Annotated in this window: 52 protein-coding genes (2 of these 52 only partly in view); 31 read left to right on the forward strand and 21 right to left on the reverse strand. The window is 67.6% G+C overall.

All coding sequences use genetic code 11. The annotated features are described in order from the left end of the window. The 3 genes in view from JW805_13215 to JW805_13225 are tightly spaced (at most 53 nt apart) and all read left to right on the forward strand, a layout consistent with a single transcriptional unit that may run on beyond the window. A protein-coding gene (locus tag JW805_13215; protein MBN2972977.1) for an ABC transporter permease subunit crosses the window boundary here: on the forward strand, positions 1-917 show its 3' portion. It extends 592 nt beyond the left edge of the window; the window shows 917 of its 1,509 coding nt (coding positions 593-1,509); its start codon lies off the left edge, out of view; its stop codon occupies positions 915-917. A gap of 53 nt (positions 918-970) precedes the next feature. Continuing rightward, positions 971-2,077, forward strand: coding sequence for a fumarylacetoacetate hydrolase family protein (locus tag JW805_13220; GenBank protein ID MBN2972978.1), 1,107 nt, complete (start codon positions 971-973; stop codon positions 2,075-2,077). Next, entirely contained in the window at positions 2,074-2,799 is a 726-nt protein-coding gene (locus JW805_13225; GenBank protein ID MBN2972979.1) for an SDR family oxidoreductase, read from the forward strand. The genes JW805_13220 and JW805_13225 overlap by 4 nt, the downstream gene beginning before the upstream one ends. Positions 2,800-2,819: 20 nt before the next feature. Here the strand turns inward: JW805_13225 and JW805_13230 are convergent, their stop codons facing one another. From JW805_13230 to JW805_13255, 6 genes are all read right to left on the reverse strand, one after another. Further along, entirely contained in the window at positions 2,820-3,386 is a 567-nt protein-coding gene (locus JW805_13230; GenBank protein MBN2972980.1) for a hypothetical protein, read from the reverse strand. Beyond that, positions 3,383-4,282, reverse strand: a complete 900-nt coding sequence (locus tag JW805_13235) for a transglutaminase family protein (GenBank protein ID MBN2972981.1) — start codon at positions 4,280-4,282, stop codon at positions 3,383-3,385. Before JW805_13235 ends, JW805_13230 begins: the two co-directional genes overlap by 4 nt. Continuing rightward, complete coding sequence (locus tag JW805_13240) at positions 4,279-6,768, reverse strand: circularly permuted type 2 ATP-grasp protein (protein ID MBN2972982.1); 2,490 nt, start codon at positions 6,766-6,768, stop codon at positions 4,279-4,281. Before JW805_13240 ends, JW805_13235 begins: the two co-directional genes overlap by 4 nt. Before the next feature lie 218 nt (positions 6,769-6,986). Next, positions 6,987-8,372 carry a UdgX family uracil-DNA binding protein gene (locus JW805_13245; GenBank protein ID MBN2972983.1) on the reverse strand — a complete coding sequence of 462 codons (1,386 nt, stop codon included), beginning with the start codon at positions 8,370-8,372 and terminating at the stop codon, positions 6,987-6,989. Positions 8,373-8,542: 170 nt separating this feature from the next. Then, positions 8,543-9,028: a hemerythrin domain-containing protein gene (locus tag JW805_13250; GenBank protein MBN2972984.1), complete on the reverse strand. Its 486-nt coding sequence runs from the start codon at positions 9,026-9,028 to the stop codon at positions 8,543-8,545. A gap of 63 nt (positions 9,029-9,091) precedes the next feature. Then, the gene (locus tag JW805_13255) at positions 9,092-10,336 is read right to left on the reverse strand and encodes a putative DNA modification/repair radical SAM protein (GenBank protein MBN2972985.1); all 1,245 of its coding nucleotides are present in this window, start codon (positions 10,334-10,336) and stop codon (positions 9,092-9,094) included. A gap of 38 nt (positions 10,337-10,374) precedes the next feature. On the opposite strand from JW805_13255, the gene fghA reads away from it, so the two are divergent. Beyond that, positions 10,375-11,217, forward strand: coding sequence for an S-formylglutathione hydrolase (fghA, locus tag JW805_13260; GenBank protein ID MBN2972986.1), 843 nt, complete (start codon positions 10,375-10,377; stop codon positions 11,215-11,217). A 247-nt stretch (positions 11,218-11,464) separates the two neighbouring features. Here fghA and JW805_13265 read toward each other — a convergent pair whose 3' ends face one another. Both JW805_13265 and JW805_13270 read right to left on the reverse strand, forming a co-directional pair. Next, the gene (locus JW805_13265) at positions 11,465-12,331 is read right to left on the reverse strand and encodes an ROK family protein (protein MBN2972987.1); all 867 of its coding nucleotides are present in this window, start codon (positions 12,329-12,331) and stop codon (positions 11,465-11,467) included. Then, a complete protein-coding gene (locus JW805_13270; protein MBN2972988.1) occupies positions 12,328-13,617 on the reverse strand; it encodes a phosphatidylserine/phosphatidylglycerophosphate/cardiolipin synthase family protein in 1,290 nt (429 codons plus the stop codon). Before JW805_13270 ends, JW805_13265 begins: the two co-directional genes overlap by 4 nt. A gap of 143 nt (positions 13,618-13,760) precedes the next feature. On the opposite strand from JW805_13270, the gene JW805_13275 reads away from it, so the two are divergent. After that, positions 13,761-14,105 (forward strand): DNA-directed RNA polymerase subunit omega, encoded by a 345-nt coding sequence (locus tag JW805_13275; protein MBN2972989.1) that lies wholly within the window; start codon positions 13,761-13,763, stop codon positions 14,103-14,105. A 207-nt stretch (positions 14,106-14,312) separates the two neighbouring features. Here JW805_13275 and JW805_13280 read toward each other — a convergent pair whose 3' ends face one another. From JW805_13280 to JW805_13290, 3 genes are read right to left on the reverse strand one after another with little or no spacing between them, the layout of a single operon-like run. After that, positions 14,313-14,609, reverse strand: coding sequence for a hypothetical protein (locus tag JW805_13280; protein MBN2972990.1), 297 nt, complete (start codon positions 14,607-14,609; stop codon positions 14,313-14,315). A gap of 11 nt (positions 14,610-14,620) precedes the next feature. After that, positions 14,621-15,676, reverse strand: a complete 1,056-nt coding sequence (locus tag JW805_13285; GenBank protein ID MBN2972991.1) for an RNB domain-containing ribonuclease — start codon at positions 15,674-15,676, stop codon at positions 14,621-14,623. Continuing rightward, complete coding sequence (locus JW805_13290) at positions 15,673-16,950, reverse strand: RNB domain-containing ribonuclease (protein ID MBN2972992.1); 1,278 nt, start codon at positions 16,948-16,950, stop codon at positions 15,673-15,675. Before JW805_13290 ends, JW805_13285 begins: the two co-directional genes overlap by 4 nt. A 59-nt stretch (positions 16,951-17,009) precedes the next feature. On the opposite strand from JW805_13290, the gene glpD reads away from it, so the two are divergent. From glpD to JW805_13310, 4 genes are all read left to right on the forward strand, one after another. After that, complete coding sequence (gene glpD, locus JW805_13295; protein MBN2972993.1) at positions 17,010-18,464, forward strand: glycerol-3-phosphate dehydrogenase; 1,455 nt, start codon at positions 17,010-17,012, stop codon at positions 18,462-18,464. After that, a complete protein-coding gene (locus JW805_13300) occupies positions 18,464-18,844 on the forward strand; it encodes a histidine triad nucleotide-binding protein (protein ID MBN2972994.1) in 381 nt (126 codons plus the stop codon). The genes glpD and JW805_13300 overlap by 1 nt, the downstream gene beginning before the upstream one ends. Continuing rightward, positions 18,841-19,341 (forward strand): hypothetical protein, encoded by a 501-nt coding sequence (locus tag JW805_13305; GenBank protein ID MBN2972995.1) that lies wholly within the window; start codon positions 18,841-18,843, stop codon positions 19,339-19,341. The genes JW805_13300 and JW805_13305 overlap by 4 nt, the downstream gene beginning before the upstream one ends. A 93-nt stretch (positions 19,342-19,434) precedes the next feature. Beyond that, complete coding sequence (locus JW805_13310; GenBank protein MBN2972996.1) at positions 19,435-20,994, forward strand: amino acid permease; 1,560 nt, start codon at positions 19,435-19,437, stop codon at positions 20,992-20,994. Positions 20,995-21,320: 326 nt separating this feature from the next. On the opposite strand, the gene JW805_13315 is transcribed toward JW805_13310, so the two are convergent. Then, a complete protein-coding gene (locus JW805_13315; GenBank protein MBN2972997.1) occupies positions 21,321-22,322 on the reverse strand; it encodes an adenosine kinase in 1,002 nt (333 codons plus the stop codon). 97 nt (positions 22,323-22,419) lie between these two features. On the opposite strand from JW805_13315, the gene JW805_13320 reads away from it, so the two are divergent. Both JW805_13320 and JW805_13325 read left to right on the forward strand, forming a co-directional pair. Further along, a complete protein-coding gene (locus tag JW805_13320; GenBank protein ID MBN2972998.1) occupies positions 22,420-23,100 on the forward strand; it encodes an EI24 domain-containing protein in 681 nt (226 codons plus the stop codon). 8 nt (positions 23,101-23,108) lie between these two features. Continuing rightward, on the forward strand, positions 23,109-23,474 hold the full coding sequence (locus JW805_13325; GenBank protein MBN2972999.1) for a hypothetical protein: 366 nt from the start codon (positions 23,109-23,111) through the stop codon (positions 23,472-23,474). A gap of 126 nt (positions 23,475-23,600) precedes the next feature. Here JW805_13325 and queG read toward each other — a convergent pair whose 3' ends face one another. Next, complete coding sequence (queG, locus tag JW805_13330; protein MBN2973000.1) at positions 23,601-24,650, reverse strand: tRNA epoxyqueuosine(34) reductase QueG; 1,050 nt, start codon at positions 24,648-24,650, stop codon at positions 23,601-23,603. A 138-nt stretch (positions 24,651-24,788) separates the two neighbouring features. On the opposite strand from queG, the gene JW805_13335 reads away from it, so the two are divergent. The 3 genes from JW805_13335 to msrB all read left to right on the forward strand — a co-directional run bounded on the left by JW805_13335 (position 24,789) and on the right by msrB (position 27,690). Then, positions 24,789-25,706 carry an ATP-binding cassette domain-containing protein gene (locus JW805_13335; GenBank protein MBN2973001.1) on the forward strand — a complete coding sequence of 306 codons (918 nt, stop codon included), beginning with the start codon at positions 24,789-24,791 and terminating at the stop codon, positions 25,704-25,706. After that, positions 25,703-26,956 carry an ABC transporter permease gene (locus JW805_13340; GenBank protein MBN2973002.1) on the forward strand — a complete coding sequence of 418 codons (1,254 nt, stop codon included), beginning with the start codon at positions 25,703-25,705 and terminating at the stop codon, positions 26,954-26,956. Before JW805_13335 ends, JW805_13340 begins: the two co-directional genes overlap by 4 nt. Positions 26,957-27,219: 263 nt before the next feature. Next, positions 27,220-27,690 carry a peptide-methionine (R)-S-oxide reductase MsrB gene (msrB, locus tag JW805_13345; GenBank protein MBN2973003.1) on the forward strand — a complete coding sequence of 157 codons (471 nt, stop codon included), beginning with the start codon at positions 27,220-27,222 and terminating at the stop codon, positions 27,688-27,690. Positions 27,691-27,733: 43 nt separating this feature from the next. Here msrB and JW805_13350 read toward each other — a convergent pair whose 3' ends face one another. After that, complete coding sequence (locus tag JW805_13350; protein MBN2973004.1) at positions 27,734-28,291, reverse strand: CHAP domain-containing protein; 558 nt, start codon at positions 28,289-28,291, stop codon at positions 27,734-27,736. Positions 28,292-28,526: 235 nt separating this feature from the next. Here JW805_13350 and JW805_13355 point away from each other — a divergent pair, with 235 nt between their 5' ends. The 3 genes from JW805_13355 (at position 28,527) to JW805_13365 (ending at position 31,975) form a co-directional block, all read left to right on the forward strand. Beyond that, entirely contained in the window at positions 28,527-29,441 is a 915-nt protein-coding gene (locus JW805_13355) for a sulfite exporter TauE/SafE family protein (GenBank protein ID MBN2973005.1), read from the forward strand. Next, positions 29,438-30,196, forward strand: coding sequence for a TIGR02186 family protein (locus JW805_13360; GenBank protein MBN2973006.1), 759 nt, complete (start codon positions 29,438-29,440; stop codon positions 30,194-30,196). Before JW805_13355 ends, JW805_13360 begins: the two co-directional genes overlap by 4 nt. A 96-nt stretch (positions 30,197-30,292) precedes the next feature. Next, on the forward strand, positions 30,293-31,975 hold the full coding sequence (locus tag JW805_13365; GenBank protein ID MBN2973007.1) for an ATP-binding protein: 1,683 nt from the start codon (positions 30,293-30,295) through the stop codon (positions 31,973-31,975). 132 nt (positions 31,976-32,107) lie between these two features. On the opposite strand, the gene JW805_13370 is transcribed toward JW805_13365, so the two are convergent. Continuing rightward, positions 32,108-34,207, reverse strand: coding sequence for an AsmA family protein (locus JW805_13370; protein MBN2973008.1), 2,100 nt, complete (start codon positions 34,205-34,207; stop codon positions 32,108-32,110). 159 nt (positions 34,208-34,366) lie between these two features. Between JW805_13370 and rpmI the strand changes: the two genes are divergently transcribed. The 8 genes from rpmI (at position 34,367) to JW805_13410 (ending at position 42,502) form a co-directional block, all read left to right on the forward strand. Further along, on the forward strand, positions 34,367-34,570 hold the full coding sequence (gene rpmI, locus JW805_13375) for a 50S ribosomal protein L35 (GenBank protein ID MBN2973009.1): 204 nt from the start codon (positions 34,367-34,369) through the stop codon (positions 34,568-34,570). Between the two features lie 13 nt (positions 34,571-34,583). Next, on the forward strand, positions 34,584-34,949 hold the full coding sequence (rplT, locus tag JW805_13380) for a 50S ribosomal protein L20 (protein ID MBN2973010.1): 366 nt from the start codon (positions 34,584-34,586) through the stop codon (positions 34,947-34,949). Positions 34,950-35,170: 221 nt separating this feature from the next. Further along, the gene (locus JW805_13385) at positions 35,171-35,410 is read left to right on the forward strand and encodes a GIY-YIG nuclease family protein (protein ID MBN2973011.1); all 240 of its coding nucleotides are present in this window, start codon (positions 35,171-35,173) and stop codon (positions 35,408-35,410) included. 134 nt (positions 35,411-35,544) lie between these two features. Continuing rightward, on the forward strand, positions 35,545-36,693 hold the full coding sequence (gene pheS / locus JW805_13390) for a phenylalanine--tRNA ligase subunit alpha (GenBank protein ID MBN2973012.1): 1,149 nt from the start codon (positions 35,545-35,547) through the stop codon (positions 36,691-36,693). Continuing rightward, a complete protein-coding gene (locus JW805_13395) occupies positions 36,690-39,179 on the forward strand; it encodes a phenylalanine--tRNA ligase subunit beta (GenBank protein ID MBN2973013.1) in 2,490 nt (829 codons plus the stop codon). Before pheS ends, JW805_13395 begins: the two co-directional genes overlap by 4 nt. Positions 39,180-39,302: 123 nt before the next feature. Further along, positions 39,303-40,037: an SDR family NAD(P)-dependent oxidoreductase gene (locus tag JW805_13400; protein MBN2973014.1), complete on the forward strand. Its 735-nt coding sequence runs from the start codon at positions 39,303-39,305 to the stop codon at positions 40,035-40,037. Further along, a complete protein-coding gene (locus JW805_13405) occupies positions 40,037-40,906 on the forward strand; it encodes an aldose 1-epimerase family protein (protein ID MBN2973015.1) in 870 nt (289 codons plus the stop codon). Before JW805_13400 ends, JW805_13405 begins: the two co-directional genes overlap by 1 nt. A gap of 105 nt (positions 40,907-41,011) precedes the next feature. Further along, complete coding sequence (locus JW805_13410; protein ID MBN2973016.1) at positions 41,012-42,502, forward strand: GTP-binding protein; 1,491 nt, start codon at positions 41,012-41,014, stop codon at positions 42,500-42,502. Positions 42,503-42,528: 26 nt separating this feature from the next. On the opposite strand, the gene JW805_13415 is transcribed toward JW805_13410, so the two are convergent. Together JW805_13415 and JW805_13420 are read right to left on the reverse strand one after the other, a co-directional pair. Continuing rightward, the gene (locus tag JW805_13415; GenBank protein ID MBN2973017.1) at positions 42,529-43,800 is read right to left on the reverse strand and encodes an MFS transporter; all 1,272 of its coding nucleotides are present in this window, start codon (positions 43,798-43,800) and stop codon (positions 42,529-42,531) included. A 177-nt stretch (positions 43,801-43,977) separates the two neighbouring features. Next, on the reverse strand, positions 43,978-46,311 hold the full coding sequence (locus JW805_13420; GenBank protein ID MBN2973018.1) for a TonB-dependent receptor: 2,334 nt from the start codon (positions 46,309-46,311) through the stop codon (positions 43,978-43,980). 122 nt (positions 46,312-46,433) lie between these two features. On the opposite strand from JW805_13420, the gene JW805_13425 reads away from it, so the two are divergent. Further along, a complete protein-coding gene (locus tag JW805_13425; GenBank protein MBN2973019.1) occupies positions 46,434-47,081 on the forward strand; it encodes a TetR/AcrR family transcriptional regulator in 648 nt (215 codons plus the stop codon). A 116-nt stretch (positions 47,082-47,197) separates the two neighbouring features. Here JW805_13425 and JW805_13430 read toward each other — a convergent pair whose 3' ends face one another. Then, positions 47,198-48,313, reverse strand: coding sequence for a metallophosphoesterase (locus tag JW805_13430; protein ID MBN2973020.1), 1,116 nt, complete (start codon positions 48,311-48,313; stop codon positions 47,198-47,200). Between the two features lie 255 nt (positions 48,314-48,568). Here JW805_13430 and JW805_13435 point away from each other — a divergent pair, with 255 nt between their 5' ends. The 3 genes from JW805_13435 to JW805_13445 are packed head-to-tail and all read left to right on the forward strand — an operon-like array spanning position 48,569 to position 51,067. After that, complete coding sequence (locus tag JW805_13435) at positions 48,569-49,618, forward strand: NAD(P)-dependent alcohol dehydrogenase (GenBank protein MBN2973021.1); 1,050 nt, start codon at positions 48,569-48,571, stop codon at positions 49,616-49,618. Between the two features lie 43 nt (positions 49,619-49,661). After that, a complete protein-coding gene (locus JW805_13440) occupies positions 49,662-50,498 on the forward strand; it encodes a 3'-5' exonuclease (GenBank protein MBN2973022.1) in 837 nt (278 codons plus the stop codon). Continuing rightward, positions 50,495-51,067: a hemerythrin domain-containing protein gene (locus JW805_13445; protein MBN2973023.1), complete on the forward strand. Its 573-nt coding sequence runs from the start codon at positions 50,495-50,497 to the stop codon at positions 51,065-51,067. The genes JW805_13440 and JW805_13445 overlap by 4 nt, the downstream gene beginning before the upstream one ends. A 50-nt stretch (positions 51,068-51,117) precedes the next feature. Here the strand turns inward: JW805_13445 and JW805_13450 are convergent, their stop codons facing one another. Both JW805_13450 and JW805_13455 read right to left on the reverse strand, forming a co-directional pair. Next, complete coding sequence (locus JW805_13450; protein MBN2973024.1) at positions 51,118-53,646, reverse strand: ABC transporter permease; 2,529 nt, start codon at positions 53,644-53,646, stop codon at positions 51,118-51,120. Further along, positions 53,646-54,386, reverse strand: a complete 741-nt coding sequence (locus JW805_13455; protein ID MBN2973025.1) for an ABC transporter ATP-binding protein — start codon at positions 54,384-54,386, stop codon at positions 53,646-53,648. The genes JW805_13450 and JW805_13455 overlap by 1 nt, the downstream gene beginning before the upstream one ends. Before the next feature lie 11 nt (positions 54,387-54,397). On the opposite strand from JW805_13455, the gene JW805_13460 reads away from it, so the two are divergent. Further along, entirely contained in the window at positions 54,398-55,069 is a 672-nt protein-coding gene (locus JW805_13460) for an arylesterase (protein ID MBN2973026.1), read from the forward strand. Between the two features lie 105 nt (positions 55,070-55,174). Here JW805_13460 and JW805_13465 read toward each other — a convergent pair whose 3' ends face one another. Beyond that, entirely contained in the window at positions 55,175-56,443 is a 1,269-nt protein-coding gene (locus JW805_13465) for an amidohydrolase family protein (GenBank protein ID MBN2973027.1), read from the reverse strand. Positions 56,444-56,471: 28 nt separating this feature from the next. On the opposite strand from JW805_13465, the gene JW805_13470 reads away from it, so the two are divergent. After that, a protein-coding gene (locus tag JW805_13470) for a penicillin acylase family protein (GenBank protein ID MBN2973028.1) crosses the window boundary here: on the forward strand, positions 56,472-57,198 show its 5' end (the start). The gene runs 1,463 nt beyond the window's last position; 727 of the gene's 2,190 nt are visible here — the first part of the coding sequence; it begins with the start codon at positions 56,472-56,474; the stop codon falls past the right edge of the window.

Below are 57,198 nucleotides of genomic sequence, written 5' to 3' on the forward strand. Positions count from 1 at the left end.
GGCTGGCCGAGCGCGGCGTCGCGACGCGCCGGCGATGGCTGTGGATGAGCGCGCTCGCGCTGCTGGTCGTGGGCGCAGGCGTCGCCGCCCTGCCCCGCCTGGCGCCGGCGCGGCCGACCGTGGTGGTCGGTGCCAAGAACTTCTCGGAACAATTCATCCTCGCCCGGCTGATCGGCGCGCGGTTGCAGGCGGCGGGGTATGACGTCGCGTATCGCGAAGGGTTGGGCTCGGCGGTCGCCTATGGCGCGCTGAAGACGGGGGCGATCGATGTGTACGTCGATTACGCCGGCACGATCTGGGCGAGCGAGATGAAGCGCGACACCGCCCCGCCCGCGACCGAAATGCTGCCCGAGATCGCACGCTGGGCGCAGGCAACCGGCGGTGTGCGGATGCTCGGAACGCTGGGGTTCGAGAATGCCTATGCCTTTGCGATGCGTGGCGATGCGGCACGGGCGGCGGGAATCACGACGCTGGACGACCTTGCCCGCGCGTCGCCGCGGTTGCGACTGGCGAGCGACCTGGAATTCCTCGACCGGCCGGAATGGGCGGCGGTGCGGCGCGCCTATCCGATGCGCTTCGCCAGCGCCCGCGCCTATGCCCCGAGCTTCATGTACCAGGCGCTGGCGACCGGGCAGGCCGACGTCATTTCCGCTTTCTCCTCGGACGGCCGGATTGCTGCCGACGCACTGACGGTGCTCCGCGACACCCGCGGGGCCATCCCGCGCTATGATGCGATCCTGCTGCTCGCGCCGAAGCGGGCCGGGGACGCGAGATTCGCCAATGCCCTGCGCCCGCTGCTGAACGCCATCCCCGTCGCCGCGATGCGCGAGGCGAATTATCTGGTCGACCGCGATACGGACAAGCAGTCGCCCGACGGAGCGGCGCGGTGGCTCGCGGCGCGCATCGCGCGACCTTGACGCCCGCCTTCTGTCACCGCACACGTTAGCGCTACCACGACGCGGAGAGGACGATGCCGATCGACGCCACCCTGCTGCCCGACGACTGGCGCGACGCGTTGCTGATCGGGCGGGTCGATCGGGGCGACGGACCGACCCCGGTCGCCGTCCGCGGCGGCATCGCTTACGACATGAGCCGCGCCGCGCCGACCGTGGCACAGCTGATCGCGGGCGGCCGGTATGACGGCGGCGACGCGATCGGCGCGCTCGATACGATCGACGGTACGTTGCTCAGCCCGATCGACCTGCAGTGCATCAAGGCAGCGGGGGTCACCTTCGCCAATTCGGCACTCGAGCGCGTGATCGAGGAAGCCGCGCGGGGCGATGCGACGGCAGCCGGGGAAGTGCGCGCGCGGCTGGAGGATCGGATCGGTGGATCGCTGCGATCGGTCGTACCGGGATCGAACGAGGCGGCGGCGCTCAAGGCTGCGCTGATCGACGACGGGCTGTGGTCGCAATATCTGGAGGTCGCGATCGGTCCGGATGCGGAGATCTTCACGAAGGGCCCGCCGCTGTCGTCGGTCGGTGCCGGCGCGGCGATCGGCGTGCGCGATGATTCGGCCTGGAACAATCCGGAGCCCGAGGTCGTGCTGATCGTTGCGCCGGGCGGCGAGATCGTCGGCGCGACGCTGGGCAACGACGTCAATCTGCGCGATTTCGAGGGACGGTCGGCGCTGCTGCTCGGCAAGGCGAAGGACAATCGCGCGGCGACGGCGGTCGGGCCGTTCATCCGCCTGTTCGATGCCGGCTACACGCTCGACGACGTGCGCGCGGCACAGATCACGCTGCGGATCGACGGGCCGGAGGGCTATACGCTGAACGGCATCAATTCGATGGACCAGATCAGTCGCGATCCCGCCGAGCTCGCGCGGCAGGCACTGAGCCAGCATGATTACCCGGACGGCTTCGCGCTGTTCTGCGGAACCCTGTTCGCACCGACCGAGGACCGCGATGCGCCGGGTCGCGGCTTCACGCACAGGCCGGGCGATGTGGTGACGATCGCCAACCCGCGGCTCGGGACGTTGATCAACCATGTGGTGCACTGTCCCGACGCGCCGCGGTGGGACGTGGGGATCGGGGCGTTGATGACGAACCTGGCGAAGCGGGGGCTGCTGGCATGACCGGGGCGACCTATCCGAGCCTGAACGGGCGCCGCGTGATCGTGACCGGCGGCGCATCGGGGATCGGCGAGGGCTTCGTCGAGGCGTTTGCAGGGCAAGGGGCCCAGGTCGATTTCCTCGACGTCGCGGATGGCAGCGCGGTCGCGGCGCGCACGGGGGCGACCTATCACCGCTGCGACCTGACCGACACCGCCGCCCTTCAGGCCGCCTTCGCCGCGATCGGGCCGGTCGACGTGCTGGTCAACAATGCCGCGAACGACGACCGGCACACGGTCGAGACGGTGACGCCTGCCTATTGGGAAGAGCGGCTCGCGGTGAACCTGCGGCACAAATTCTTTGCGGCGCAGGCGGTCGTGCCGGGGATGAAGGCGGCCGGGCGGGGCGTGATCCTGAACCTGGGGTCGATCAGCTGGCACCTCGGGCTGCCGGACCTGGTGCTCTACCAGACCGCCAAGGCGGCGATCGAGGGCATGACGCGGGCATTGGCCCGCGATCTCGGGCGGCACGGCATCCGGGTGAATACGATCGTGCCGGGCAACGTACAGACCCCGCGACAGGAGAAATGGTACACGCCCGAAGGGGAAGCGGAGATCGTGGCGGCGCAGTGCCTGGATGGGCGTATCCAGCCGGCGGATGTGGCGGCGCTGGCGCTGTTCCTGGCATCGGACGATGCGCGGATGATGACGGGCCACGATTATTTTGTGGATGCGGGGTGGCGCTGATCGGCCCGCGTCGCGCGTTGCTAGAAAACCAGATACGCCCCGACATAGCGCGCCACCAGCGCCGCCATCACGATCCGGGACCAGCGGTCGGAGCGCGTCCCCATTGCCGCGATCATCAGCACCGCAAGCAACAGCGTCATTCCCAACGACCAGGGTCTGAAAAGCTGCGGCGAGATTGCCGGCACCATCGCATACCATGCCATCTGACAGCCAAGCAGCACGAGCAGGATGCCGATCACCACACGGCGGATACGGTGGAAATGGGCATCGAGATCGGTGTCCGCCTGGATATCCCGCGGGAACACCAGATGGGCCGCCAGATAATAGGCGCTGGCAAAGGCGGTCACGGCGAGCAGCGCGTGCCCCGATACCAGTATCGTCTCGCGGACCAGCCACGCCGCGCGCCAGAAGGAGAGCAAATCCAGCAGGACGAACGCACCGAGCAGGGGCGTGAGCCAGCCGACGCGCATGGTCGACCCGGTTCGCAGCCGCACCTCGATCGTGCGCGCAAGGCCGCCCAGCACTTCGGCGAGCGACAGGCCGAGCAGCAATCCGTACAGCGCGAAGACGAATTCGAAATCGCTCACGGATGCGTGTCCGCGCCCGCCAGCGGCTCCACATCGACCGATACGTGCATCTTCTGCGCGCCGGAGCCCAGCACCACCCCGTCGATCGGCGCGATGTCGGCATAGTCGCGGCCGATCGCCATGACGACGTGATCCTCGGCCATCCAGATGCCGTTGGTCGGATCGACGCCGACCCATCCGTGATCCGGCCCGCACCACAGCAGCACCCAGGCATGCGTGGCATCGGCGCCGACCAGCCGCTCCTGCCCCGGCGGCGGCAGGGTGCGCAGATAGCCCGAGCAATAGGCTGCGGGCAGCCCGGCGGCGCGCAGGCCCGTGATCATGATCTGCGCAAAGTCCTGGCACACCCCGCCCCGCGCATTGAACGCCTCGCGCGGGGGCGTGTCGACCAGAGTCGCGGCAGGGTCGAAGGCGAATTCGGACTGGATGCGCCGGGCGAGCGCTATGCCCGCCTCCAGCGCACCGCGGTCGGGGTCGAGGTCGGCCAGGCACCAGTCGCGGATGACGGGGTCGAGCGGGATGCGCGGGCTGGGGAAGAGGTAGGCGGCCGGACTCGCCGCGCCCATGTCGCGGCTGGCGCGGGCAAGCGCGGCGACCTGTCCCAGCGTCGGGTCGGACGACGACGGCACCGGGATCGGCCGGTCGACGATCACGCGTGCGCTGCTGGTGATGGTCAGCGACCGCGCGGGGCTTTCGACCACCAGCCGCGTGACATTGGCAAGGCCCGCCTCGGCGCGCGCGGGATGCGTCCGGCCGCCGGGCTCGATCGTCAGGTCGTAATCGACCAGTTCCTGTCCCGACCACAGGATCGGCTTCAGCCGCAGGTTGCAGCGCGCGAAGCCGACCGGCGCGGCATAGTCGAACCGCGTGACGTGGCGGATGGCATAGCGCATCATGCGAGCGTCAATCCCGCGGCACGCAGCGGCTCGGCACCCTGCAGGAAATAGCGGCGCGCGATCGCGCTCGACAGCGCGAACAGACGGTTGCCGATGTCGGTCATCGCATCGTCATCGATATCGACGGCGCGCAGTGTGGAGACGCGCGCGACAAGTTCGGTCGCCAGCGCCTGCTGCGGCTCGGCGAGGCCGTCATCGTCGAGCACCGGCAGGCGGCGCAGATGATCGGCAATCGCGTCGACCTGATAGGCGATGCCGCGCGGATTGCCGGGATCGAGCGCAACGAGATCGAGCACCGGCACGCGGGCGATGCCGGTCAGATAGCGCTGGCGATAGCTGATCTGGCTGTTGGCAAGGTCGAGCAGGGTCGACAGGTCGTCGGCACTCGCCCGGGCGCCGCCCAGCGCGCGCACCGCCGAGGCGACGGTCGCCGCGCGCTCGATCCGGCGGCCGAGGTCGTGAAACCGCCAGCCGTCGCTGCGTCCCATATGCTCGGCCGACAGTCCGGCCAGCGCGGCATAGCGTCGCTGGAGCGAGCCGGCGCGGTCGAGCAGATGGCCACGGGTCGGATGCGGCGCGTCGAGCAGGCGGATCATGTCCGCCGACAGCCGGTCGCGCGAGCCTTCGCCGATGATGCGCGCCTGGCGGTTGACCATGCGGACGCTGTACCCCTCTTCCGCCTCCAGCGCGGTGCGGGCGAAGCGGACGAGGTCGGGGCGGGCAATATCCTCGGGTGGCGGCGCGGCGCCGGCCGCGGTGATCAGGCCGACCAGGCGCCACACCGTTTCGGGCGACAGCGCCGCGCCGGTGTCGGCGCCGATCGAATGGCCGAGCAGCACGCGGATCGCGCCGAGCAGTGCCTCGCCACGCTCCAGATAGCGCCCCAGCCAGAACAGGTTGTCGGCGACCCGGCTGGGCAGCGTGCCGGGATTGCGGCGCAGGTGCACGGTGTCGGCGGGTGGCAGCAGCGAGACGTTGGCGACCGGTTCGGGACCGTGGATGCAGACGTCGGCGGACCAATTCCCCTCGCCCATGATCGCCGCGCGCTCGTCGGGATGCTCACCGATACGGGCGAAGCCGCCGGGCAGCACGGTCCACCGCCCCGCGGCGTCGCGCGCCGCGAAGACACGCAAGGTAAAGGGGCGCGGGGCAAGGGCACCGTCGGCGACGACCGGCATGGTCGACAGGCGGACGACCTCCTGCCCCACATAGTCCTGTGGGCGCCGCTCGAGATCGGCCAGCAGCAGTGCACGCGCATCGGCGTCGAGATCGCTGCCCAACGTCGGGCGACCCCCAGGCAGGCCCAAGGGCACGGTGTCGAACGCCGGCGCGATGACCATGCGGTCGAGATTGTCGCGCACCTCCGCGGCTTGGGCGGCGCCCCCGCACCACCAGGTCGCGACATTGGGCAGGATCAGGCTGGCACCGGTCAACCGCGTCGCCAGTTGCGGCAGGAACGCGTTCATCGCGGCGCTTTCGACGACGCCCGATCCCGGTGCCGACGACAGCACGACATTGCCGGTCGCCATCGCGTCGATGAGCCCCGCGACGCCGATCTGCGACGTCGAATCGAACGCCAGCGGATCGAGCAAGCGCGGGTCGACGCGGCGCCACAGGGCGTCGATCCGCTTGAGGCCGGCAATGGTGCGGACGTAGAGCTGATCTTCGCGCACTGCCAGGTCGGCGCCCTCGACCAACAGGAAGCCGAGATAGCGGGCGAGGTGCGCCTGTTCGGCATAGCTCGGGCTGAAGCGGCCCGGGGTCAGCAGGCCGATACGTGGCTCGGCGCGGCGGCAGACCGCGGCGAGCCCTTCGCGGAAGGCGGCGAAGAAGGGCGCGTGCCGCTCGACGTTCAGGCGCGACTGCAATCCGCCCAGCGTCCGCGCCACCGCCAGCCGGTTCTCCAGCGCATAGCCCGCCCCGACAGGCGCGCGGACATGATCGGCCAGCACCCGCCAATCGCCCGCCGGGCCACGACACAGATCGACCGCATAGAAATGCAGGTGCCGCCCACCCGGCGGGGTCAGGCCCACCATCGGACGCAGGAAGTGCGGGCTGCCGGTAACGATGGCGGCAGGCAGGTGGCCCTGCGCTATCAGGCGTCCTGTGCCGTAGATGTCGGCCACGATCGTCTCGAGCAGGTCGGCGCGCTGGGCGACGCCGTGGGCGATCCGGCTCCACGCGTCGCGACCGATCAGCAGCGGAACCGGCGACAACGGCCAGGGGCGTTCGGCGACCTCGCCGGCGACGCGGAAGCCCGTACCGATGTCGCTGGCGTGGCGCTGCACCCGTTCGCGCGTCTCGTCCAGCGCGCCGCCGCCGATGCCGGCCAGCTCCTCCAGCGCGATCAGCCACGCCGCCTGGTCGGCCCCGCGCGCGGTGCACAGCACGTCGCCCTTCGGCCGGTCGCCGCAATAGTCGGTGAGCCACTGCGCCGCGACCGCGCCGGCGTCGTACCTGCTCGCCATGACCGGATCGCTCGCCACTTCAATCCCTTCGCATCCCGCGCGCGGTGTCCGACCACAATCCGCCGGTCGGTGCAATGAAGAAGAGGAGACGGCGATTTTTTGGGCGCCGAACAGCCATCGTCTCGTGTTGTCGTCATCCCCGCGAAGGCAGGGATTGATAGTCGCTGATGGTGATGAGACTCACGACGTTCGGCGGCTATGTCTTCCCGCCTTCGCGGGAATGACGAAGGTGGTGGTTAGGATGATCCCACATGCGCCGCCGCAGCCTTCAGATCCTCGACGAAGCGGGCATATTCGTCCTCCGCCTGCGCCTTGTCGGGCAGGCGCAGCAGATAGCTGGGATGGACCGTCACCCAGCCCGTCCCGCCGCTCGGCAGCGCGATCGGTGCCCCACGGGTCTTGGCGATGGTCACGACCTTGCCCATCAGCGACCGCGCCGCGGTGGCGCCCAGCGCAACCGTCATCTCCGGCTTCACCAGCGCCAGTTCCTGGTCGATCCACCAGCGGCACGCATCGATCTCGCCCGCGTCGGGCTTGGCGTGGATGCGGCGCTTGCCGCGCGGTTCGAACTTGAAATGCTTGACCGCATTGGTGACGTACACGCCCGCACGGTCGATGCCGGCATCCCCCATCGCGCGGTCGAACACCTGCCCCGCCGGGCCGACGAAGGGGTGGCCGGCCAGATCCTCCTGGTCGCCCGGCTGTTCGCCGACGAACATCATCCGCGCATCGACCGGGCCTTCGCCGAACACGGTCTGGGTCGCGGGCCTGTAGAGGTGGCAGCGGGTGCAGCCCATCGCTTCCTCGCGCAGCGCCGCCCAGGCGGCCTGGATGTTCCCGCCGACCGCGGTCCGTGCCTTGTCGATCATCGCCACCTCTCGCGCCTGCGCGCCGGCGACCAGCTGGCCGACCAGCGCCGTCTCCGGCATGTTCTTCCAATATTTGCGCGGCATCTCCTTCAGCATCGCGCCGACCTTCAACCGCGCCGGATTGAAGATCGAGGCGTAATAGGTCTTCCACACCTCCTCGATCGGGTCGCCGTCGGGCGCGTCCGCCTTGGTCGCGGGCGGACCTTCGCTGAGCGTTTCGCCGTCCCAATGGACCGACAGTTCGGGCGTCAGGATCGACCAGCGCATGCCGGTGAAGCGGTTGACGAAGAAGCGCGCGTTTTCGCGGACGATGTGATGTTCGGGTTCGAACCACGCGACGTAGTGGGTGGCGCCGTCATCCTCCACTTCCCGAAAGCGGACGAAGGCGCGCATCTTGTGAATGTCGCGACGGACCGCCTTGGCCATTTCGTCGAGCTTGCGGATCAGCGGGTCAGCGCGGTCGTCGACCAGCCTGGGCTGGGCGAGCACGCGGGTGAGCGCGGTGTAGAGCAGTGCCCAACGCTCGGGGTCGGCGTGGAGCGCGACCGTGCGGGCGAGGTCGACGAAGGGGCGCGGCACCTTGAAGGCCGGTGCGTGCGATTCGAGCACGGCTTCGTCGCCGAACAGGTCGGCAGGGGTTTCGCCGACCTGCCAGACGACATCCGACGGCGCCACGCGCGCGGCGGCAAGGTTGCGCGCGGCGTCGCGCCAGCCGTCGAAGTCGTCTTCCGAGGCTAGGGTGGCAAGGCGCATTTTCTAAGCTCCTCCCCCAGCTTGCTGGGGGAGGGGGACCGCTCGGCGGAGCCGAGTGGTGGAGGGGCGGCGCGGCACGCGCCGGACGACCCAAGCCCCTCCACCACCGCCTTCGGCGGCGGTCCCCCTCCCCGAGACAAGCTCGGGGAGGAATTTCAGACCGACCACCCTCACTCCCGTTCGTCGGCTCCGGCCGGCTGTTCCTTCGCCAGCTCCAGTTCCTTCGGCTTGCGCTCCTCGTACGTCTCGGCGAGCTGCTCCTCGGTCGCGTCGTCGAGTTCCTTCGACGCCGCCGGGAACATCTCTTCCTCTTCCTCCTCGATATGGTGGAGGTAGCGGTGGCGCATGTGGTGGAACTTCGCCTCCCATTCGTCGCCACCGAAGTCGAGGTCGATCATCTCGCCGATCAGGTCGTAGACTTCCTTGTGCTCGCTGACCGAATGGCGCGCATCGTCGCGGAGGTCCGGGTTGGCGAGCATCGTCGCGTAGAGCGACTCTTCTTCGGCCGCGGCATGGGCGGCGATTTCGATGCGGAAGTTCTTGAACAGCTTCTTGCGCTTGGCGGTGTCGCCGCGCAGCTCGCCGAGTTCCTTCAGCATCGCACGGTGCTTGTCATGATCGGCCTTCAGGTCGAGATAGATCTGGGCGTCTGCCATCAACATTCTCCTTCGCTGGCGCCAACAGGCGAAGGGCGCAGCTGTTTCACCCGCGAATCATTCTCAGGCGAACAGCTCCATCTGCTCCCGCTTCGGCGCGACGATCGGCCGCAGGTCAGCACGACCGTCGATCAGCGTCGGGCGCCAATCCTCGGTCACGATGAACGGGCGGATCTTGGCGACCGACACGGTCAGCCGCGCAACGTCGTCCAACCGCAGCCGCCGCCAGCGTCGCGCCGACAGGATCGATCCCACCGCCTTGGTGCCGAGGCCGGGGACGCGCAGCAGCATCTCCTTGGGCGCGCGATTGATATCGACCGGGAACCGCTCGCGGAATTTCAGCGCCCAGGCGAGCTTCGGATCGATGTCGAGCGGCAGCATGCCCGTCGCCGGATCGACCGCGGCCTGCACTTCGCCCGGCGTGTAGTCGTAAAAGCGCATCAGCCAGTCGGACTGGTACAGCCGGTGTTCGCGCATCAGCGGCGGGCGCTTGAGCGGCAGGACGCTCGACGCCTCGGGGATCGGGCTGAACGCCGAATAATAGACGCGACGCAGGGAAAATCGGTCGTAGAGGCTCGCCGCCTTGCCGACGATATCGCGATCGGTCGCGGCATCGGCGCCGACGATCATCTGGGTCGACTGGCCGGCGGGGGCGAATTTGGGCGCGGACTTGTATTTCTTGCGCGCATCCTTGGTGTCGATGATCGCGCTCTTGGTATCGGCCATCGCGCCTTCGATCCGGTCGATGTCCTTTTCAGGCGCCAGCCGCTGGAGCCCGCCGACAGTCGGCAGCTCGACGTTGATCGATACGCGGTCGGCGTAGAGCCCCGCCATATGAACCAGCTCCGGATCCGCGTCGGGAATTGTCTTCAAATGGATATAGCCGCGAAAGTCGTGGTCCTCGCGCAAGGACCGCGCGACCTCGACGATCTGCTCCATCGTATAGTTGGACGATTTGATGATGCCCGACGAGAGGAACAGCCCCTCGATATAATTGCGACGGTAGAAGCTGAGCGTGAGATTGACGACCTCCTGCGCGGTGAAGCGCGCGCGGCGGACGTTCGAGCTCTTGCGGTTGATGCAATAATGGCAGTCGAACACGCAGCTGTTGGTCAGCAGGATCTTGAGCAAACTGATGCAGCGGCCGTCGGGGGCATAGGCGTGACAAATGCCGCTGCCTTCGGTCGAGCCGATCCCCTTGCCACCCACCGAGTTGCGCTTAGATGTGCCCGACGACGCGCAGGACGCATCGTACTTCGCCGCATCGGCGAGGATTTCGAGCTTTTCCCGGACATCGAGCTGGGCCATCGCGTTCGATATACGTTCTCATTGCCGGAGTGTCCAGAATGGCGGTCGAAAAGATCAGCGAAACCAAGGCGTTCGGGGGCATCCAGGGGGTGTATCGCCATGCGTCCGAGGCGACCGGCACCGACATGACCTTCGCGGTGTACGTGCCGCCGCATGAGAGCGGCACCAAGCTGCCCGTGCTGTGGTATCTCTCGGGCCTGACCTGCACCCACGCCAATGTCATGGACAAAGGCGAATATCGTCGGGCGTGTGCCGAGCAGGGCGTGATCCTGATCGCGCCGGACACCAGCCCGCGCGGTGACGGCGTACCGGACGATTCAGGCTGGGATTTCGGCCAGGGCGCAGGCTTCTACGTCGATGCGACGGAAGAACCGTGGCGCGCGAATTTCCGGATGAAGTCCTATGTCGAGGACGAATTGCCTGCGTTGATCGCCGCGGAATTCAGCCAAGCCGACCTGGCGCGCCAGTCGATCTTCGGTCATTCGATGGGCGGCCACGGCGCACTGACGATCGCGCTGCGCAACCAAGGGCGTTTCAAGAGTGTCTCCGCCTTCGCGCCCATCGCCTCGCCGCTGAACTGCCCATGGGGCGAGAAGGCGCTCGGCGGGTATCTCGGCCCCGACAAGGCGGCGTGGCGCGCCTATGACACATGCGCGCTGATCGACGACGGGGCGCGGGTGGACGAGCTGCTGGTCGACCAGGGGGATGCAGACTCATTCCTGGCAGAGCAGTTAAAGCCCGATCTGTTACAGGCGGCGTGCGAGCGCGCGGGCATTCCGCTGACGCTCCGGATGCAACCAGGCTATGACCATAGTTACCTGTTCATCTCGACCTTTATGGCTGACCATATCGCTTGGCATGCGGAGCGGCTGAAGAAGTGAGAAGATTTGAGTCAGAGAAGGCGCGAAGGCGCTGAGAGGTTTCGTTTGGCGCGATAGCAGCCCGTTCTTGGCCCCTCCCCTTCAGGGGAGGGGTTGGGGTGGGGCGGTTCCGCAGGCAAAGCGCTCGCGGATAGGCCCCACCCCCGGCCCCTCCCCTGAAGGGGAGGGGTGACGAAAATCGCCGGCGCGAGACGGGCGCCGCACCCTTCTTCACGCCTTTGCGCCTTCTCTGAATCACATCTTCTTCTTACGCCGCCAGCCCCACAGCGATCGCGCCCAGCGGCCCCGCCATGTCGCCCAGCCCCGGGGGCCCCAGCCGCGTGTCGAGTTCGGACGCATAGCGGCCGAACATGCCGTAGCCGGCCAAACTCTCGGCCAGCTTCACGCGGATCATCGGGAACAGCTCCGGCCGCGCGGTCGGGATGCCGCCGCCGAGCGCAATGCGTTCGGGCGCCAGCGTGATGACGAGGTTGTGGAGCAGCATCGCGATATCATGTGCGGCCTGATCCCAGACCGGATGGTCGTGGGGGATGTCGGCGCCCTCGATCCCCGTGCGCAGCGCGAGTGCCGGGCCGCTCACCAGCCCCTCGACGCAATCGCCGTGGAAGTGGCACCAGCCGGCGAAGTCGTCGCCGGTCGCACGCTTGATGCGCATATGCCCGGCCTCGCCATGCGCGACCCCGCCCGCAGGCCTGCCGCCGGCCACCGCGCCGATCCCGACGCCGGTGCCGATCGTGATATAGATATGGTCGGACAAGCCCTGCGCCGCGCCCCACTGCCCCTCGGCCAGTGCCGCACCGACAACGTCGGTCTCGATCCGGGTCGGCTTGCCGTAGCGGGCAGCGAAGCGCGCATGCAGCGCCGTCCCGCTCCAGCCGGCCTTGGTCGTGCCCGCGATAGAGCCATAGGCGGCGGTGTTCGGCGTCAGGTCGATCGGCCCGAACGAGGCGATGCCGATCGCGTCAAAGGCCCAGCCATCGAGGGCCGCCTCGAGCGCGCCAATCGTCTCCTCGGGTGTCGTCGTCGGCACGCCCACGCGCGCGACGATCCGGTTCGGCCCCTCGCCCAGCAGGGCTACGCATTTCGTCCCACCCAGCTCCAGTCCTGCGATCACTCGATTCGCCCTTCGTTGCCGAAATTCAGCCCGCGCGACACGCTGGGATCGAGCACCGCCATCACGAAATAGGCCGCGAACTGCTTGACCCGCATCCAGGGCGTCGTGCGGGCGCGATAGAGCGCCTCGCTGATCTGTGTCGAGTTGGCGATTTCGCCATCGACATAGGCGCGGACGTGGGCGGCGAAGGCGGGGTCGTGGACGCGCAGCATCAGCTCCAGGTTCAGGAACAGGCTGCGCATGTCGAAATTGGCGGAGCCGATGTGGACGGTATCGTCGATGACGTACAGCTTCGTATGGAGCTTGGTCGGCTGATATTCGAAGATCTGGACGCCCTTGCGCAACAGCCCGGCGTAGGTGAAGTGCGACGCCCAGAGCGCGGCGCCGTGATCGGTCTTCGACGGCAGGACAAGCCGGACATGGCCGCGCAACCCCACCTTGTCCAGGCGCCGGAGCATCGCCGGGCTCGGCGCGAAATAGCCCGCGATGATGTCGGTGCGCGCAGCACGGCGCATGTCGCTGCGCACGACCTTCGCCCAGGGGGAGAGCCGCCGCGTCGGCCCGCCGAGCAGCCAGCGCGCAGTGCCGCGCGGCTCGCTCCAGCGACGCAGCAGCTTGCGTAAGCTCCGCATCTTCGCCTTGGGCGTGTGCATCCATTTGGCGAGTGCATCATAATAGCCCGCCAGCCGCGCCACTGCCGGCCCGTCGACCAGCAACCCCAGGTCGCGCCACGCCTGTTCGGCCGGCGTCCCGAAATAGCTGTCCTGCACGTTGAAGCCGCCGACGATGGCCTGGGCTTCGTCCGCGATCGCCAGCTTCTGATGATTGCGCAGCAGGTATCGGCGTCCCCAGCGCGGAATGAACTGGCACACGTCGGCGCCCTCGGCCGCCAGCGGCCCGAAGAAGTCGCGCGCCGCGGCCGGCTCGCTGCCCATGCCGTCGATCGTCAGCGACACCGCAACCCCGCGCCGCCGCGCGTCGATCAGCGCATCGCGAATGGCTTGGCCGGCGTGATCGGCGACATAGATGTAGAACAGCAGCCGGAGCGAGCGCTGCGCGCCCCGGATCAGCGCCAGCAGCGCCTCGAGCCGCCGGGGCCCGGTGTCGAGCAATGTCAGCGCATTGCCGTCGACGACGAAGGTCGGCTGCTCGGGCGGTTCGGCCATGGGATGGACCGTGACGTCGCCGTGGCGGGCAAGCAAGTCGGCATGAACGGCGATCGCCGGCATCGGCATGTCCGCCGCCGGGTCGGCCGTCGCCTGCGCCCTGTCCTCGCCTGGTGTCACGCCCCAACAAGAAACGATCGTGCGAAAGGTTGCGTGGGTGGTCGTGCCGCACCGCGCAGTCTCGATTTCCTTGACTCGCCTGCCCTGCCCGCCTATCTGGCGCGCTTCTCCCGGACCCCGGTATTAGCCTCAAGGAACCGCCGATGGCGCGCGTTACCGTCGAAGATTGCGTCGACAAGATCCCGAACCGTTTCGACCTGGTCCTGCTGGCCGCGCAGCGCGCACGCCAGATCTCGGGCGGGGCCGAACTGACGCTCGACCGCGATCGCGACAAGAATCCGGTCGTCGCACTGCGCGAAATCGCCGAGCAGACCATCCGCCCGGCGCATCTCGAAGAAGCGGTCGTCTCGGGCCTGCAGAAGGTCCAGATCGACGACGAGGAAGCACCGGACGAAATCGGCTCGATCGCCGCATCGGCCGAAGCGCTCCGCCTGACCGCCGCCGCCCCGCCGCGCAACACGAACGTCGGTGGCGACTACGACGGCTGATCCGTCGGCTGGACGTCGAATTTCGAAAGGGCCGCTGGCGATGAGCCGGCGGCCCTTTTTTGTTTTGTGCTTGCTGTGTTTTGCGCCCGGTCCAACAACCGTCATCCCCGCGAAGGCGGGGATCAATAGTCGCTGAGCGACGTGAGACTCACGACGGTCAGCCAGAATTTATCCCCGCCTTCGCGGGGATGACGGTTGAGAAAAAGCTCAGGCAAACATCAACGCCAGTGCGGCGCCGATGGCGATCGACCCGCCGATCAGCGCGCCGGCCCGGCGACGGCGGCGGCGGGAATAGGCGTCCCAGACGGGGACGTCGACGTACCAGCCGGTGGTGCCCAGCTTCAGCACACCAGCACGTTGCAACTGTTCGAACATCCGGCGGCGCACCCGACGGTCGGGGTGATAGGGGACCGCCTTGTCGGGCGAAACCGCATCGCGGGACAGGAAGTGCGACATGACGTCGCGCCGCGCCTTTGCCACCACCGCTGCCGCCGTCGTCGCCATCGTGTCGCCCCCTACCGCCGCTTGCCCTGGTGCCGGATGTTGGCAGGTCGTCCGCGCCGCTTCAAGACGCGCGGCGGTTTGCCGCGACGGTCCTCGCGCTGGCTGCTCGCCGAGCCCTTGCCATCCGGCAGTTCGAAGCGCAGCGCGCCGTTGGCGGGGTTGGCCTCCGCCAGCCGCAGCTCCAGCCGCTGGCCGATCGCGAATTCGGTCCCCGAATGCTCGCCGACCAGCCGCTGCCCGGCCTCGTCATAACGGAAATATTCGGTGCCGAGATCACGCGCCGGGACGAGGCCGTCGCCGCCGATCCCCTCGACGGTCGCGAAGAAGCCGAAGCTCTGCACGCCGGTGATGCGCACCGGCATGATCTCGCCGACATGCTCGCTGAGATAGGCCGCGACATAACGGTCGATCGTCTCGCGCTCGGCCTCCATCGCGCGGCGTTCGAGCTGGCTGATACCTTCGCCGATCCGCTCGAAATTGGCCGACTCTTCGGGTGTCAGACCACCCTCGCCCAGCGCGTAGCCGGTGACCAGCGCGCGATGGACCATCACGTCCGAATAACGCCGGATCGGCGAGGTGAAGTGCGCATAGCTACCGAGTGCCAGACCGAAGTGCCCGGCGTTCTGCGGGCCGTAATAGGCCTGGGTCTGGGTCCGCAGCACCTGCTCCATCGCCTGCGGGCGGAAATCGCTGTCGCCGATCTTTTCGAGCAGGCGGTTGAAGGTCGCCGGGCGGATGACCTGGCCGAGCGCGAAGTCTACGCCCAAGGTCTTCAGATACTCCTTCAGCGCGACCAGCTTCTCGCGCGCGGGCGGTTCGTGGACGCGGTACATGACGGGAAGCTTCTTCGCCTCCAGCGCCTTTGCCGCGGCGACGTTGGCGGCGATCATATAATCCTCGATCAGCTTGTGCGCATCCAACCGTTCGCGCGGGGCGACCGAGAGGATGCGACCCTGTTCGTCGATCACCACGCGACGTTCGGGCAGGTCGAGATCGAGCGGTTCGCGCTCGGCGCGCGCGGCGTTGAGGGCGTGCCAGCAGGCCCAGAGGGGTTGGAGGATGCTCAAAAGATCCTCCCCAGCATGGGGAGGGGGACCAGCCGCAGGCTGGTGGAGGGGGGCTCCCGCGGTCGAGTCAGCTTGCGGCGCCCCCCCTCCACCACCGGCTTCGCCGGCGGTCCCCCCCCCATGCTGGGGAGGATACCGTCGATGATGGCTTGCGCATCCTCATAGGCGATGTTCGCGCGCAGCCGCACGACCGCGCGGCTGAACCGCCAGCCCTCGATCTTCCCCTTCGCCGAAATCTTCAGGTGGCACGCCATCGCCGCGCGGTCGACGCCCTGTTTGAGCGAGCAGACGTCCGCCGACAGCACTTCGGGCAGCATCGGCACGACGCGGTCGGGGAAATAGACCGAATTGCCCCGTTTCCGCGCTTCCTTGTCGAGCAGCGAACCCGGCCGCACGTAGAAGCTGACGTCTGCGATCGCGACGATCGCATCCCAACCGCCGTCGTCGCGCGGGCTGGCCCAGACCGCATCGTCGTGATCGCGCGCGTCGACCGGATCGATCGCGACGATCGGCAGATGGCGCAGGTCTTCACGATCGTCGCCCAAGGGGAGCGCCGCCACGCGCTTCGCTTCGTCGAGCAATTCGTCCGAGAAGACATGCGGAATGCCGTGTTTTGCAATCGCGATCATCGAGAAGCTGCGCGGCGCGAACGCCTCGCCCAGCCGCTCCACGACGCGCGCCGATATGCGCGGGGGGCGGCCGGCGCGTTCGGCGACGACCAGCTCGCCCGCCTCCGCTCCGCCGGCCTCGGATACCAGCCAGTCGCGGCGGTCCTTCTTGTCGAGGCCCATCAGGAACAGCTTGCCGCCCTCTTCGCGCAACACGCCCATGATCGTCTCGGCGGTGCTGGCGGGTAGCAGCTTCATCGGATGCGCGATCCAGCCGCTCCCCGCTTCCTCGGTCCGCGCCAGGATGCGTGCGCCGATGCCGAGTGCGCCGCGCTTGCGTTCGCGGACCCTGAGCCGCGGTTCGGGCACGCCTTCGGCTTCCCAGCGCTCCGGCTGCGCCCAGACGTTGCCGCCGTCATCGACGTCGACCACGCGCAGCACGGTCACCTTGGGCAGGCCGCCCATCTTGTGAAAGGCGCGACCGGGGGCGGAGTCGATCAGTCCTTCGTCGGCCATGTCCTTGAGCAACGCCTTCAAGGCGATCTTGTCCTGTCCATGCAGACCGAAGGCGCGCGCGATCTCGCGCTTGCCCGCCGGCGCATCGCTGTCGGCGATGAAATCGAGGATCTGCTGGCGGCTGGGGAGGCCGGGAATACGTTTCACCATGAGCGGGAGATAGGGACTCTGGCGCCCCGCGTCACTTCCCCCTACGAACGTGCGGGCACATGGCTCATGACCTCCTCATCGTCGGCGGCGGGATCAACGGTAGCGCGATCGCCCGCGAGGCTGCGCTGCTGGGACTGTCGGTGCTGCTGGTCGAGCGCGACGATCTTGCGCAACATACCTCGTCGGCATCGTCGAAGCTGATCCACGGCGGCCTGCGCTACCTTGAATATCGCGAATTCGGCTTAGTGCGCGAGGCGTTGCAGGAGCGCGAGCGGCTGATCCGCGCCGCGCCGCACCTGATCCATCCGATGGCGTTCGTCCTGCCGCACGAAAATGCGGTGCGGCCGTGGTGGCTCGTCCGCGCCGGGCTGTACCTGTACGACGCGCTCGCGCTGGGCACGACATTGCCCCGCTCGCGGCGACTGCGCGCGCGCGACGGGGCGTACCGCGCACCGCTGGCCTGGGCGGCGAAGGGATTCGTCTATCATGACGCCTTCGTCGACGACGCCCGCCTGACGCTCGCCAATGCGATCGACGCGCACGACGCCGGCGCGGAGATCGCCACGCGCACCGCCTTGCTCGCGGCCCGTCGTAAGGACGATCATTGGCGCGCGACCTTGTCCGACGGGCGGATCATCACGGCGCGCGCGATCGTGAACGCCGGGGGCCCCTGGGTCGGCGACCTGTTCGCGAAGGTCGGCGTGACCACCACCGCGCATGTCCGGCTGGTCAAGGGCAGCCATATCGTCGTGCCGAAGCTCTATGACGGCGACCACGCCTACATCCTGCAACAGGCGGACGGTCGCATCGTCTTCGCGATCCCCTGGCTGCGCGACTATATCGCGATCGGCACGACCGACATTCCGGTCGACCGGCCCGAGGACGCTCGGATCGACGCGGCCGAAATCCGCTACCTGTGCGAAGCGGCGAACCATTATTTCGGGCGGCAGACGGCGCCTTCGGACGTCGTCGACAGCTGGTCCGGCGTCCGCCCGCTGTTCGACGACGGCGCACGCGATGCGAAGGCCGTGACGCGCGACTATGTCCTCGAACTCGACGACAGCGGCCCCGCGCTGCTCAGCGTGTTCGGCGGAAAGATCACGACCGCACGTCATCTGGCTGAGGACGCGCTGGCGAAAATCGCGCCCGTGATTGGCATCGAGGCGCGCCATGTGACCCGCGATCGGCCCTTCCCCGGTGGCGACACGGGTGATTTCGACACCTTCCTCGCCGCGGTCCGCGCGCGCTTTCCCTTCCTCGGTGACCAGCGCTCCGCGCGGATGGCGCACGCCTATGGCACGCGGTTGTGGGAAATGCTCGACGGGGTGCGCGCCATTGCCGACATGGGGCCCGAATTCGGCGCCGGGCTGACCGCGGTCGAGCTCGGCTGGATGCGGACGCGCGAATGGGCGCGCACCGCCGCCGACGTGCTCGATCGCCGCAGCAAACTTCGCCTGACCGCCGACCCCGAAACGGTCGCCGCGATCGAGGCCTATTTCCGGGAGACGATATGATGCCGATCGACGCCACCTCGCCCTACGACGAGCAGAATATCTTTGCGAAGATCCTGCGCGGCGAAATCCCCTCGACGCGTGTCTACGAGGACGAATGGGCGATCGCCTTTCATGACATCGCGCCGGTCGCGCCGCACCACATCCTGGTCGTTCCGCGCGGGGCCTATGTTTCGTGGGACGATTTCAGTGCGCGCGGATCGGATGCGGAAATCGCCGGCTTCGTCCGCGCAGTGGGGGTCGTCGCGCGCGAGGCCGGGATGGTCGCGGACGGCTACCGCCTGCTCGCCAACATCGGACGCGATGCCGGGCAGGAAGTGCCACACCTCCACGTCCATATCCTCGCCGGCCGCCCGCTGGGGCCGATGCTCGCGCGGGGATGACCGACGCCCTCGTCACCTGCCCAGGCTGCGGATCGCGCCTGCCGGCGGTGGATGGCCCGGTGCACGATTACATGACGTCGTCGCCGGCCTGTTGGGCTGCCTTCAACGCAGTTCTGGCGCGGGAGTATGAGACGCCGGCGCTGATGCCCGTCCACTGGCTGTCGGTCGACACCTGGGCGGTCCAGCATCCGGGCGACGGATCGCGCCGGGCGATCCAGTCGGTCGGGCTGCATCTCGCACGGCTGATGCGGATCCTGGAGGACGGCCTCGACGGCGCTGGCGCAAACGCGGCGATGCAGGACTTCGCCGGGCGCCGGACGACCCTGCCCGAACTGCCGCCGCGGGCCGGCTATGCGATGACCGTTGCCGACGTGCCCGATACCACCGACCGGCACGTCCACCGCGCGGCGATCACGCGCTGGGCGCAGTCGACCTGGGAGGCCTGGCGTGACCAGCATGCCACCATCCGCGCCTGGGCAGATAACATGGTGCGATAGGGGATTGCGCAGGGGCGATTTGGGGCTAGGCTCCCCGGTCATCAGAGCGATAGCCGCTGATATTTCGGCTTAGAGGGGATTTCGATGGCAACCATGCCACCTAAACGGGGCGTGATCGAACGGATGTTCGCACGCAAGTCGATCGCGCAGGTCCAGCGCGAGACGGAAACCAGTGAACTGAAGCGCACGCTCGGCAAGTGGAACCTGCTGCTGCTGGGCGTCGGGTGCATCATCGGCGCGGGCATCTTCGTGCGTACCGGTTCGGCCGCGGCGCTGCATGCCGGCCCCGCCGTGCTGCTGAGCTTCGTCGTCGCGGGCATCGTCTGCGCGTTCGCCGGTCTCTGCTATGCGGAACTGTCGTCGACCCTGCCGGTGTCGGGATCGGCCTACACCTATGGCTACACCACGCTGGGTGAATTCGTCGCGTGGACGATGGGCGTGCTGCTGCTGCTCGAATATGGCCTCGCGGCATCGGTCGTCGCGGTCGGCTGGGGCGGCTATGTCGTCAGCCTGCTGGCCGACTTCGGCATCCGCATCCCGGCGCAGTTAACCGGCCCCGCGGGCTATACGCTGATGCGCGACGGCGCGCCGGTCCTGGTGAACGGGCAGACCGTCACGACCATCTTCAACCTGCCGGCATTCCTGATCTGCATCGCGCTCGCCACGCTGCTGGTGCGCGGCGTGTCGGAATCGGCGAAGGTCAACAACATCATCGTCGGCGTGAAGGTCAGCGTGCTGGTCGCGTTCATCGTCGTCGGCGGGCTGATCGTGCTGTCGAACTTCAGCGAACTCGTCGCGACCAACTGGACGCCGTTCGTGCCCGAGAATCAGGGTGACGGCAAATTCGGCGTCGACGGCATCATGCGGGCGGCGTCGATCGTGTTCTTCGCCTACATCGGCTTCGAAGCGGTCTCGACCGCTGGCCAGGAAGCCAAGGACCCCAAGCGTGACATGCCGTTCGGCATCATCGGGTCGCTGGTCGTCTGCACCGTCATCTACATGCTGGTCGCGGCCATCATGACGCTGCTGGTGCCCTACGCCTCGCTGAACGTGCCGGATCCGGTCGCGGTCGTCGTCGATGCGTTCGGCCCGACGTGGAGCTGGCTGGCCAAGATCATCAAGATCGGTGCGATCATCGGCCTGACCTCGGTCGTGCTGGTGCTGATGTACGGCCAGACCCGCATCTTCTACACGATGGCGCGCGACGGCCTGTTGCCGGGCGTGTTCGCGAAGGTGCACCCGAAGTTCAAGACGCCGTACGTCAACACGATGCTGGTCGGTGTGATCACCGCGATCGCGGCGGGCTTCTTCGATATCAACGTGCTGGGCGACATGACCTCGGTCGGTACGCTGGCCGCGTTCGCGATCGTCTGCCTGTCGGTGATCTATCTGCGCCGCACCGCGCCGGACCTGCCGCGCGGCTTCTCGGTCCCGCTGTATCCGGTGGTGCCGATCCTGGGCATCGCGAGCTGCGTCTATCTGATCAACTCGGTGCCATGGGACGTGCTGAAGTTCTTCCTGTGGTATCTGCTGGGCGGCGTGGTGCTGTATTTCGTCTATGGCATGCACAATTCGAACCTGCAGAAGGGCCAGCCGCAGGACGACAAGCCCGACATGGGCGAATATGTCGCTCCGGTCGGCGAGCAGCCGTAACGTCGGGCTGCCCGAACGGGCATGAAAACGGGGCCGGGGAGAGCGATCTCCCCGGCCCCCTTTGTTTTGGGCGTGCTGGCCAGGGCTCGATCATCGGCCTCGTAACGGCGGACGATGCCCCCAACCAGCGCATCGGCGTCGAAATCGCATCGGCGTCGGGACAAAGAAAAGGGCCGGGAGGATCGCCCCCGGCCCCGTTGCTCTCGGCCGTCTCCCCGCGCGGGCGGGGATCGATAGTCGCTGGCGTCGGTAACACTCACGAACGCCAGCTAGAATGGCTTCCCGTCTGCGCGAACGACGAGCGAACAGGCTAAGCGCGGATGCACTCAATACTGCATCTTCTCGGCAAGCAGCGCCTTCAGGTCGACTTCGGGGCGCGCGCCATAGTGGCTGATGATCTCGGCCGCGCAGATCGCGCCCTGGACCAGCGCACCGTCGAGCGCGACGCCCTTCGCCAGACCGTGGAGCACGCCCGCGGCGAACAGATCGCCCGCCCCCGTCGTGTCGACGACGCCAGCGGTCGGCTGAGCGGCGACTTCGTAGCGGCGGCCCTTGTACATCGCCAGCGCGCCGCGTTCCCCGCGGGTCACCACGACCACGCCCACTTCCGGCGTCGTCTTTTCCAGCGCGACCTCCAGATCGTCGGTCTTCCACAGCGCCTTCAGTTCGTTTTCGTTGGCGAACAGGATGTCGATCGTTCCATCCTCGACCATCCGGCGGAAATCATCACCGTGCCGGTCGATGCAGAACACGTCGCTGAGCGTGAAGGCGACCCAGCGGTCGGCTTCGCGCGCGATGCGGATGGCCTCGACCATCGCGGCGCGCGGCTCTTCGGGATCCCACAGATAGCCTTCGAGATACAGGATCTTGCCGCTGCGGATCATGTCGGCGTCGAGCGCGGTCGACGGCAGATATTGCGACGCCCCCAGGAAGGTGTTCATCGTGCGCTGGCCGTCCGGCGTCACGAAGATCATGCAGCGCGCGGTCGACGGGTCGCCGTCGCGCGCGGCGGTGGTGAAGTCGACGCCCGCCGCCTTGATGTCGTGCGCGAAGACCTGGCCCAGCTGGTCGTCGGCGACCTGGCCGATGAAGCCCGCGGTGCCGCCCAGGGCCGCGACGCCCGCGACGGTGTTCGCCGCCGATCCGCCGCTGATTTCCCGGCCCGGGCCCATCTTGGCATAGAGCGCATCGGCGTCCTCGGCCGAGAAGATGAGCTGCATCGAGCCCTTGGTCATGCCGGCGTCGGTGATGAACTGATCCTCGGCCTGGGCGAGGATGTCGACGATCGCATTGCCGATGGCGACGACGTCATAGGTTGGGGCAGTCACGCAACTTCTCCTGAAACAGATGCCGCGCCGTAAAGGTCGCGCGCGCGCAAGGCAATCGCGGCTTCGTTTCGGTGCAGTGGCGCGTTAGGAGGGCCGGGTGATCGCAGCGTTGTTCCTTTCCGTCGGCCAATTGGGCGACCGGCGCATCCTGGCCGTGCTCGCCAAGTCGCTGGCGCTGACCCTCATGCTACTGGCGACCGCCGGGGTCGGCCTGTGGTTCGGCGTCCGGGCGCTCGCGCGGTGGGCAGGGATCAGCGCGGTCGGTGGCGACCTGGCCGGGGCGGCGGCGGTGCTGGGCGGCGTGGCGCTCGGCTGGCTGATCTTTCGCGCGCTCGCCGTCGCGATCGTCGGGCTGTTCGCCGACGATGTCGTCGCAGCGGTCGAGGCGAAACATTACCCAGCGGCACTCGCGACGGCGCGACCCGTGCCCGTCGCGCGCGGGCTGGCGATGGGTGCGGGATCGGCGGGCCGTGCGGTGCTGTGGAACACCGTCGCGATTCCGCTGTACGTCGTCCTGCTGACGACCGGGGTCGGCCCCGCGATCGGGTTCTTCGCCGTCAACGCGCTGCTGCTCGGGCGTGACCTGGGCGATATGGTCGCCGCGCGGCACCGCCCGGCATCCGCCCTGCCTGCGTTTCGCCACGCCACCCGTGGTCCCCGGCTGGTGCTCGGGGCCATCGGCACGGCCTTGCTGCTCGTGCCCATCGTCAACCTGGTCGCCCCCGTGCTCGGCGCGGCGATGGCGACGCATGTCTTTCATCGGAGATTGTCGAAGTGAAGCGCTTGATGACCGCCGCCCCTGCCCTTCTGCTTGCCGCGTGCAGCGCCGGCACCACGGCCCCGCGCCCCGCCGCACGCATCCCCCTGCCCCAGCCGCGTCCGATCAGTACGCTTGGCCTGGAGCGTGTGATGGGCCAGACCGCACGCGCGCTGACCCAGAGCTTCGGCGCGGCGGACGCCGACGTCACCGAGGGGATGGGCCGCAAACTGCAATTCGGCAGCCGCATCTGCGTGCTGGATGCGTATCTCTATCCCAAGGACGGCAAGGGCGAGCCGGTGGTGACCTATGTCGATGCGCGCCAGCCCGATGGGAGTACGATCGACCGGGCGAGCTGTGTGGCGGCATTGGCGAGGCGCGACGGGGGCAAGTAACCCGCCGAACGCGCCCCAAATTCCGTTCGTGCTGCTTCTGTCGAAGCACCGTTCGGCGACACGCTCGTAAAGCGCTCGCGGCACGAAGTACGGTGCTCCGACAAGCTCAGCACGAACGGTTATGGGTCAGTCCGCTTCATCAAGGCGGGCCAACGCCCATTCCGCCGCCTCCGCGACCACCGCATCCTCATCTACCAGCAATCGCCGGAGCGGCGCGATCAGCGCGGCGTCCCCCGAATTTCCTGCCGCGATCGCAGCGTTGCGCACCATTCGCCCGCGCCCGATCCGCTTGATCGGCGAGCCTGCAAACACCTGCCGAAACCCTGCGTCATCCAGGGCGAGCAGGTCGGCCAGCCGCGGCGCCATCAACTCCGCGCGTGGCTGGAATGCCATGTTCGCCCGTGCCGCGGCGGCGAATTTGTTCCACGGACAGACCGCCAGGCAATCGTCGCAGCCGTAGATGCGATTGCCGATACCGACCCGAAACTCTTCCGGAATCGGCCCCTTATGCTCGATCGTCAGGTAGGAGATGCAGCGCCGCGCATCGAGGCGATAGGGCGCGGGAAAGGCGTCGGTCGGGCAGGCCCGCTGGCACGCGTCGCACGACCCACAAGCGTCGCGCCCGGGCGAATCTGGCGTCAGGTCGAGCGTGGTGTAGATCGCGCCCAGGAACAGCCAGCTGCCGTCGGTCCGACTGACGAGGTTGGTGTGCTTGCCCTGCCAGCCGAGCCCCGCCGCCTCGGCCAGCGGCTTTTCCATTACCGGCGCGGTATCGACGAAGACCTTCAGCTCGCCCGGCGCCTGGTCGACCAGCCAGCGCCCCAGCGCCTTCAGCGCGCGCTTCACGACGTCGTGATAGTCGCCACCTTGCGCGTGCACCGAAATCCGCCCGCGATCCCCCACGCCGTCGAGCGCCAGCGGGTCGCGGCCGGGCGCGTAGCTCATGCCGAGCGCAATGACGCTCTTCACCTCCGGCCACAGGCCAGCGGGGCTTTCACGGTGATGGGCGCGTTCCTCCATCCAGATCATCGACCCGTGCGCGCCATCCGCCAGCCATTCGCGCAGGCGAGCGGCCGAGCGCGGCGCGGCATCGGCGCGCGCGATCCCTGTGGCGGCAAAGCCCAGCTCCGCCGCCTTTTCCTTTAATCTCTGTTCGATCGGCTTGTCTTGGCGCACATCGGCCCGCTACCACGTCGGGCAAGCATCATCACCCCCGCCGTTCGTGTCGAGCATCGTCGAGACATGGGTCAAGGGGGCGGATACTGCCAACGTCCCTCGACTTCGCTCGGGACGAACGGGTTGGGGGGAAGCAGGTTGGGTACCGAATTAGCCGTACAGGCAAGCGGCCTTGTCAAACGCTTCGGCGACCGTCGGGTCGTCGACGGGGTCGACATCGCGGTGCCGAAGGGCGCGATCTATGGCGTGCTCGGCCCCAACGGCGCGGGCAAGACGACGACGCTGCGCATGCTGCTCGGCATCATCGAACCCGATGAGGGTGCGCGCAGCCTGCTCGGCCGCGCGCATCCGCGCGATGCCAGCGACAATGTCGGCTACCTGCCCGAGGAGCGCGGGCTGTATCCCAGCATGAAGTCGGTCGAGGCGATCGCGTTCATGGGGGCGCTGCGCGGGCTCGACTGGGGCACCGGTCGCAAGCGGGCGCGCGCGATGCTCGAGCAAGCCAATCTGGGCCACGCCGCCGACAGCAAGATCAAGAAGCTGTCGAAAGGCATGGCGCAGTTCGTCCAGCTGCTGGGCTCGGTCGTTCACGAACCCGAACTGCTGGTGCTCGACGAACCTTTTTCCGGTCTCGATCCCGTAAACCAGGAACGGCTGGAGGCGCTGATCGTCGCGCAGCGCGACCGCGGGGCGACCATCCTGTTTTCCACCCACGTCATGGCGCATGCCGAGCGGCTGTGTGACCGGCTGACGATCATCGCCGGGGGGAAGGCGCGGTTCGAAGGGACCGTCGACGACGCCCGCGCAACGCTGCCGGTCAAGGCGCATTATGTGCCGCATCATCGCGATCCGAACATTGCCGCGCTGCTGCCGGCGGATGCGCAGGCCGAAGGCAATGGGTGGGTGTTCACCCTGCCGAAGGAAGGAATTGAGGGCGTGCTGGTGAAGCTTATCGACGCCGGCTACGGCATTTCGGGCCTGTCGATCGAGCCCGCGCGGCTCCACGACGCCTTCGTCAAGATCGTCGGACGCGAAGCGCTGGAGCAGGCAGCATGAACAAGTCCGTTCGTCAGACGATGACCGTCGCCCGGCGCGATTTCATCGCGACCGTGTTTACGCCGACCTTCCTCATCTTTCTTCTCGCACCGCTCATCATGATGAGCTTCGGCGCGATCGGGGGCATGGGCGCCGCGACGATGGCGGGCAGTTCGGTCGGCAAGATGCGCGTTGCGGTCGTCGCCGACCCCGCGACCTGGAAGACGATGCAGGACACCGATGCTCGGCTGCGCCCGATGTTCCGCAAAAGCGAGGCGCCGCCGCAGCTGATCCTGGCATCGCCAAATGGCGATCCGGCAGCGCGCGCGAACGAGACGATGCGCCGCCGCGACGTCGAAGTGACGGCGACATTGTACGGCCCGCTCGACAAGCCGACGATCCTCTACGCCGTCAATGCCGGCCGCAGTGCATCCTATCTCGCCGCGCTGGCGGATGCGACGCTGCGCACCGAACGGACCGGCACCGCCCCGCTGAGCACCGCGACCAAGGTCGCGTTCAAGCCTGACGCCCAGCGTACCACGATCAGCGGATCGAATCAGGCGGCGTTCTTCGCGGTGTTCGGGCTGTTCATCCTGACGCTGATGCTGGCGGGGCAAGCGGTCGGCACGATGGCGGAGGAGCGGTCGAACAAGGTCATCGAGATCCTCGCCGCCGCGGTGCCGCTGGAAAGCGTGTTTCTGGGCAAGTTGATCGGCATGTTCGGCGTCGCCATCCTGTTCGTCGCCTTCTGGGGGACGATCGTCGTCAACGTCGGGCAGATGCTGCCCGCGGGCCTGGCGCGCGCGTTTGCCGACGTCGGGCCGGCGGTGGGGCCGGTGTTCCCGCTGCTGTTCTTCGCCTATTTCACCATGGCCTATCTGCTGCTCGGCGCGGTGTTCCTCGGCATCGGCGCGCAGGCGAGCACCCCGCGCGAAATCCAGATGCTGTCGTTGCCGATCACCATCTTCCAGGTGGCGATGTTCGGGTTGAGCCAGGCGGCCGCTTCGCAGCCCGATTCGATGCTGGCGCGGATCGCCGAGATCCTGCCGTTCAGCTCGCCCTTCGCAATGGCGGCGCGCGCGGCCAATCGGCCGGAGCTGTGGCCGCATCTGCTGGCGCTTGGCTGGCAGGCGCTGTGGGTCGCCCTGACGGTATGGCTCGGCGCGCGACTGTTCCGGCGTGGCGTGCTGCAATCGGGCAGCCCGGCGTTCTGGAAGCGGAAGAAGACGGCAAAGGTGCTCGATCGCGGCGGCGCCATCCCGGGCCTGTGATGCCAACGTGCTCCCGCGCCGGCGGGCGCCTAGGCTGACCACGTATATCGCCTGGCGGCTCCGGGCTCCCGCCTCCGCGGGAGCATGGCTGCCCCTATTCACGTCATCCCGCGGAGGCGGGGATACATTCTCGCTGGCGCTCGTGAGACTAAAGACGTTCAGCGACTATTGATCCCCGCCTTCGTGGGGATGACGACGGAGAGCTGAGGACGGTATCGCACCGCCCTCTACCCGCGTCCGTCGTGCCTCCCTACATCCGCTGCATGCTTACCACTCGCCGCTCCCTGCTCGCCGCCGCCGGCATCGCGCCGGCCGTTGCCGCCTGGCCTGCTATCGCCAAATATGAAGTCACGCTCAACGATGCCGAGTGGCGCAAGAAGCTGTCGCCTGCCGCCTACCGCGTGCTGCGCCAGCAGGATACCGAGCGGCCGTTCACCAGCCCGCTCAACAAGGAGCATCGCTCGGGCATCTTCAGTTGCGCGGGGTGCGCGCTGCCGTTGTTCACGTCGAAGACGAAGTTCGAGAGCGGCACCGGCTGGCCGAGCTTCTGGGCGCCCTTGCGGGCCGCGGTTGCGACGACGACCGACCGGACCTTGGGAATGGAGCGGGTGGAGGTGCATTGCCGGCGCTGTGGCGGGCATCTGGGTCATGTCTTCGACGACGGGCCGAAACCGACCGGAAAGCGATACTGCATGAACGGCGTGGCGATGACCTTCACGCCGCGCGCGCTGTAGGCGATCCTCTCCGGGCGCCGCCTCACCGGGCGGTCGCCGACGATTATTCCAGGTTCAGCGAGAAGGCCGCAGCGCGGCTGGTCGGGGCGACCGGCACCGGCGTCACCGCGGCGATCGTGACCTTCGGCAGGGCGATCTCTTCGGACTGCGGGGCGCCATTCGCATAGATGAAGCCGTTGACCGGGTAGCTCGACGTGCCGAGGCCGCCGTTCGAAGCGAACCACACCTTCACGCGGCTCCAATCGCCCTTGTCCGACACATCGACCGCGCGGACATCGGTTTCGACGCCGCCGCGGCGCGACCAATTGGCATGGGTCAGCAAGACTTCGCGATCGCTCACCACCTTGGACACCATCGCGACATGGCCGAAGCGCATCTTGGCCGTCGCCGCGAAGGACATGACCGCGCCCTTCTTCGGCGCGGCACCGCGGTCGTACTTGCCGGCAGCCTGGTGCCACCAGGTCAGCGCGTTGCCGCGAATATCGATGCCCGAGATCATGCGAGCGAAGGGCGCGCACTGCCAGAATTTGGCCTCGGCCTTCGGAGCCGCGATCGTCAGGGTCATCAGCGCGGCGGCAACCGCGACGAAACGAGCGAACATTGGTGTGAAGACCCCCCGGTCCCGCTGGAAAACTTCGATGACCCCCACTTAACCGTCGCCGCGACTCAACCAAGCGCCGGGCGGCGAATTGCCAGCGTTTCCCGACGAGTTGAAAGAGGTTCCGCGACGTCGTTCAGCTCATCGGCGGGAGGGCTCGGTTCACCGCACCATGCGCGACGAATCGACGTGCGACACGGGGTTCGCGCGTCGCAAATTTGCCGCTATCCCTGCCGATGTGGACCTGTATCTGCCCATCGCGAACCTGTCGGTGAATGCCATCGTCATCGTCCTGCTGGGCGGGGGCGTCGGCCTGCTGTCGGGCATGTTCGGGGTCGGCGGCGGGTTCCTGACGACGCCGCTGCTGATCGTCTACGGCATCCCGCCGACCGTCGCCGCCGCGTCCGCCGCCAGCCAGGTGACCGGGGCCAGCGTATCGGGCGCGATGGCGCATTTCCGGCGCGGCGGGGTCGATACGCGGATGGGCACGGTGCTGGTCGGCGGCGGGATATTGGGGTCGATCGCGGGAGCGGGCGTATTCCGCCTGCTTCAGGCGAGCGGGCAGATCGATACGGCCATCGCCATCCTCTACGTCCTGCTGCTCGGGTCGATCGGCGGCCTGATGCTGCGCGAGGCGCTGGGCGCGATCGGTGCGGTCCGCTCCGGGCGCCCGCCCAAAGCCCGCAAGCGCCGCCACCACCCGCTCGTCGCTGCGCTCCCCTTGCGCTACCGGTTCTACGCATCGGGTCTGTACATCTCGCCGCTCGCGCCGCTGCTGCTGGGGTTCGTCGTCGGGATGCTGACGGTCCTGCTGGGGGTCGGCGGCGGGTTCATCCTGGTGCCGGCGATGCTCTATCTGCTCGGCATGTCGACGCAGGTCGTCGTCGGCACGTCGCTGTTCCAGATCGTGTTCGTCACTGCGGCCGCAACCCTGGTCCATGCGCTGACCACCAAGGCGGTCGACGTCGTGCTTGCCGCGCTGCTGCTGCTGGGATCGGTCGCCGGGGCGCAGGTCGGCGCCCGCTTCGCGCAGAAGATGAAGCCCGAATATCTTCGCCTGGCTCTGGCGATCATGGTCCTGCTCGTCGCCGTGCGGATGCTGCTGGGCCTCGCATGGCGGCCTGACGAAATCTACACGATATCGATGTCGTGAAGGCCTGGCTCCTCCTTCTCTTAGCGCCCCTGTTGCTCGGCGCCGCCAAGCCCGTGCTGGTGCCCGACGTGTCGCAGCGCGACATCGAGATCGCCTACTCCTTCACCGGTGCCGACCTGCTGCTGTTCGGCGCGATCCTCTATCCGCGCGGCGCCGCACCGGATCCTGCGCGACCAGCCGACATCGTCGTCGTGGTGAAGGGCCCGGCCCAGTCGATCCTGGTGCGCGAGAAGGAAAAGGTCGCCGGCATCTGGGTGAATGCGGAACGGATGCGCTATCGCTCCGCCCCCGGCTTCTACGCCATCGCCTCGTCGCGACCGATCAACCGGATCGTCGATGAACGCACCCGCGCCATCTACGAACTGGGTCTCGACAGCCTGCAATTGTCCCCCGCGAGCGGTGCGGTGGCCGACGATCAGGCGCGTTTCGATGCGGGGCTGGTCGATCTGCTGCGCCGCAACGGCCTGTATTACGAGGACGACAAGGCGGTCGAGATTACCGACGGCGTCCTGTACCGCGCGCATGTCCGCATTCCGGCGCGCGTGCCCGTCGGCCGCTTCACCGCCGAGACCTTCCTGATCCAGGACGGCCGGGTCCAGGCCGCAGCGGTGCGGCAGATCGATATCCGCAAATCGGGTTTCGAACGCTTCGTTGCTCAGTCGGCGGACGACCATGCCCTGCTCTACGGCCTGGTCGCGGTTGCCCTCTCGCTCGCCTTCGGCTGGGGCGCAGGAACCATCGCCCGCCGCGTTTGATACCCGATCCGACGGTTTTCAGGCACTTGGGCGCCATACCGAACGCGATGTTAACCCTTTTGCGCGCAAGACCGGGACTGCAACAGGGGATTTCGAATGGCGGACACATGGGAACGGCGCGGCTTCGAAGGCGCTGAACCGGTGGCGAGCACCGGCGGCCGGCCGATCGAGGCAGCGCCGGCGTTGACCGAGATCGGCGCCGTCTTTGAAATCTCGGGCTCGTCGAGCCAGATCGTCCTCGACCTCGACTGTCTGGATGCTTTGGCCACCGACCCCGATCCCTCGATCGCCAGCGCCGGCCAGGTCGGCAGCCAGATCAAGATGCGCGTCGCTGGAACATGGCTGATCGCCAACGTCCGCTCGATGAAGCTGAGCGAGACCCATGGCGGCCGCGTTGTGGCGCAGGTCGATTTCCTGGGCGAAGGCGACCAGGAAAAGCTGACCGGAAAACTCTATCGCTTCCGCCGCGGCGTCACCCGCTTTCCGTCGCCAGGCACCCCGGTGTTCCCGGTATCGACCGCGGACATGAAGCAGATCTACGCCGCCGACGACCGTGCGCACATCGAATTCGGCAACGTCTATCCGACCAAGGACATTCGCGCCGCGCTCTATGTCGACGCGATGCTCGGCAAGCATTTCGCGCTGCTGGGATCGACCGGCACCGGCAAGTCGACTGCGGCGGCGTTGATCCTGCACCGCATCTGCGAGCTCGCGCCGCAGGGCCACATCGTCATGATCGACCCGCACGGCGAATATGGCGCGGCGTTCCGCACGACCGGCGAAGTCTACGACGTCACCAACCTGCAGATGCCGTACTGGCTGATGAATTTCGAAGAGCATTGCGAGGTCTTCGTCACCACCGCGGGCTCCGAACGGCAGATCGATGGCGACATTCTGGCCAAGTGCCTGCTCCAGGCCAAGGCCAAGAACCGGCTGGCGCAGGAATTCGGCAAGCTGACGGTCGATTCGCCGATTCCCTATCTGCTGAGCGACCTGCTCAACCTGATTCAGCTCGAAATGGGCAAGCTCGACCGCGCCGGCGACACCGCCCCCTATCTGCGATTGAAGACCAAGATCGAGGAAGTGAAGGGCGATCCGCGCTACGCCTTCATGTTCAGCGGCATGCTGGTCGCCGATACGATGGCGCAGTTCCTCGGCAAGATCTTCCGTCTGCCGGCCAATGGTCGGCCCATCTCGATCATCGACGTGTCGGGCGTGCCGAACGAGATCACGTCCGTCGTCGTCGCGGTGCTGAGCCGCATGACCTTCGACTTCGCGATCTGGTCGCGCAACGAACCGCAGCGCCCGATCCTGCTCGTCTGCGAGGAAGCCCACCGCTACGTTCCCAACGAACGCAACGCCGACGGATCGTCGGTCGGTCGCATCCTGAGCCGCATCGCCAAGGAAGGCCGCAAATATGGCGTGTCGCTGGGCCTGATCACGCAGCGCCCGTCCGACCTGGCCGAAGGCGTATTGTCACAGTGCGGCACGATCCTGTCGATGCGCCTGAACAACGATCGCGACCAGGCCTATGTTCGCGCCGCGATGCCCGAGGGCGCCCGCGGATTCCTCGATTCGATTCCGGCGCTCAGGAACCGCGAGTGCATCGTCTGCGGCGAAGGCGTCGCGACGCCGATCCGCGTGCTGTTCGATACGCTCGACGAAGTGAAGCGGCCCGCGTCGGGCGACCCGATGTTCTCGCAGCTGTGGCGCCAGACGGGGGGTGAGGATGCGATCATTACCCGCACCGTGCGGCGGTGGCGGGCGCAGGGAAGGTAAGGCGCGGGCACCCTGCGATTGCAACAGCAATCGCAGGAGATGCCATGGCGGGCAGCGGCCCCGGCGCAGCCCGCTCCGTCTGACGGCGTGGCGAGTCCGCGATTCGCTCGCGCAAATCGCCGGCCGCCTTCGCTAGAATATCCCCAGAAACTTCTTCCGCTGTTCTTTCCGCTCGCCCTTCGTCCGCTTCCCGTCCTCCGACGTCGCGGTCGTGCCCCGCCCCACGTCGTCGCGCGGTTCGCCCTTGGTCGTGCGTTGCGCGCGGGCCGAGGCGCCGGCCAGGACCGGGCCGCAGTCGGCGGACTTGGCATCGCCCACGTCGACGAACGCCAGGATGCCGGCGAGCGGCGTAGCGACCACGGCCAGCCCCAGTCCTGCGCCCGCGCGGCCGACGAGTTCGGGGCTGATGACATCGAAGCCCGGCGACGCGAAGGTGCCGCCGATCCGCACCGGGGACTGGCCCGCGAACAGGCTGAACTTCTTCGAATCCGCGCGGAAGGCGAGGTCGATCGATTCGTTGCGGAACGAAAAGCCGCCACGGCCGAGCATCACGTTCTTCTGCGTATCGATCAGGATCGGGTCGGCCGCCGCCACGCCGCGGCGCACGGTGAAGCCGACGAGGCCACAGTTGATCCGCACCGGCTCCTTCAGCCGCCCTTCGAACATCTTCTGGACGAAGGTGCCAACGTCGAGTTCGCTCAGCTGGACATTGCGGGTCCAGAAGCTGCCTGCCGGCAGCACGAACGCGATCCGCCCGCGCGAGGTCGCCAGCGTGTCGTGGATCGTGTCGCCCCGCCCGTCGAGGTCGATCCGCCCGCGCACGGTTCCGGTCGTCCCCGATTCCTCGACGCCCCACCCCGCCAGCAACCGCCCGAGCGGCGTCGGCGCGAGGCGGATGTCGTAACTCGCCGCGGTCGGTCGCTCTCGGGTATCGAACAGGATGTCCGACGCGACATTGCCGCGCGCCATCGCAAAGGTGAAGGGCGACAGCGCAAGACGCCCGCGATTGAGGTCGACCCGGACGCTGACGTCGCTGATCGGGATGCTGCGGGACCGCACCGTGCGGATCGTCCAGTCGACCTTCGCATCGAATCGCTGCATCGCCGCCACCGGGAAGGTCGCATCGGGCAGCAGCCGCGCCGGCGCCGCCCCCGTCTCCGCCGCCGCGGCGATCGCGCCCTTCGTCGCAACGGTATCGGGGTTGTAGCCGATGAACGGCGCGGCATCGACGATGTCGAGCCTGCGCGTGGCGAGGTCGGCGGTCATCAGAAGACGCTCGCCGCTGGCGTCCGCAGTGAATTTGCCGGACAGGTCGCTGTCGCCGAACGTCCCTCGCATCCCGGTGAAGGCATAGACGTCGCCCGACTTCACCATATTCGACGACAGGCGATAGTCGCGCGTCTCCGGGATGACGACGCCGATGATGTTCAACAGCCGCGCCAGGTTCGGCCCGCGAGCGGTCGTGCGCAGTGGCACGTCCTCGATATCCGCTAGGCTCGGCAGCGTGCCGCCGACGGTGATGACGTTGCCCGCCGCCCGCGCGCGCAGGATCAGCTGGTTGCGCCCGCGCGCCGCCGTCTCGTTCGGCGACAGCAGCGCGCCGGTGACGGTGAAGGGCGTCGCCCGCGCCACGCCGTCGCCGGAGAACCGCACCGAATCGTCGATCCGGGTGCCGGTGGAACGGACCGATTCGAATTTCAGATCGGTCAGCAGCTGGAGCTTCGCATCCTTGTACCGCAACGTCGTGCCGACGACGGTCGCGCGGTCGATGATCGGAAACTGGACAGGCTTCCCCTTGCTCTCGCTGAACGTCCAGGTGTTGGTACGATGCTGCGGATCCCACTCCAGGTCGATCGCGGCGTTGCGCAGATCGAGGAAGCGGGCGTGTTTGCGGCCAAAGATCAGCGAGAAAGGCGCGATCCGCGTGTGGATCGAATCGGCGGCGAACAGATAGGGCCGGGTCGCATAGGACGGGTTGGAGATCGTCATCTCTTGCGCGACCAGCTTCAGGTCGAACGGATCGAAATAGAGCTGGAAATCCCCGCCGACGCGCACCTCGCGGTTGGTCAGCCCGCCGACGACGCTCTCGAACGTCGGGCGCAGGAAACGGCCCTTGGTGACGTAGAGGATGGTCCAGGCGAGCACGATCAGCCCGAGGTTCGAGACGAGCACCGACAGCGCAGCCGCAAGCGGTGCCCGGATCGGCAGACGGGGCGCTGTCGTATCGGCCATGGAACGGTTCAATCCGCAGGGACCGCCGGGGTTCCCCGCGGTTGCATTCGAGCGAGCCTTGAGCTAGGGGCGCCGTCTTCCGCGATTTGAAATACGGAATGGCCTGGCCAGTGTGGGCTGCCAGGGCTGTTCGAAAATCGCCCGAACGAAAGGACGAAAATGCCCAAGCTCAAGACCAAGAGTGGGGTGAAGAAGCGCTTCAAGTTCACCGCCACCGGCAAGGTCAAGCACGGTGTCGCGGGCAAGCGCCACCGCCTGATCTCGCACAACGCGAAGTACATCCGCCAGAACCGGGGCACCTCGGTGCTCGCCGATGCCGATGTGGCACACGTGCGCCAGTGGGCGCCGTACGGCCTGCGCTAAGGGAGCCTGACACATGGCACGAGTGAAGCGTGGTGTTACCACCCGTCTGAAGCACAAGCGGATTCTGGACCAGGCGAAGGGCTATTACGGCCGTCGCAAGAACACGATCCGCATCGCCCGCCAGGCCGTCGAAAAGGCCGGCCAGTATGCGTATCGCGACCGCAAGGTTAAGAAGCGGACCTTCCGTGGTCTGTGGATCCAGCGCATCAACGCCGGCGTCCGCGCCGAAGGCCTGACCTATTCGCAGTTCATGCACGGGCTGAAGCTCGCTGGCATCGAACTCGACCGGAAGGTCCTGGCCGACATCGCCATGCACGAAGGCGCCGCGTTTAGCGCGATCATCGCGCAGGCGAAGGCGGCGCTGCCGGCGGCGGCCTAAAGGCAGCCTGTCGCATGTGACGTGAAGGGGCGTCGGTGGGGAACCACCGGCGCCCTTTTCGTTTCAGGGGCGCCTGCCCTTTCCTCTCCATCGTCATCCCCGCGAAGGCGGGGATAAATTGACGCTGGTTGCGGTAAGGAAGCGAGACGGCAGCCAAAATTTACCCCCGCCTTCGCGGGGGTGACAGTGGTTGGTACGGGATGAACGCGGGGTTTTCGGCAATGGATAAGCAGCCGTGCGTCTACATTCTCGCCAGCGGTCGATGCCGCGACCTCTACACCGGGGTAACCTCCGACCTGATGGGTCGCCTGCACCGGCACCGGACGGGCATCACTAAAGGCTGGGCCTACGAGAAAGGCGCTCTCCATCTCGCCTGGTACGAACTTCACGGGGACATGGAGTCTGCCATCACCCGCGAAAGCGCATCAAACACTGGAATCGCGACTGGAAGCTCAATCTGATCGAGCGAACCAATCCCGAATGGGTTGACCTCGCCATCGGCTTGGGGTTCGAGCCTCTCGCAAGTTCAGCGACCATTGATCCCCGCCTCCGCGGGGATGACAACCCGCCTCCGCGGGGATGACAGGATAGCAATGTGACCACCGACCTCGACCAACTCCGCACCGATCTGCTCGCCAGCATCGATGCCGCCGGTAGCCTCGATGCGCTCGACGCCGTGCGTGTCCATGCGCTGGGCAAGCAGGGCGCCGTGACCGGCCTGCTCAAGACGCTGGGCGGCATGACCCCGGAGGGGCGCCAGGCGACTGGCCCGCGCATCCATAGCTTGCGCGAAGCGGTGACCGAGGCGATCGCCACGCGCAAGGCTACAATGGAGCGTGACGCGCTCGACGCGCGGCTGGCGGGCGAGACGCTCGACATGACGCTGCCGGTCGATCTGCCGACCACGGGCGGAGTGCACCCGGTCAGCCAGGTGATGGACGAACTGGCGGAGATCTTCGCCGACCTCGGCTTCGCCGTCGCGACCGGGCCGGAGATCGAGGACGACTGGCATAATTTCAGCGCGCTCAACATTCCGGAAACCCACCCGGCGCGCGCGATGCACGATACCTTCTATTGCGAGGGACCGAGCACGGACCGCGACGGGCAAAGCCCGTCGTCGGACGGCGAGCTTGGCTCGCCGCCGGCCGCGCTCGGTGCCTCGCGGATGGTGCTCCGCACGCACACGTCGCCGGTGCAGATCCGCGCGATGAAGGCTGCGGGCGGGACGAAGCCTGTGCGCATCATCGCGCCGGGCCGCACCTATCGTTCGGACTCTGACGCCACCCACACGCCCATGTTCCACCAGGTCGAAGGCCTCGTCATCGACAAGGGCATCACCATGGGCCACCTGAAGTGGACGCTCGAGACGTTCCTGAAGGCGTTCTTCGAGCGCGACGACATCGTCCTGCGCCTGCGCCCCAGCTATTTTCCCTTCACCGAGCCTTCGGCGGAGGTCGACGTCGGCTTTTCGATCCAGAACGGCAAGCGCGTGATCGGCGGCGCGGAAGGGTGGATGGAAGTGCTGGGCAGCGGCATGGTCCACCGCAAGGTGATCGCGGCCGGCGGATACGACCCCGACGAATGGCAGGGCTTCGCTTTCGGCTGCGGGATCGATCGTCTCGCGATGCTCAAATATGGGATGGATGACTTGCGCGCGTTCTTCGACGGCGATCTGCGCTGGCTGAAGCATTACGGCTTCGCCGCCCTCGACGTGCCCACGCTGTCGGGAGGAGTCGGCGCATGAAGTTCACCCTGAGCTGGCTCAAAGAGCATCTCGACACGACGGCCACCACCGACGAGGTCGCCGACGCGCTGACCCGCGTGGGCCTGGAGGTCGAGGGCGTCGAGAACCCCGGCGCGGCGCTATCGGCGTTCCGCGTCGCCAAGGTGCTGTCGGCCGAGCGTCACCCCCAGGCCGACAAGCTGCAGGTGCTGTCGGTCGATGCCGGCGACGGGCCGATGCAGGTCGTCTGCGGCGCGCCGAACGCGCGTGCAGGGCTGGTCGGCGTGTTCGGACCGCCGGGAGCCTATGTGCCGGGCGCCGACATCACGCTGAAGGTCGCCGCCATCCGGGGCGTCGAATCGAGCGGCATGATGTGCTCCGCGCGCGAGCTGCAGATCGGCGAGGGACATGAGGGCATCATCGAGCTGCCGGCCGATGCGCCGGTCGGCACGCCCTTCCCCGATTATGCGGGTCTCGACGATCCCGTCTTCGACATCAGCGTCACGCCGAACCGCCAGGATTGTATGGGCGTCCGCGGGATCGCGCGCGATCTGGCGGCGGCGGGATTGGGCACGCTGAAGCCGCTGGCGGAAGTGTATGCGTGCCACCTTTCCGCCGTCACCCCCGCGAAGGCGGGGGTAAATTCGCTGAGCGCTGTCGAAGGCGCCGAGGGTTCAGCCACAATTGATCCCCGCCTCCGCGGGGATGACGGAATTGAGGATGTGCCCGGCGAAGGCCCTGGCCCGGCCGTCCGCACCGACGATCCCGAAGGCTGCCCCGCCTTCTACGGTCAGGAAGTCCGCGGCGTGACCAATAGCGCGTCGCCCGACTGGATGCAGGCGCGGCTGAAGGCGGTTGGGCAGAAGCCGATCTCTGCGCTGGTCGATATCACCAATTATGTGATGATCGACCTCGGCCGCCCGCTGCACGTCTATGACAAGGCGAAGCTCAACGGCGGGCTCGTCGCGCGCAAGGCGATGCCCGGTGAGCAGGTGCTGGCGCTGAACGGCAAGACGTACACGCTGAGCGAAGGCATGACCGTCATCGCCGACGGTGCCCAAGTCCACGACATCGGTGGCATCATGGGCGGCGAGGATTCGGGCGTCAGCGAGACGACGACCGACGTCGTCATCGAATGCGCCTACTTCACGCCCGAAGCGATCGCGCGGACGGGGCAGAAGCTGCAACTGACGAGCGACGCGCGCCAGCGGTTCGAGCGCGGGGTCGACCCGGCGTTCCTCGACGCCGGCCTCGCCATCGCGACGCGGCTGGTGCTCGACATCTGCGGCGGCACGCCGAGCGGCATCACCCGCGCCGGCACGCCGCCGACCGAGCCGAGGACCCTCAGCTACGACCCGACGCTCGTCGAGCGGCTGGGCGGGCTGACCGTGGCCGAGGAGCGTCAGAAGGCGATCCTGGAGAGCCTGGGCTTCGCGGTCGCCGGCGACTGGACGGTCACCGTTCCGACCTGGCGGCGCGACGTCGATGGCGCCGAAGACCTGGTCGAGGAAGTCGTCCGCATCGAAGGACTCGACAAGGTGCCCTCGACCCCGCTGCCGCGCGTCCCTGGCGTCGCCACGCCGACCGCAACGCCGATCCAGTTGCTGGAGCGCAAGGTTCGCCGCACCGCCGCCGCGCGTGGGCTGTCGGAAGCGGTGACGTGGAGCTTCATCAGCGAGGCGGAAGCCGCGGCGTTCGGCGGCGGCGCGTGGACGCTCGCCAACCCGATCAGCGAGGACATGAAGGTCATGCGCCCCTCGCTGCTGCCGGGGCTCCTGGCGGCGGCCGAGCGCAACACGAAGCGGGGTGCCACCAGCATTCGCCTGTTCGAGCTCGGCCGCCGCTATCTGGCCGATGGTGAGCGTCTGACGCTTGGCGTTGTCCTCGCCGGCGATGCCCGCCCGCGTGGCTGGGCGAATGGCAAGGCCAAGGGCTTCGACGCGTTCGATGCTAAGGCCGAGGCGCTGGCGCTGCTCGAAGCGGCCGGGGCGCCGGTCGCCAATCTGCAGGTCATGGGTGAGGCAGGTGACACCTGGCATCCGGGCCAGTCGGCGACGCTCAGGCTCGGGCCGAAGACGGTGCTCGCCGCCTTCGGCATGCTCCACCCGCTGACGCTAAAGGCGTTCGACCTGTCGGGTGACGTAGCGGCGGTGGAGATCTACCTCGACGCGATCCCGACCAAGCGCGAGCCCAAGGTCCAGGGGGGCGGCTTCATGCGCCCGGCCTATACGCCGCCGGCGTTGCAGGCGGTGACGCGCGACTTCGCGTTCCTGGTGCCGCCTGAGCTGAAGGCCGGCGACCTCGTCCGCGCAGTGAAGGGCGCGGACAAGGGAACGATCGTCGACGCCCGGCTGTTCGACCGCTTCGTCAAGGACGACCAGACCAGCCTGGCCGTCGAAGTGACGCTGCAACCGGGGGCCAAGAGCTTTACCGACGAGGAATTGAAGGCGATTGCGGACAAGGTCGTCGCCGCGGCGGCGAAATTGGGCGCGACGCTCAGAGGATAAGACGTCGCCCTCACCCTTCCCACCGGCTGCGCCGGCGGGCCCCTTCCCTCTCCCGGCGGGAGAGGGAGGGAGGCGCGGAACGCGCCGGACGGGTGAGGGCGATCTGACAATCGGGAGTAGAAGATGCCAACCGTCCTCATCACCGGCGCAACCTCCGGCATCGGCAAAGCCGCGGTCGAGGCGTTTGCCGATTCCGGCTGGCACGTCGTCGCCACTGGCCGCCGTGCCGATCGGCTGGAGGCGCTGAAGGCGGATAACGTCCATACGCTCGCCTTCGACATCCGCGACGACGCAGCGCGCGATGCGGCGATCGATGGGTTGCAGGGTCCGTTTGCCGAGATCGACCTGCTGATCAACAACGCCGGCCTCGCGCTGGGACTGGAGCCCGCGCAGCAGGCGTCGCTCAGCAACTGGCGGACGATGATCGACACCAACGTCACCGCGCTGGTTGCGATCACGCACAAGCTGCTGCCGGGGCTCGTCCAGCGTAAGGGTGCGATCATCAACCTGTCGTCGGTCGCGGCGACCTACCCCTATCCCGGCGGCAATGTCTATGCCGGCACCAAGGCCTTCGTCCGCCAGTTCAGCCTGGACCTGCGCGCCGACCTGCACGGGACCGGCGTACGTGTGACGTCGATCGAGCCGGGCATGGTCGAGACCGAATTCACCCTGGTCCGTACCGGCAGCCAGGAGGCGTCGGATAAGCTGTACGGCGGCGTGAACCCAATGACGAGCGAGGACATCGCCGACACGCTGCTGTGGGTCGCGACACTGCCGCCGCACCTCAATATCAACACGCTGGAGCTGATGCCGACCAACCAGTCGTGGCAGGGCTTCGCGGTGCATCGGGAGGGGTGATGGCGGACTGGGTCTCCTTCGGGTCCGAGGCTCTCCGCGCCGCGGTCAATTCCTATGGCGCGGAGCTGTCGTCGCTGATCGACGGCGACGGGGCGGAGCTGATGACGAATGCCGACCCGGCGTATTGGACGGGCCGTGCGCCGATCCTGTTCCCGATCGTCGGCGCGGTGGCGGGGGATCGCTATCGGCTGGACGGCAAGGACTATACGCTCGGTAAACATGGCTTTGCACGCCGTTCGACGTTCGAGGTGGTCGGCGTCGACGACGACCGCGCGACCTTCCGGCTGGAGGCGTCCGACGCGACGCGCGAGAGCTATCCGTTCGACTTCGCACTGACGGTCGATTTCCGGATCGAGGCCGCGACTCTGCGAATCACGACGACTCTCTCCAACCCCGGCGACCGCGACCTGCCGGCAAGCTTCGGCTACCATCCCGCCTTCGCGTGGCCGCTGCCTTATGGTGGCGCAAAGACCGACCATCGCATGATCTTCGACGTGGCGGAGCCCGGTGCAATCAGCGAATTGTCGCCCGATGGCCTGATCGCAGGTAAACGCGCGAGTTCGCTCGACGACACTGTCCTGCACCTACGCGACGACCTGTTCGTCGACGATGCGCTGATCTGGTCGCCGGTCGAATCGCGCGGGCTGACCTACGGCGTCGAGGGTCGGCCGGGTCTGCGGATCGATTGGGAGGCGCCTGAACTCGGCATCTGGACCAAGCCCGGCGCTGCCTATATCTGCGTCGAGCCGTGGTGGGGCGAGGCCGACCCGGCGGGCTTCACCGGTGAGATCTGGGACAAGCCCGGCATCCAGCGCCTCGCGCCGGGTGAACAGCGCGAGTTTCGGATGTCGGTGACGCTCACCGCCTGACCCTTTCCCCACACGTCATTCCCGCGTAGGCGGGAATAAATTCATCCTGCCATCGCGCTTCTGCTGATTCAGCCGGAATTTGTGCCCGCCTTCGCGGGCATGACGATGGATAGTGTAGGGCTTTGCATGACCTCCCCCCGCCGCACCTTCGCGATCATCTCGCACCCTGACGCCGGCAAGACGACGCTGACCGAAAAGCTGCTGCTGAAGGGCGGCGCGATCCATCTGGCCGGCGAAGTGAAGGCCCGCGGTGCCGCTCGGCGCGCGCGGTCGGACTGGATGAAGATCGAGCAGCAGCGCGGTATCTCGGTCACCTCGTCGGTGATGACGTTCGAACGCGACGGCATCACCTTCAACCTGCTCGACACGCCGGGCCACGAGGATTTCAGCGAGGATACCTATCGCACGCTGACCGCGGTCGACAGCGCGATCATGGTCATCGACGCGGCGCGCGGGATCGAGGCGCAGACGCGCAAGCTGTTCGAGGTCTGCCGACTGCGATCGGTGCCGATCATCACCTTCATCAACAAGGTCGACCGCGAAGGCCTGTCGCCGTTCGAACTGCTCGACGAGGTCGCCGACAAGCTGGCGCTCGACGTCACGCCGATGATGTGGCCGATCGGCATGGGCGGCACCTATCAGGGCCTGCACGTCATGGGCGGTGCGACCGATGCGCTGCCCGAGGCGGTTCAGGAAGAGGTCGAGCTGGCGCAAGCCGGCTATCCCGAATTCGACGTGGAGGCGTATCGCAACGGCGACCTGACGCCGGTGTTCTTCGGCTCCGCGCTGCGCGAATATGGCGTCGACCAGCTGATCGAGGCGATCGCCCAGTACGCCCCGCCCCCGCACGCCCTGCCCGCCGAACCTGCACCGGTGGCGCCCGAACACCCTGACGTCACCGGCTTCGTGTTCAAGGTCCAGGCCAACATGGACCCCAATCACCGCGACCGCATCGCCTTCATGCGGCTGGTGTCGGGGACGTTCAAGCGCGGGATGAAGCTGACGCCGACCGGCCACGGCAAGCCGATCGCGGTGCATTCGCCGATCCTGTTCTTCGCCCAGCAACGCGAAGTCGCGGACGAGGCGTATCCGGGCGACATCATCGGCATCCCCAACCACGGCACGCTGCGCGTCGGCGACACGCTGGCGGAAAAGCCGGGCGTGCGCTTCACCGGCCTGCCCAACTTCGCGCCCGAAATCCTGCGTCGCGTGGCGCTGAAGGATCCGACCAAGACCAAGCAGCTGCGCAAGGCGCTCGACGACCTCAGCGAAGAGGGCGTGATCCAGGTATTCTATCCCGAGATCGGGTCGAACTGGATCATCGGCGTCGTCGGGCAATTGCAGCTCGACGTACTGCTTTCGCGCCTGGACGCGGAGTACAAGGTCGCCGCGGGGCTTGAGCCCTCCCCCTATGACACCGCCCGCTGGCTCGGCGGCGAAGCGGGCGAGGTGAAGACGTTCATGGACCAGAACAAGGGCGCCATGGCGAAAGACCGCGACGGCAACCCGGTGTTCCTGGCGAAGAGCGCGTGGGAGGTCGGGTATATCGCCGATCGCTATCCGAAGGTGACGTTCGCGGCGACCCGGGAGCGGTGAGCATAGCGGCGCGCCGCCTTACCGTCCTATACCGCGTCCTCCACCCAATCTCGCCGGAGCGGCCTGATTGCCAGCGTCATCAGCAGCGCTGCGATCGCATAGAAAAGAAGGCAGCCGACTGCCGCATAGCGTAGCGAATCGACGCCATAGGTCGATTTGAGCATGTCCGACAGGGTGCCCATCAACAGCGGCCCGACGCCCAGGCCGATCAGGTTGTTGATGAGCAGGAAGCTGCCGGACGCCGTCGCGCGCATGTGTCGCGGCACAAGGTGCTGGACCGCGGTGGTCACCGGGCCGAGCCACAGAATGTTCATCGCGTTCGGGATCAGAAGCAGCGGCCACGCAAGTGCGGGCGATGGGCTGAGCAGCCCGAAAGCGAAGGTTGGCACGGTGATCGCCCAGGCGATCGTCGGCAGCTTCGCATACCAGCCGCGGTCCCCCGCCCCCAGGCGGTCGGCGAACCACCCACCGGCAAAGACCCCCGCCGTCCCGCCGATCAGCAGGATCGAGCCCATGAACTGCCCGGTCGTGATGAGATCGAAACCGAAGCTGCGCATGAGGACCGACGGCGTCCACAAGGCGAGGCCGTAGCCGCACAGCGAGCTGCACCCGGCGGCGACGGCCATCAGCCAGAAGGCGGGCTTGCGCGACAGGATGGTAAAGGTCTGACCTACAGGGGCGCTTGCCGTGGTCGACGGCGCCTTTGGCACGTCCTTCACCACCAGCTTGAAAATCGGCGCCAGGACGATGCCGAGCACACCCATGGTGATGAATGCGGTACGCCAGTCGACCAGCGCCGCGATATAGGCACCGAGCAGCGTTCCGCAGGCGAGCCCGACGGGCACGCCGAGCGAGTAGATGGCGAGCGCGCGTGCGCGCCGTTCGGGTGGGAAATAGTCCGCGATCAGCGCATAGGACGGTGCAACGCCACCGGCCTCGCCCACCCCGACCCCCAGCCGGAAAAGGAACAGCTGCCAATAGCCCGTCGCGATGCCGCACAGTGCGGTAAAGCCGCTCCACACCGCCAGCGATCCGGCGATGACACCGCTGCGGCTCGTCCGATCCGCCAGAAACGCAAGCGGGACGCCCAGCACCGAATACAGGATCGCGAAGGCCAGCCCGCCGACCGCACCAAATTGGGCGTCGGTCAATCCCAGGTCCGCCTTGATCGGCTGCGCCAGGATGCCGAGGATCTGCCGGTCGAGGAAGTTGAAGGTGTAGACCAGCAGCAGCATCGCCAGCACGGTGTTGGCGTAGCGGCGGGTGGGTGGGGCGGCCTGTTCCGCTTGAATGGTCACGCTAACCTCTCCCCCGTTCGTGCCGACCGCGTCGAAGCATCATACTTCGCGTCGTCATATCGGCCCGAGTGTATCGCAGTACGGCGCTTCGACCAGCCCCCATCGACGTATTCCTTCGACGGGATCCGACGCGCGGAGCGCAAACGGGGGGCGGACGATCCTCCGCCCCCCGTCCACTCAATACCGCGCCGTCACCGAGAACAGGATCTGCCGCGGGTTGCCGTAGTAGGCGGTCAGCACGCCTTCGGTGCCCAGCGTCGGGCTGTAGGCGCCGGTCGCAGTGCGGATGAACTCGCCGGTATCCGGATTCTGCGCCAGGAAGTTGTAGCCCGACACGATGTAGCGCTTGTCCGTCAGGTTGCGGCCATGCAGGCCCACCGTCAGGTTGCGGTTGATGTCGTACGTCAGGTTCGCATCCCACAGCGTATAGGCCGGCTGATCGAGCATCGGCGTGCGCAGCTCGAACTGCTGGCTGGCACTGCGATAGCTGACCGTCGTCGACGCGCCGAGCGTGCCGTCGCCCGCCGGCAGCGAGGCGGCGAGCGTACCGCTGGCGGTCCAGTCCGGGGTGTTCTGGATGCGGCGACGATTGGCGACGTCGATGCCGCGGCTGTCGATGAACTGCGTGTATTTCGCATCGAGGTAGCCGCCGGTGCCCGACAGGGTCACGCGGCTGCCGGCGCCCGCGAAATCGCGCGCCAGGGTCGCGTTCACTTCGGCTTCCAGGCCGTTGATCCGTGCGCGGCCGGCGTTGGTCGTCACGCCGATGAAAGTCTGCTGACCGTTGATCGTCGTGCCGATCGAGCCGGGCACCTGCACGTCCTTGTACGCGGCGTGGAAGGCGGCCAGCGCGAAGTTCAGGCGATTGTCGAAGACGCTCGCCTTGTAGCCGACTTCGTAGCTGTCGACGGTTTCGGGGTCGAAGGACAAGAAGTCGTACACCTGCTGGGGCGTGCAGGTTGCGCCGGCCGGGGTCCGGCAGGCGGTCGACTGGCCGCGCGGATCGAACCCGCCGCCCTTGAATCCCTTCGAATAGGACGCGTAGATATTGTGGTCCGGCGTCGGCTTGAAACTGACCGAGGCGCGCGGCGTGAACTTGCTGAACGAGCCATCGCCGCGGAAGTCCGACGTCGTCGCGAACAACGTGCCCGCGCCACCGAAGAACGGCGATCCGCCGCCCAGGAAGGTCTGACGCAGGACCTGCGCCTTGCGGTTGTCCCACGTGTAGCGACCGCCGACCGATACGCTGATCTGCGGGGTGAAATCGTAGGTCGCGTCGCCGAAGATCGCGACGGTATCGGTCTTCACGTCGCCGAAGGTCAGCGCGGTGACGCCGCCGGGCAGGCGCACGTCGAACACGGTCCGCGCCTTGGCGTCGAGGTAGTACAGGCCGGTCAGCAGCGACAGCCCGCCGGTGTTGACCAGCAGTTGCGCTTCCTGGCTGAACTGTTCGTTGTTGTAGAGGCTCGGGACATCGACCTGGACCGCGGGCAACGCATCGAAGTCGATCGGGGTCGCGGTGTCGTCCTTGCGATAGCCGGTGATCGAGCGGAACGTCAGCCAGTTCGCAGGACGCAATTCGGCGAAGAACGATCCGCCGTATGCCTTTACCCGCTGGGTCGGGGTGACCAGCGCGCCGCGGCTGTCATAGACGTCGGCCAGTACCGGCGTACCACTGACGATGCCCGGGATCAGGCGGTGGCCGCCGCGCGGGGCCGACTTGTCGAGCGTGTAATCCCCCGACAGGCGGAAGAACGCGTCCGATGACGGTTCGAACTGCAGCGTACCGCGTGCCGCCCAAATGTCCTTGTTATAGTTTTCGAGACCCGTGGTCAGATTCTCACCGAATCCGTCGCGGGTCAGCCGCGCAACCGCAGCCCCGATCTTGAACCCGCTGTCGCCCAGCGGCACGCTGCCCGACAGCACGCCGTCGATCTGGTTGTACGAGCCATAGGTGCCCTTCGCCATGATCGTCGGGTCGTCGCCCAGCCGGCGCGTGACATATTTCACCGCGCCGCCGATGGTGTTGCGGCCGTAGAGCGTGCCCTGCGGTCCGCGCAGCACTTCGATGCGCTCGACATCATAGATGTCCATGACCGCGGCCTGCGGGCGGTTGAGGTAGACGTCGTCGAGATAGATGCCGACGCCGGCTTCGAAACCACCGACCGGATCCTGCTGGCCGACGCCGCGGATGAAGGCGCTGAGCGTCGAGTTCGTGCCGCGCGACACTTCCAGCGTCACGTTCGGGGTGGTCGCGGCGATGTCGGTGATGTCGATCGCGCCGGCGGCTTCCAGCTGCGCGCCGGTGAAGGCAGTGACCGCGATCGGCACGTCGCGCAGAGTTTCCTCGCGACGGCGCGCGGTGACGATGATGTCGCCGCTGTTCTCGGCGGCTTCGGCTTCAGTCTGCGGCTGCGTGCTATCCTGCGCCATCGCCGGCGTGGCGGCGAGTGCAGCGACGCTGGCGCCGATGGCGAGCGCGGCGCGCAGGGACGTGACGGTGCGGATCATGCATTCCTCCCCTTTTGATGCGCCCCTCGCCCGTTCAATGGGCGGGGTTGCGCATGGTCGACGACCGTCCTACTGAAAGTTGAACCAGGTTTCAACTTGGGATTTTGGGGGAGAATGTCCGGATGGCAGCGCGGCGTGTCCCGGCGGCAACAGCATCGATCGACGCCGGCGTGGCCGCCGGCGAAGGCAAGGCCCCGCGGACCGAACGGGGGCGCCGAACGCAGCAGGCGATCCTCGACGCCGCGGCGCAGGAGTTCGGCGAACGGGGTTTCCACGATGCGTCGATCAGCGACATCACTCGCCGCGCCGGCGTCGCGCTGGGCAGCTTCTACACTTATTTCGATTCGAAGGACGCCGTGTTCCGCGCGCTGGTCGCGCATATGTCAGGGCAGGTCCGCGATCATGTCGCGCCTGGCATTCGCGCGGCGAAGGATGGCATCGACGGCGAACGTGCAGGGCTCGCCGGCTTCCTGGCGTTCGTGCGCGACCACAAGGAAATCTATCGCATCATCGACGAATCCGAATTCGTCGATCCCGACAGCTTCCGCCGCCACTATGCGACCACCGCCGAGCGCATCCGCCAGCGACTGACCGCTGCCGCCGATCGTGGCGAGCTGCGCGCCGACGTGGGCGAAGTTCACGCCTGGGCGATCATGGGGATGAACGTGTTCCTGGGGCTGCGCTACGGCGTGTGGGATGCCGACGTGCCCGCGGAGGATGTGGCGGCGACGGTGGCAGCAATGCTGCGGCGGGGATTGGCAGCGGAGTAGAATACCAACGTCGTCATCCCCGCGGAGGCGGGGATAAGTTCTGGCTGGGCGTCGTGGGTCTCACTGCATTCAGCGATTTTTGATCCCCGCATCCGCGGGGATGACGGCTGTTGGGTTTACCTCCGTCGCAGAGTGATCCGCGTAAGCTCGGACGGCCGCCCCAGTCGCAGCGCGAAGCCTGGCCACAGCGCCGTGCCGTTGTTGACGTACAGCGTCATCCCCCCAACCGCATAACGCCCCGAAACGAACCCTTTGTTCGCCGGAACGACCAGACGGTCGAGGCCGACGATCATCCCGCCATGGGTATGCCCGGACAGTTGCAGCGCGACGCCCGCCGCGGCGGCCCTGCGCGCCTCGCGCGGCTGGTGATCGAGCAGGACGACCGGCACGCCGGCCGGTGCCCCGGCAAGGGCGGCAGCCAGGTCGGGACCCGGCTGGCCGACGCTCGGCGCCGACAGGTCGGTGACACCGGCCAGCACCAGCCGTCCACCGCCCCGCTCCAGCACGTGATGCGCGTTGGGCAACATGACGATGCCCATGCCGGCCAGATGCCGCATCCACGATGCATAATCGAAGAAATATTCGTGATTGCCCGGGATCGCATAGACGCCGTCCGGCGCGCGCAGATCGGCGAGTGGAGCGACGTCGGCGCGTCGCATCGCGACCGATCCGTCGATGAAGTCCCCGGTCACGACGATCAGGTCGGCGCCTGCGGTATTCGTGCGATCGACCAAAGCCCGCGCCCAGCGCTGCGGAAACAGCTTGCTGATATGCAGGTCGGTCAGCTGGATCAGCCGATAGCCATCGAATTGGCTCGGCAGGCCGGGGATCGCGATTTCCACGTCCCTGATCGGCGGCACCCGCAACGCGTTCGCCACCGCGACCGCCGACAACAGCGTCGCGACGCCGCCGATCGCATAGCGCACGCCGTCCGGCACCGCGACGCTCTCGCGCCGCACCAGCGCGGCCCCCAGCGCACCGATGTCGATCAGCAGTTGCAGCGCCGCCAGCAACAGGATCGCCCCGAACGCCCAGTTGAAGGCGATGACGATCGCGCGCGGGAATTCAGGGGCGAAGACGGACCCCGACGACAGCCGGCTCCACAAATGAAATTGCGACGCGCCAAGCAGGAGGAGCAGGACGATCAGCTTGACGGGCAGCGCCAGCGTCAGCGGCCACAGCCAGCGAGCGACGACCAGCACGCAGGGCAACGCGAAGAACAGGTGAAAAATCGCTCCAGCCTTTCGGACTCGCGTGACGCCTGAACGGGCTTGTGCCCTGTTCAGCCTGCGCGGTCGAGGCCGGGCTACTGCGGGCCGGCGGTCCGTCCCTTGTCGCAGGGCACCACACGTCCCAAATGGCGGTCACAACCTTCACCGCCACCGTCCGGCGCACCGGCCCGTCGCCTGTCCTGCCCGTTTCGCCGCGGTAGGAGTCCGGCCGGTCCGGACGCCACCGTCTTTTCGCACATGACCAGAGGATTATTCATGGCCACCCTCGCCTATGGCGCCCCAGCCGCCGATCAGCCCGTCGCGCCGATGACGATCGAGCGGCGCGAACCTCGTGCCGACGACGTGCAGATCGACATCCTCTATTGCGGCGTCTGCCATAGCGATCTCCACCAGGTCCGCTCCGAATGGCAAGGCACGCTCTACCCCTGCGTACCGGGACATGAGATCGTCGGGCGCGTCAGTGCGGTCGGCGACGGAGTGACGAAGTTCGCGGTCGGCGACATCGTCGGCGTCGGCTGCATGGTCGACAGCTGCCAGAGCTGCCCATCGTGCGAGGACGGCCTGGAGCAATATTGCGAGACCGGCTTCGTCGGCACCTACAATGGTCCGACCGAGGACGCACCGGGCCACACGCTCGGCGGCTATTCGCAGCGCATCGTCGTCAAGGACGCGTTCGTGCTGAAAATCGGCCATGACGAACAGGATCTCGCTGCGGTCGCGCCGCTGCTGTGCGCCGGCATCACCACCTATTCGCCACTGCGCCACTGGAACATCGGCCCGGACAAGAAGGTCGGGATCGTCGGCATCGGTGGTCTCGGCCACATGGGCGTGAAGCTGGCGCATGCGATGGGCGCCTATGTCGTCGCCTTCACCACGTCGGAGAGCAAGCGCGCCGACGCGCTGGCGCTGGGTGCGGACGAAGTGATCGTGTCGCGCAACGCCGATGAAATGGCGGCGCACGCGAACAGCTTCGACTTCATCCTGGACACGGTCGCCGCCAGCCACGACCTCGACGCGCTGACGGGCCTGCTCAAGCGCGACGGGACGCTGACGTTGGTCGGCGTACCCGAACATGCCCACCCCTCGCCCAACATCGCCAATCTGATCTTCAAGCGGCGCAGCATTGCCGGCTCGCTGATCGGCGGCATCGCCGAGACGCAGGAGATGCTCGATTTCTGCGCCGAGCACGGCATCACCGCCGATATCGAGATGATCCGCGCCGACGAGATCGAGATGGCATTCGAACGCATGCTGAAGTCGGACGTGAAATATCGCTTCGTCATCGACATCGCATCGATGGGCTAAATCTTGTGCGGAAAGTTGCGGCCGGACATGCTATGTTCCGGCCGTGGCTACCGTTCCTAATGTCGACTTCGTCGTCATCGATGTCGAAACCGCCTGTTCGCGCGTCAGCAGCATCTGCCAGATCGGCATCGTCGGCTTCCGCGACGGGGCGGAAGTGTTCGCATACGAAACGTTGCTCGACCCGTGCGACGAGTTTTCGTCGTTCAACACGCGCATCCACGGCATCACCTGCGATCATGTCGCGGGCAAGCCGACCTTCGCCGACGTCCACGCCGTCGTCAGCGGTCATCTGTCGGGGCGCGTGACGGTCGCGCATTCGCTGTTCGACAAGGGGGCGCTGGCCGCCGCCTGCCGCGCGCATGGCCTGCCCCTGATCGAGGCGACGTGGCTCGACAGCGTGCGCGTCGCCAAGCGCGCTTGGCCGGAGCTGCCCAGCCACCGGCTGAACGTACTCAGCAAGTTCCTGAAGATCCGCCACAAGCACCACGACGCGCTGAGCGACGCGCGCGCGGCCGGGATGGTCGTGGTTCGCGCGTCCGAACACACCGGCGTCGACCTGGCCGGCTGGATGGCGCCGACCAATCCGCGCGGCGGCACCGCGCCGCAGGCCGCACCGGAGGGACCGCTGAAGGGGCACCGCATCGCGTTGCTTGGCTGCGCTCGAAACAGTGCGCTTGCCTATCGCCTGGCGGGCCACGGCGCGCGGATCGTCGCTTCGGTAGGAACGACGTCGACCATGCTCGTCATCAGCAACGCGCAGCCGTTCGGCCGCTTCTTCCACGCGCATGCGACCTACCGACGCGCGGAGGAGCTGCGCGATACGGGCGTCGGCATCGAAATCGTCGCCGAGGATGATCTGCTCGCCCGGATCGGCGCATGACCGATCCGACGCTGGCGCTCGGCGCGCGCAACGGCCTGCCCGCCGATATTGCACTGCTGCGCGCCGCCTTTCCCAAGGACGCCTGGCGCGGCCACGCCAATTTCGGCCAGCTCGCCGATTTCTGGCTGCACGTCCATGCCAGCCTCCGCCAGGAAGGCGCAAACGTCTCGCGGATCGTCGACGCCTTTCGCGCACGTAAGATTGACGCCGCCCGCTTCCAGCAGGGCTTCGTCAGCGGGCTGAACCACTTCCTCCAGCACCTCGACCAGCATCACCGGATTGAGGACCACGCCTATTTCCCGAAGTTCAGACAACTCGACGCGCGACTGGTGATCGGTTTCGACCTGCTGGAGCATGACCATGTGCTGATCCACGAAGGGCTGGTCGCGACGGTCGAACGCGCGCGGGCGTTAATCCAGGCGCTTCCCGGCCCCGACGCCGCGCGCGCGGTCGATGGCTATGCGGTGCAGATGCAGGCGTTCGTCGACCTGCTGCTCGCACATCTGGCAGACGAGGAGGATCTGGTCATCCCCGCCATCCTGCAACATGGCGAACGCGCACTGGGGTGATGACCAATTCGTGCTCCGGTGCAGGCCGGAGCACGGGATGGTTTGGAACTTCAAAGCCGCCGCAGTGCCGTGGCTGGCGACGCCGATAGCACCGGAACCGAACTGGCGAGACCAATTCCCAGCGTCGTCACCGTCCCCACCCCCAGTGTGGCCAGCACCGTCCACCAGTCCGGCGACCAGCGGAAATCGAAGACGCCGGTGATGACGTACCACGCCGCCAGCGTGCCCAGCCCCAGCGCGAGCGCACCGAGGACCAGGGCGAGCAGCGCATATTCGATGGCCTGCGCCGCCAGTATCTGTCGCCGCGTGGCGCCCAGCGTCTTCAGCACCACGCTGTCGTAGATGCGCGCCTGCCGCGCCGCGGCGATCGCGCCGATCAGCACCGCGATGCCGGCAAGGATCGCGACTGATGCGGCAATCAGGATTGCGGTGGTCATTTGGTCGAGGATCGTCGTCACCTGCCCCAGCACCTCGCTGACCGCGATGATCGAGGCCGAGGGGAAGGCGGCGAGCAGCGCGCGCGACACCGGTCCTTCGTGGGCCGGATCGATGTCGATGGTCGAGGTCAGGCTGTGCGGCGCGCTGGCGAGGGTGACGGGCGAGAAGACGAGGACATAGTTGAACCCCATCGTGTCCCAATTGACCTGGCGCAGCGAGGCGATCCGCGCCTCGATCTCGCGCCCCAGGATGCTGACGGTCAGCGTGTCGCCGACGCGCACGCCCAGCACGCGCGCCGCATCGCGGTCGAGCGAAACGAGCGGCGGGCCGGCATAGTCGCGTGGCCACCATTGCCCGGCGACCAGCTCGCTGCCCGGCGGCAGGGTATCGGCATAGGTCACCCCGCGCTCGCCGCGCAGGAACCACGCGCCATCGGGCAACTGCGTCAGGTCCGCGACGCGCTGCTTGCCATAGGCGGTGATCGTGCCGCGCAACGAGGGGACGATGTTGAGCTTTGCCTCCGGGGCCTCCCCACGCACCACCGTGACGAAACGGGCACGATCCTCCGACGGGATATCGAGCACGAACTGGTTCGGCGCACGTTCGGGCACGACGCGGCGGATCTCGCGATTCAAGCTGGTCTGAATGCCCGCCAGCGCGACGAACAGGGTGAGCGCCAGACCCAGCGCGATGACGAGGGCAACGGTCTGCGCCCCAGGCCGGTGGAGGTTGGCAAGCGCCAGCCGGACGAGCGGCCGGCGCGGGCGCGGCAGGCGCGCGGCGATCCGGCGGATGAGCGTGCCGAGCGCGAGCAGGACGAGCAACACCGCCCCGACGGCGCCCAGCACGGCGGCGGCAAACACGGGTTCGCGCGCGGTGGCGAGCGCCAGCGCGACGATCGCCAGCCCCGCCGCGGCGACGCCCGCCAGCGTCCGCCGATCGATCCGCCCATCCTGTTCGACGCCGCTGCGTAGCTGCGCTGCGGCCGGATGGGTCCGCGCCCGGGCGAGCGGCGGCAGGGCGAAGGCAAGGGCGATCAGCACGCCATATGCCGCACTCGTTGCCAGCGGCACCGGAAACAATCCCAGCCCCGGCGCGACGGGCAGCAGGTCGCCGACCAGCGTTACGAAGACGATCGGCAACAGCGCCCCGACGATCAGTCCTGCCGCAACCGCGACCAGCGCCGCCGCGCCGATCTGAAGCAGGTAGATGCGCGCGATATCGCCGGACGCGGCGCCCAAAATCTTCAACGTGGCGATGCTGGCGCGCTTCTGCGCCAGATAGGATGCGACGCCGTTGCTGACCCCGATGCCGGCGATGACCAGCGCCGCGAGGCCGATCAGCGACAGGAATTGCCCCATACGCTCGAAGAAGCGCACCGCCCCCGGCGCCGCACGGTCACGATCCTTATATTCCCAGCCCGCCGCCGGGAACTGCGCCTTCAACCGGTCGATCGCCGCCTTCGGCGCGACGTCGGGGGCCAGGCGGATGCGGTATTTCGTTTCGAACAGCGCGCCGGGCTGAAGCAGGCCGGTGCGCGCCATTCCGTCCAGCGAAACGATCGCGACGGGGCCGAGCGTGAAGCCCTCCCCCACCCGGTCGGGCTCGTCGGCGATGACCCCGGCGACCCGAAAGTCCGCTTCGCCATAGCGCAGCCGGTCGCCGACGCGCAGCAACAGGCGTTCGGCGAGCGGGCGGCCGATCACCACGGCGTCGGGCGCGAGCGGACGATAGCGCCCGGTCGCGAGCGTCAGCGTGCCGTAGAGCGGGTAGCGCGTATCGACGCCCTTCAGTTCGGTCAGGACCGCGTCGGGCGTGCCGGCGCGCGGCACCGTACGCCTGGCCATCGCGCGGGTACGAATGGTGTCGCTGACCGTCCCCAATCGGGCAAGGGCGGCATGTTCGGCCGCCGACGCCTGACGCTGGGTCATTCCGACTTCGACATCGCCGCCCAGCAGCCCGTGCCCGCGCGATGCCAGTTCGGAGGTGATCGACGCGGTCAGGCTGCCGATCGCCGCCAGCGTCGACACGCCCAGGAACAGACAGATGACCAGCAGGCGCAGGCCCCGGAAGCCCGCATGCAGGTCGCGACGCGCGATCTGCCAGCAGCGGCGCCAGTCGAGGCGGGCGTCGGTCGCCATTACGAGCCCGCGCAGTCCGCGACGATCAGCCCGTCGCGCATCGTCAGGACCCGGTCGCAACGGTCGGCGAGCGATGGGTCGTGGGTGATGATGACGAGCGTCGCGCCGGCCGCGCGGCGACGCTCGAACAACAGATCGACGATCGTTCCGCTGGTCGCGCCGTCCAGATTGCCGGTCGGTTCATCGGCGAACAGGATCTTCGGCCCACCCGCGACCGCGCGTGCGATCGCGACGCGCTGCTGCTCGCCGCCGGACAATTGCACCGGATAATGGGTCAGCCGATGGCCAAGCCCGACCGCCTCCAGTTCGGCCGCAGCGCGCGCGAAGGGGTCATCGACCCCGGCCAGCTCCAGCGGCACTGCGACGTTTTCCAGCGCAGTCATCGTCGGCAGCAGGTGGAACGCCTGGAGCACGATCCCGACGCGGCCGCGTCGCGCTCTGGCAAGTCCGTCCTCGTCGAGGTCGGCATAGGCGACGCCCGCCACCTCCACCGTACCGCCGCTCGCGCGCTCCAGTCCGGACAGGATCGCCATCAGCGACGACTTGCCCGACCCCGATGGCCCCAGGATCGCGACGCTGCTGCCGGCGGCGATGTCCAGGTCGATTCCCTTGAGAATCGTCGTCGGCGCCGCCCGCGTGCCGAGCGTCAGGGTGACATTGCGTGCGCGGATTGCGATATCCGTGCCCAGATCCTTCGACATGTGTGGAGACGACGTCCTTGTCCAACCGGCTTGCCCCATATGCGGGCGCGATGCTGCTCCTCCAAGGGCTGGCGGCGTGCTCGCCTGAGAATGCCGCGCAAAACGCTCCCGACGCGGTGTCCCCCACGCCCGCCGCAAATGCCAGCGCCCCTGTTGCCGACGGCAAGCTGGTCGTGGCGTTCGGCGACAGCCTGTACGCCGGGTACGGCGTGCTGCCGCAGCAGAGCTTTCCGGCCCGACTCGAGCAGGCGTTGAAGGATCGCGGCATCGCTGCCACCGTGCGCAACGCCGGCGTGTCGGGCGACACCACTGCGGCCGGGCGTCGACGGTTGGCCTTCAGCCTCGACGGTCTGCCGCGCAAGCCCGACCTGGTGATGGTCAATCTGGGCGGCAACGACATGCTGCGCGGCATCGATCCGGCCGAAACCCGCGCGAACCTGACCGCGATCTGCGAGGAACTGAAGCGCCGCGGCATCCCCATCTTCCTGACCGGCATGATCGCCGCGCCCAATATGGGACCCGAGTACTCGCGGGCCTTCAACGCGATCTACGGCGAGCTGGCCAAGCGCTACGACGCCGGCCTCTATCCCTTCTTCCTCGACGGCGTCGTGACCGACCGGCAGTTGATGCTGCCCGACCGCATCCATCCCAATCCCAAGGGCATCGATGCAATCGTCGCGCGCGTCGCACCGCAGATCGCGAATACCCTCCAGCCGACGTAAGACCCCGCCCCCAGGGGCTTCGGCGAAGGCCGGGGCCGTGGCCTTCGCTCCTGTCGGTCGACACCGCTTCGGCCCTTGGGGGCCCGCTTAATCCGACGGCATCCCTCAGGGCGCGACGACCGCGCCGTTCTTCACGACCAGCCGCACGCGTCGCAGCGCCTGCAGGTCGGCGGTCGGGTCGCCGGCGACCGCGACCAGGTCGGCGGTCATCCCCGGCTTCACCGCGCCCAGCCGGTCGCCCTGGCGCATCCAGCGGGCATTGGCGGAGGTCGCCGCGATCAGCACTTGACCGGGCGTCATGCCGGCAGCGGCCATCAGCTCCATCTCCCGCGCGTTGGTGCCATGGGCATAGACGCCGACGTCGCCACCCATGCAGATCGGCACCCCGGCAGCGCGCGCCAGCCGCAGGCTTTCGCGGCTCTGGCGCACCGCGGTCGGCGCCGGTTCCGTTCCCGTCCAACCGCGATAGCGTGCACTCGCATCGGCCGCCGCCAGCGTCGGACACAGCGCAATCCCCTTCGCCGCCATCGCCGCGAAGACGGCCGCCGTACCGCCATAGCCGTGTTCGATCGTATCGACGCCCGCCGCGATCGCCCGGCGCATACCCTCAGGGGTCGATGCGTGGACGGCAACCGGACGGCCTGCATCATGCGCAGCAGCGACCGCGGCCTGCATCTCCTCCAGGCTCAGAGTGGCCCGCGCCGCCTCGCCGGGGCGCCAGCGATAATCGGCATAGAGCTTCACCCAATCCGCACCGGCCGCGATCTGCCGGCGCACCGCAGCGACCATCTGGTCGGTACCGGAGACTTCTTCGGCACCTTGCGGGATGTCCACGCCGGGCTCGAACCCTTTGGGGCCATAAGCACCCAGCGCGACGATCGCGCGGGTCGCGACGCTCAGCCGCGGCCCTTCGACCACGCCCTGGTCGATCGCCGCCTTCAGCCCGACATCGGCATAGCCGGCGCCTTCGGTGCCGAGATCGCGCAGGCTGGTGAACCCGGCACGCAGTGTCGCGCGGGCATGGGCAACGGCGCGCGCGGTGCGCAGCGCCAGCGATTCGTGCAGCACCTGATCATCCCAGCTTGCCTCGTTATACGGGTGCAGGAACAGGTGGCCGTGGCCCTCGATCATGCCGGGCATGAGCGTGTCGCCGGCCAGGTCGATGACGCGCGCATCTGCCGGCGCTGGCAGATCGGGGCCGACCGCGACGATGCGATCGCCGCGCACCAGCACCTGCCAGCCCTCGTGCAGCGTGCCATCGACGCCGTCGAACACCGCGGTGGGGCGCAGCAACAGCGCGGATGGCGCGGCCTGCGGTGCCGCCGCCCCGCCGAGCGTCAGCGCGGCTACTATCATCAACCAGCGCTTGGCCATCGTCCGCTCCTCGTTCTAGGCTGAGGCCATGGATAAGCTCCTCAGGCGTATGCGCAATCCGGTGATCCTCCTGTCCGCGCTGGCGATCGCCGCTGCGGCGCCCGACCCGGACATGACGCGGTGGCAGGCGCAGGCCGCGCGGGTGACGATCACCCGTGACGACTGGGGCATCCCGCATGTCCACGGGCACAGCGATGCCGATGCGGTGTTCGGGATGATCTATGCCCAGGCGGAGGATGACTTCCCGCGGATCGAGGCCAATTACCTGACCGCACTCGGGCGGACAGCGGAGGCCGAGGGCGAAGAGGCGATATGGGCCGACCTGCGCCAGCGCCTGTTCGTCGATCCGTCGGAGCTGAAGGCGCACTATGCCGCCAGTCCCGCGTGGCTGCGCACGTTGATGGACGCATGGGCGGACGGGCTGAACTTCTATCTGGCGACGCACCCGGCGGTCAGACCCAAGGTGCTGACCCGCTTCGAACCGTGGATGGCGCTGAGCTTCACCGAAGGCAGCATCGGCGGCGATATCGAAAAGATCTCGCTGGCCGATCTGAAGAGCTTCTACGGCCGCCCGACCCCGCCCAGCCCGGAAGAGCGTGGCGCGGTGCCGCGCGAGCCATCCGGGTCGAACGGGATCGCCATCGCGCCCAAGCTGACGCGCGCCGGGCGCGCGCTGCTGCTGATCAACCCCCACACCAGTTTCTATTTCCGATCGGAAGCGCAGGTAACCAGCACGGCCGGACTGAACGTGTATG

It is taken from the genome of Roseomonas aeriglobus (assembly GCA_016937575.1).
Classification (GTDB): domain Bacteria; phylum Pseudomonadota; class Alphaproteobacteria; order Sphingomonadales; family Sphingomonadaceae; genus Sphingomonas; species Sphingomonas aerigloba.

What these genes read in the sequence shown, in the direction of transcription:
- JW805_13410 (MBN2973016.1), top strand. Translation starts at nt 41,012, where the DNA reads ATGGATAGTGTAGGGCTTTGCATGACCTCCCCCCGCCGCACCTTCGCG.
- JW805_13225 (MBN2972979.1), top strand. Translation starts at nt 2,074, where the DNA reads ATGACCGGGGCGACCTATCCGAGCCTGAACGGGCGCCGCGTGATCGTG.
- JW805_13290 (MBN2972992.1), bottom strand. Translation starts at nt 16,950, where the DNA reads ATGGTGAAACGTATTCCCGGCCTCCCCAGCCGCCAGCAGATCCTCGAT.
- JW805_13420 (MBN2973018.1), bottom strand. Translation starts at nt 46,311, where the DNA reads ATGATCCGCACCGTCACGTCCCTGCGCGCCGCGCTCGCCATCGGCGCC.
- JW805_13300 (MBN2972994.1), top strand. Translation starts at nt 18,464, where the DNA reads ATGCCGATCGACGCCACCTCGCCCTACGACGAGCAGAATATCTTTGCG.
- JW805_13460 (MBN2973026.1), top strand. Translation starts at nt 54,398, where the DNA reads ATGCTGCTCCTCCAAGGGCTGGCGGCGTGCTCGCCTGAGAATGCCGCG.
- JW805_13450 (MBN2973024.1), bottom strand. Translation starts at nt 53,646, where the DNA reads ATGGCGACCGACGCCCGCCTCGACTGGCGCCGCTGCTGGCAGATCGCG.
- JW805_13365 (MBN2973007.1), top strand. Translation starts at nt 30,293, where the DNA reads ATGGCGGACACATGGGAACGGCGCGGCTTCGAAGGCGCTGAACCGGTG.
- JW805_13305 (MBN2972995.1), top strand. Translation starts at nt 18,841, where the DNA reads ATGACCGACGCCCTCGTCACCTGCCCAGGCTGCGGATCGCGCCTGCCG.
- JW805_13425 (MBN2973019.1), top strand. Translation starts at nt 46,434, where the DNA reads ATGGCAGCGCGGCGTGTCCCGGCGGCAACAGCATCGATCGACGCCGGC.
- JW805_13405 (MBN2973015.1), top strand. Translation starts at nt 40,037, where the DNA reads ATGGCGGACTGGGTCTCCTTCGGGTCCGAGGCTCTCCGCGCCGCGGTC.
- JW805_13310 (MBN2972996.1), top strand. Translation starts at nt 19,435, where the DNA reads ATGCCACCTAAACGGGGCGTGATCGAACGGATGTTCGCACGCAAGTCG.
- JW805_13325 (MBN2972999.1), top strand. Translation starts at nt 23,109, where the DNA reads ATGACCGCCGCCCCTGCCCTTCTGCTTGCCGCGTGCAGCGCCGGCACC.
- JW805_13435 (MBN2973021.1), top strand. Translation starts at nt 48,569, where the DNA reads ATGGCCACCCTCGCCTATGGCGCCCCAGCCGCCGATCAGCCCGTCGCG.
- JW805_13280 (MBN2972990.1), bottom strand. Translation starts at nt 14,609, where the DNA reads ATGGCGACGACGGCGGCAGCGGTGGTGGCAAAGGCGCGGCGCGACGTC.
- fghA (MBN2972986.1), top strand. Translation starts at nt 10,375, where the DNA reads ATGGCGGTCGAAAAGATCAGCGAAACCAAGGCGTTCGGGGGCATCCAG.
- rpmI (MBN2973009.1), top strand. Translation starts at nt 34,367, where the DNA reads ATGCCCAAGCTCAAGACCAAGAGTGGGGTGAAGAAGCGCTTCAAGTTC.
- JW805_13465 (MBN2973027.1), bottom strand. Translation starts at nt 56,443, where the DNA reads ATGGCCAAGCGCTGGTTGATGATAGTAGCCGCGCTGACGCTCGGCGGG.
- JW805_13385 (MBN2973011.1), top strand. Translation starts at nt 35,171, where the DNA reads ATGGATAAGCAGCCGTGCGTCTACATTCTCGCCAGCGGTCGATGCCGC.
- JW805_13275 (MBN2972989.1), top strand. Translation starts at nt 13,761, where the DNA reads ATGGCGCGCGTTACCGTCGAAGATTGCGTCGACAAGATCCCGAACCGT.
- JW805_13350 (MBN2973004.1), bottom strand. Translation starts at nt 28,291, where the DNA reads ATGTTCGCTCGTTTCGTCGCGGTTGCCGCCGCGCTGATGACCCTGACG.
- JW805_13340 (MBN2973002.1), top strand. Translation starts at nt 25,703, where the DNA reads ATGAACAAGTCCGTTCGTCAGACGATGACCGTCGCCCGGCGCGATTTC.
- JW805_13255 (MBN2972985.1), bottom strand. Translation starts at nt 10,336, where the DNA reads ATGGCCCAGCTCGATGTCCGGGAAAAGCTCGAAATCCTCGCCGATGCG.
- rplT (MBN2973010.1), top strand. Translation starts at nt 34,584, where the DNA reads ATGGCACGAGTGAAGCGTGGTGTTACCACCCGTCTGAAGCACAAGCGG.
- JW805_13445 (MBN2973023.1), top strand. Translation starts at nt 50,495, where the DNA reads ATGACCGATCCGACGCTGGCGCTCGGCGCGCGCAACGGCCTGCCCGCC.
- JW805_13235 (MBN2972981.1), bottom strand. Translation starts at nt 4,282, where the DNA reads ATGATGCGCTATGCCATCCGCCACGTCACGCGGTTCGACTATGCCGCG.
- msrB (MBN2973003.1), top strand. Translation starts at nt 27,220, where the DNA reads ATGCTTACCACTCGCCGCTCCCTGCTCGCCGCCGCCGGCATCGCGCCG.
- JW805_13370 (MBN2973008.1), bottom strand. Translation starts at nt 34,207, where the DNA reads ATGGCCGATACGACAGCGCCCCGTCTGCCGATCCGGGCACCGCTTGCG.
- JW805_13395 (MBN2973013.1), top strand. Translation starts at nt 36,690, where the DNA reads ATGAAGTTCACCCTGAGCTGGCTCAAAGAGCATCTCGACACGACGGCC.
- JW805_13250 (MBN2972984.1), bottom strand. Translation starts at nt 9,028, where the DNA reads ATGGCAGACGCCCAGATCTATCTCGACCTGAAGGCCGATCATGACAAG.
- glpD (MBN2972993.1), top strand. Translation starts at nt 17,010, where the DNA reads ATGGCTCATGACCTCCTCATCGTCGGCGGCGGGATCAACGGTAGCGCG.
- JW805_13220 (MBN2972978.1), top strand. Translation starts at nt 971, where the DNA reads ATGCCGATCGACGCCACCCTGCTGCCCGACGACTGGCGCGACGCGTTG.
- JW805_13455 (MBN2973025.1), bottom strand. Translation starts at nt 54,386, where the DNA reads ATGGGGCAAGCCGGTTGGACAAGGACGTCGTCTCCACACATGTCGAAG.
- JW805_13400 (MBN2973014.1), top strand. Translation starts at nt 39,303, where the DNA reads ATGCCAACCGTCCTCATCACCGGCGCAACCTCCGGCATCGGCAAAGCC.
- JW805_13245 (MBN2972983.1), bottom strand. Translation starts at nt 8,372, where the DNA reads ATGCGCCTTGCCACCCTAGCCTCGGAAGACGACTTCGACGGCTGGCGC.